Below are 57,671 nucleotides of genomic sequence, written 5' to 3'. Positions count from 1 at the left end.
GGCGCCGCCGCGGCACTGTCCGCCTCTTCCCGGATCACGCTCGACGTCCTGCCGGTCAATGACGAGCCGGTCTGGGCGGGCGGCTCGCTCGAGGCGACGGTCGACGCTTCGCACCGGATCACGCTCGACACCGGCATGCTCAACGTGAGCGATCCGGATTCGCTGGACGACAGCCTGTCCTTCGTCGTCACCGGGCGGGAGATGGACAAGGGCCGGCTCTATCTGACGCCGGTGGGCGGCGGAGCTCCCATCCCGCTGCCTGTCGGCGGCACCTTTACGCTCGCCGACATCAAGGCCGGCCGTGTCCAGTACGTCCAGCATCTCGGCGCCGGCCCGAACGAGACCGACAGCTTCCAGTTCCAGGTCGTCGACAACGGCGTCTCGCTGCATTGGCGCGAGGACGGCACGCTCTATGAGCGCCCGAGCGGCATCTATGACGACCCGGCCAGCGAGACGAGCAGGCTGAAGAACTTCACCTTCACGATCCGCCTGCACGAGACGCAGGACGGCGAGGGCGGTGCGCTGCCGGCCGACCCGGATCGCACCCCCTCGCATCAGACGAGCGAGCACGCCGGCACCGACGCCAGCGGTCATGCCGTCGGCAACCTGACCGAGGGCGGCACTGTCGTCCTCTATGACGGCCGGCCTTCGGGCGGCGTGGAACGCCCGGGCCTGCACTATTCCGTGCCCGGCGCAGCGCCCGAGCAGATCGTCTATACCGTGATGTCCTTCGACGGCGTCGCCTCCGGCTGGAACGGCTTGCTGCAGAAGCAGGTCGGGAGCGACTGGGTCTCGCTGTCGCAATATGACAGCTTCACCCAGGCCGATCTCGATGCCGGCCGGGTGCGGTTCGTCCATGACGGCGGCGAGGATTTCGAGTCCAGCGTGAAGCTGCGTGCATCCGCCGGCGTGCTGATCGACGACGGCGCCGGCGGGCTGGCGATGGACGAGTGGATCACCGATTTCCACTTCTACGCCACGCCGGTCAACGACGCGCCCGAGGCGACGGGCTCCAGCGACAACATCATCAAGGAAGGCCAGACTGTCGCCATCACCAGCGACATGCTGAGCTTCTCCGATCCCGACGATGCGACGAGCGAGGCGCGCTACGAGGCTGGCTCGACGCTGAACGGGCAGAACAACCACGCGGTGAACCATGATCCGGCCAACCCGCTGGCGTTCTTCGTCGACGCCCTGCCAGCGAAGGGGCGTCTCGAATGGTTCGACGGCGCGAGCTGGCAGGTCGTCACGCCCGCGACGGAACTCCAGGCGAGCTGGCTGACCTCCGATCCGGCGACGACGCGGCTGCGCTATGTCCATGCCGGCGGCGAGGATCTGTCGGACGGCTTCACGGTCCACGCCCGGGACCGCTGGGGCGCCGTTTCCGGTAGCGCCAATGTCGGCTTCATCATCACCCCGGTCAACGACGCGCCGGACATCGCGGCCAATCCGACCTTGCCCGACCCGACCGGCCCGTGGCCGGGCGGCAGCGGCAGCGGCGCGGTCAACGAGCCCATGACGGTGATCTACGAGGGCTCCTGGCAGAAGATCACGCCCGATCTGCTGCAGGCGGTCGACCCCGACAGCTCGGCGACGCAGGTCCAGTACTCGGTCACGCAGGCGCCGGCGCATGGCCGCCTCGCCTATTCGACCGACGGCATCAACTTCACCACCTTGGGGAAGGGGTCCTCCTTCACCCAGGACGATATCGCCAAGGGCTATATCTACTACCAGCACGGCGGCAAGGAGCCGGGCGGCACGACCTACCCCGGCACGCCGGACGACAAGTTCGTCTTCACCCTCTCCGACGGCGCCGCCGAGGTGACGGGCCGCGAGTTCTGGATCTACGTCCAGCCGACCAACGACGCACCGGTCGTCACCGCCCCCTCCGGGCCGATCAATTCGACCGATACTGTCACCACTATCCCGGGCTTCAGCGTCAGCGATCCCGACCTCGCGGACGGGACGATCGCGACCGAAGCCGATTTCCTTCAGGTCACCGTCCGGCTGCTCGACAACGATGGCCAGGCGCTCGCCCAGGCGGGCTATGCCGGCGCCACGCTCGGCGTGAGCGCGGGTGGCGCGACGGTGGATGCGACGCATAACGGCGTCGGCGGCATTCTGGTGCTTCGCGGCACGCAAGCGCAGATCAACGCCGCGCTGGCGACGCTCGCCGTCAGCTTCGGCGACGACCGCGACGCCGTCTACCGCGTTCAGGTGATCGCCGACGACCGCGTGCGCGACGTGACGAGTGGCGCGCTGCTCGACCGCGACCCCGGAGCGGCGGCCACCAATCCCGGCGGCAATGGCGGTGGCACGCACAACCAGCCAAGCCAGCCTTACACTGGCTCGCCGCAGCCGGTCTCGGGCTATGACGGCTTCAACTGGTATCAGGATGCCGTTCCAAATGCCTCGAACGGCAACCCGGCGATCGCCGCACTGATCGGCAACATCGCCGCCGCCGAAGTGACGATCCGCGCCTCGCGGGTGAACGATCCGGGCGTACTGACTGGCGCCGGGTCGGCGACGGTCTACGAGGACCAGGCGACGCCGATCGGCAGCCAGATCGGTTTCCAGATCGCCGATGCGGAGTCCGCAGCGTTCGGGACGCCGGTGACGGTGACGCTGAGCGTCGGCTCCGGCACGCTCTCGCTCGGCACGATGCCGCCGGGCCTGAACGTCACGGTGAGCGGCGCCAACGGCAGCACGATGACGCTGACCGGCACGGCTGCGGACATCCAGGCCTACCTGAATGCCGCATTGCGCTACCAGTCGGCGAGCGACCACAACCACGACAGCAACGGCGTCGCCGCCGGTGACGTGACCCTGACCGTCACCTTCGACGACACCGGCTCGAACATCGGCAGCGGCGGCGCTGCCGCCAATCCCGCTCCGCTCGAGATCGGGCTGACCATCGTCCCGGTGAACGACCGCCCGACGGTCTCTGTCGGCTCGGGCGCGGTCGTCGTCTCCGGGACGACGCTAGTGGACGGCGTCTCGGTCGCCGACAAGGATATCGGTGGGGACGGAGCCACCGGCACGGCCACGGGCGAGACCGATTTCGTCCAGGTCACGGTCCGGTTGACCGATACGGGCGGCGTACCCCTGTCGCTTGCCGCGCATGGCGATGTCGTCTTTTCCTCGACCGCCTCGCCAACCGAAGGCGTCAATTTCGAGATCGACGATACCGAGAACGGCAACGGCCATGCCCTGATCATCCGTGGCACGCGCGCAGAGGTGAACGCCTATCTCGCCGGGCTGACGGTCACGCTCCAGGGCGCCCTGGCCAATCGTGACGGCAGTCTGCGCATCGAGGTCGTCGTCGACGATCGCGTTCGCGACGTGAAGACGGGGGCCCTGACCGGCACCGAGGCGAATGGCGGGGGCAACAACAATCCGGCCGGCGGTGTCTCCGCCGTACCGACCACGGCCGTCAATCCCTACGCCGCCGTTCCAGGCGGCCTGACCGCGAACGTCAACCAGGCCAGCCGCGAGATCTTCCCCAGCTCGGTCAACGACCCCGCCGAAATCCGCGTCACGCCGCCGACGCCCAATGAAGGCTCGGCGACGGTACAGTTGAGCGGCGTCGTGATCAGCGACCCGGACGCCCTGCCCGGCGATATCCTGACGGCCACCGTCACTGTGCCGCCCGGCTTCGTCATCTCCTCGATCACGGCCGGCGGCAGCACGGTGAGCGGCGTCAACACCGCGACCGTCACCATTTCGGGCACGCTGGACCAGATCAACAGCGCCGTTAACAGCATTCGCATCCAGCTGCCGGACGAGTCGGGAACGCCAGACCGGGCAGACTGGAACGGCACGTTCAACGTCACGATCACCGTCAACGATTTGGGCAATAATGGTGGCCGCCCGACGACGCTGCCGGGCGACACCAACAATCCCAATGCCAATCCAGGCGATTTCGCCTATGCCGACCCGGACGGCAATGACGGCGATCCGAGCAACGACAACCATCTCGTCACGACGCGCAGCTTCAGCATCACGGTCGCCCCGGTCAACGACGCCCCCGTGGTCGTGCCCGTGGGCGGCAGCACCACCGTCACGCTGACGGGCACCGAGGACAGCACCGGCGCGGCCATCCGGACGCATACGGTTTCGAGTCTGTTCCAGGGCTATTTCGACGATTCACGCGATGCGATCACCGGTGGCTCGGCTTCCGACGGCTTCGCCGGCGTCGTGGTCGTCGGCCTGACGAGCAATCCCGCTCAGGGAAGCTGGCAGTATTTCAACGGCACGAGCTGGGTCGATATCGGCCCGCGAACCCTCGCGAGCGGGCTCTACCTTGCAGCGGATACGCAGATCCGCTTCGCGCCGGCGGCCGACTTCCACGGCACGCCGGAGAACCTGACCGTGCGCCTGGCCGAGCACCCGGCCGGGGCACCGGCGACCGGCACGGTCGTCGACCTCTCCGCCGCGAACGCGACCGGCGGCACCACGCGCTACAGCGCCGGTTCGGTGGTCGTGACGACCTCGGTCGCCAACGTCAACGATGCGCCGACCCTCTCGGGGACGACGCTCGCTGCGGTCAACGAGGACACGGTCTCGCCGCCGGGCGAGACGGTCTCGAACCTGTTCGGCTCGCTCTATTCCGACGCGACCGACAACCGCAGCGCGATCTCCGGCGGCGGCAATGCCGCGACCCCGTTCGGCGGCATCGCCATCACCGGCAACACCGCCGATGCTGCCCAGGGCGAATGGCAGTACTCGCTGAACGGCACGGACTGGACGACCATCCGCTCCGATCTCAGCGATGGCGACGCGCTGCTCCTGGCGCCGACGGCCCGGCTGCGCTTCGTGCCGGCTGCCGACTTCAACGGCACGCCGGGCGGCCTCACCGTGCGCGCCTCCGACGCGCCGGTGAGCTTCGCGGCGAGCGCCGATCTCTCCGCCACTCTCGGGACGACGGGACCGTGGTCGAACGCTGTGGCGCTCGGTACCACCGTCAACCCGCTCAACGACGCCCCGCTCCTCGGCGGTACGGCGGCAAATCCGGTGGTGACCGAGAACGGGCAGACCGGCACCGGCACCAGCCTGCCGTCGACCCTGCTCTTCGTCCCCGGCACGATCACGCTCTCCGATATCGACCTGACGACCACGCCTGGCCTCGGCGCCGGTGTCTTCGGCGCCGGCGAGATCGATTTGTCGCTGGGATCGAGCTATCTCGCCGGAGACAGGCTCGCTCTCGCGGCCGGCTACACCCTGCCGGCCGGCGTGACGATCGACGCCGTGCATGATGGTTCGGCCGGACGGCTCGTGATCAGGCTCGCGCCGGGAACCAGCGTCGCCGATGTCCTGGCCCTCATCGAGAACGTCACCTACAGCAGCAGCTCCGACAATCCGACGGATTTCGGCACGAAGACCACGCGCAGCTACACGCTGGTCGTGCGCGACGGCAACAACAGCGATCCGCAGAACGACACGGCCGGCGGGCCTGCCTCGCTGACTTCGGCACCGCTCTCCGGCACGATCACGATCGCGGCGACGAACGACCCGCCGATCGCGGAAGACAACGTCAACACCATCGCCGAGGACACCGCCTCGGTCTCGGGCAACGTCATCCTCGACCCGTCGCCCGGCAGCGCGGTCGACCGCGACCCGGATACGCCGGTGGGCGATCTGCGGATCAGCGGCATCGCTTTCGGCGCGGCGGCTGGAACGGTGGGCAGCGGGCTTTCCGGAGCCTATGGGACGCTGACGCTGAACGCCGACGGCAGCTACAGCTACGCCCTCGACAACAACGATCCCCGGGTCAACGCGCTGCGCGACGGCGAGACCCTGACCGAGGTGTTCACCTATACGCTGAGCGATGGCAGCGCGACCGATACAGCGACGCTGACGATCACGATCACGGGCCGGACCGACGGCGCGCCGACGATCGTCCCGGCTGACATGAACGGCGCGGCGAGCGGCGAGAACAGCGTCAGCGAACGCGGCCTCGGCGATGCCGGGGATGCCAGCGAGACGACGACCGGAACGGTGACGGTGACGGCGTCGGACGGTCTGTCGACGGTGACGGTCGGTGGACGGGTGATCACCCTCGCTGAGCTCCAGGCTCTCGGCACGACGCCGGTCACGGTGACGACGCCGAAGGGTGTGCTGACGATCACCGGTTTCACGCCGGGCGCAACCGTCGGCGGCGTGCCGATCTCGGGCGAGCTGAGCTACAGCTATACGCTCACCGCAGCGCAGGACCATAGCGGCGGCGCCGTCAGCGACGTCTTCGCGCTGGCGGTCGGCGATGCCGGCGGCGGCTCCGCGACAGGCACCCTGACGATCGCGATCGCCGACGACGCTCCGCAGGCGCACAACGATGCGGCAACGATCGAGGAGGATACCCCTTCCGTCGCCGGCAACGTCATAACGACCGGAGCTGGTGCGGATCGCGTCGGCGCAGATGGCGCGACGGTGACCGAAGTCGGCTTCGGCGCGACGAACGGCACCGTCGGCAGCGCGCTCTCCGGAGCCTACGGGGCCCTGACGCTGAACGCCGATGGCAGCTACAGCTACGCGCTCGACAACGAAGATCCTGTGGTCAACGCGCTGCGCGACGGCGAGACCCTGACCGAGGTGTTCAGCTACCGGATCACCGACGCTGATGGCGACGAGTCGACGGCGACGCTGACCATCACGATCACCGGCCGGACGGATGGCACGACGCAGATCGTGCCGGGCGACATGAATGGCGCGGCGCATGGCGAGAACAGCGTCAGCGAGCGCGGCCTCGGCGATGCCGGCGACAGCAGCGAGACGACGACTGGAACGGTGACGGTGACGGCGCCGGACGGTCTTTCGACCGTGACGGTCGGCGGGCGGGAGATCACCCTCGCCGAGCTTCAGGCGCTGGGGACGACGCCGATCACGGTGACGACGCCGAAGGGCGTGCTGACCATCACCGGCTTCACGCCCGGCGCGACGGTCGGCGGCGTGCCGGTCTCCGGTGAGCTGAGCTACAGCTACGAGCTGACCGCGATTCAGGATCACGGCGGCGGCGCTGTCAGCGACGTGTTTGCGCTGGAGGTCGGCGATGCCGGCGGCGGCAGCGCGACAGGAACCCTGACGATCGCAATCGCCGATGCCGTGCCGCAGGCGCGGAACGACACGGCGACGATCGCCGAGGACGATGCCACCGACACGGTCGACGGCAATGTCTTCGCCGGCACGGGCTCGGGCGATGTCGCCGACAGCGCCGGCAATGACGGTCCGGCGGCCGGCGGGCCGGTCACCGGCGTCGGCTTCGGTCCGACGACCGGCACGATCGGCGGCCCGCTTTCGGGAGCTTATGGAACGCTGACGCTGAACGCCGATGGCAGCTACAGCTATGCGCTCGACAACGGCAATGCTGCCGTCAACGGGTTGAGCGACGGCCAGACCCTGACGGAGGTGTTCAGCTACCGGATCAGCGACGCCGATGGCAGCACCTCCGATGCGACGCTGACGATCACGATCACCGGTCGGACCGACGGCGCCCCCACGATCGTCCCGGCCGACATGAACGGCGCGGCGAGCGGCGAGAACAGCGTCAGCGAGCGCGGCCTAGGCGATGCCGGTGACAGCAGCGAGACGACGACCGGAACCGTGACGGTGACGGCGCCGGATGGTCTTTCGACCGTGACGATCGGCGGACGAGAGATAACTCTGGCCGAGCTCGAGGCCCTGGGCACGACGCCGATCACGGTGACCACGCCGAAGGGCGTGCTGACGATCACCGGTTTCACGCCCGGCGCGACCGTCGGCGGCGTGCCGGTCTCCGGCGAGCTGACCTACAGCTACACGCTCACCAATGCGCAGGACCATAGCGGCGGCGCAGTCAGCGACGCGATCGTGCTGGTGGTCGGCGATGCCGGCGGCGGCACCGCGACGGGAACCCTGACGATCGCGATCGCCGACGACGTACCGCTCGCGCGGGACGACACGGCGACGATCGATGAGGACACTCCCTCCGTCGGAGGCAATGTCATCACGACCGGGCCGGGTACCGACCGCGTCGGAGCGGATGGCGCGAAGGTGACCGAGGTCGGCTTCGGCACGACCATCGGCACGGTCGGCAGTGCGCTCTCCGGGGCCTATGGCAGGCTGACGCTGAACCCCGACGGCAGCTACAGCTACGCGCTCGACAGCGGCAATGCCGCCGTCAGCGGGCTGAACGACGGCGAGACCCTGACCGAGGTGTTCACCTATCGGATCAGCGACGCCGACGGCGACGTGTCGACCGCGACCCTGACCATCACGATCACCGGACGCAGCGAGGCTCTCGTGCCCGTCCTGCCGGACCAGGACGCCGGTGCCGGGATGCTGCCGGGCCGGCTTCCGGGCGCGGGCTTTATCGAACTCGGAGCGAACTCCTATCTCGAAGGACGCCCCTACGATCGCTACCTGACTTTCGGGCAGGTGGTGTCACAGCAGGTCCTGTTCCGGATGGGGGGCACCTCGACCCCAGGCACCTTGCATTATGACGCGGCGCTGGGCATCGACCAGCCGCTGCCCTCCTGGATCAGCTTCGATCCGTCGCTGCAGCTGGTGACGGCGCGGCCGACCCGCGATGTCCCGCCGGGGCTCTATCTCGTGCGCGTCACCGCACGGGACGGCAACGGCAACTACGCCGAATCCTCGGTCTCGTTCCGGATCCTGCGCGATATCGACGAGGCCGTGCGCCAGCTGCGTGCGGCGGTTCCCGCCATCGCCTTGCCCGATCTAGTTCCGGCGGGAGGCGAGCTGCCTGATCCCCTCTCCGACGGCGAAACGCGACGCGACCAGCCCGTGCGGCAGGAGCCGGAGCAAGAGGCTCCGCCCGAGCAGGCCCCGGACAAACAAGCGCGCTCACCTGCGCCGACCGCGGCGGAAATCGTCTCCGCCGGCAACACGGCGCTCTCTGGTGAGGCGCAGCGGCCAAGCCGGTCGCTGACGCAGTCTCTGATCAATGCCGGCCTCGCCGGCCAGATGATCGAGGCGGCGCGGCTTCTCGAAGCGCTGACCCCCGAGCCCCCGCCGAGAAGCTGACACCTTCCTCCCGCTTTCGAACACAACGTCTGCCAGAGTCCCGATGCGCCTGATCCTTCCCACCCTTCTCCTGTCCGCCGGGCTCTCGGCCTGTATCGCTCAGCCCGAACCGTTCACTCAGGCCGACAACGAAAAGCGAGCTGCCCTCGACCTCAGCGCCATCGGCGCGAACAGCCCGCTGCCCTCCCGCCCGGTGACGCTGGCGGAGGCTCAGGCGCGTGCGATCAGCTACAATCTCGACACGCGCCTGCAGATGTTCAATTCGGCCCTGCAGCGCGAGCAGCTCGACCTGACGAAACTCGACATGCTGCCGAACCTGACGGCGAATGCCGGCTATGCGGGGCGCGACAAGGCCCTCGTGAGCTCGAGCGCCAGCTATCGCAACGGCATCGTGCAGCCGTCGAATTTCGAGACGACCTCGGTCGACCGCGACCGCGTCTTCGCCGACCTGACCTTGTCCTGGAACGTCATCGACTTTGGCCTGAGCTACCTCCAGGCCAAGCAGCAGGCTGACCGGGTCAACATCGCCGACGAGCAGCGGCGCCGGGTCGTCAACAACGTCTTCCAGCAGGTTCGCAACGCCTATTGGGTCGCGGTGGCGGCCGAGCGCGTCCGGCCGCAGTTGCGCGCGGTCCTCGCCGAGGCCAGGCGGGCCCAGAGCGCCTCGCGCCAGATGGAAGCCGAGCGCGAGCAGAAGCCGGAGCAGGCCCTGCGCTACCAGCGCGATCTGCTTGAGCTGATCCAGGAGCTCGAGGCCGTGGACGACCAGCTCGCCATCGCCAAGACCCAGCTCGCGCAGCTGATGGGCCTGCGCCCCGGCGCGCCTTACAAGCTTGCGGTTCCCGCTGCGCTTCCCGGCCTCGGCCGTTTCGGCCTCTCGGTCGAGCAGATGGAGCGCGTCGCTCTCGTCAATCGCTCGGAGCTCCGCGAAGAGGGCTACAACGCCCGCATCGTCCGCAACGAAGGCCATCGCGCCCTGCTGCGCCTCGTGCCGGGCGTCACGCTGCTCGGCTCCCTGAACTACGACAGCAACAGCTACCTGCTCTTCAACAACTGGCAGGAAGGCGGGGTGCGCGTTGCCGCGAACCTGCTCCGCATCGTGACCAACTATCCCAAGATCAGCCAACTCAACGAGGTCCAGTCGGAGATCTCCGAAACCCGGCGACTGGCCACGACGATGGCCGTCCTGGCGCAGGTCCAGGTCTCGGCCCAGCAATACCAGATCGCGCGGAAGAGCTATGAGCGGCTCAATTCCATCTCGACCATCAACCGGCGCATCGCCCAGCTGTCACGCGACGGGCAGGAGGCCCAGACGACCTCCGAGCTCGATGCGATCCGCGAGAAGGCCGCCTCGGCGCTGACCGAGCTGCGCCGGCACCGCGCCTATGCCGATCTGCAGAATGCCCATGCTGCGATCAATGTCAGCCTCGGCCTCGACCCGGTTCCGGCCGAAGCCTTTGGCCGCGATCTCGGCGAGCTGACAGCGCAGATCAATCGCCGCAACGAGGAGTGGCGGGCCGGCCGCATCGCGGTTCCGCGCCTCGATGAGGTCGAGCAGCCGGCGAAGCCGGGCACGACGACCGTCGCCAACGCGCTCTAGATGGCCTTGCCGCGACCGGAGCGCGATCGGCCAGCGCGGGAGCAGGCCGGCCGGGCGGCACGCTCGCCGGCCTATGTCGTTGCGGCCGTGCTGCTGTCGGGCCTCGCGCCTGTACGGCCGGCTGCGGCCGAGTCTGCCGTCGAGGTCCGGGTGCAGATCACCCCGCGCCACGCGACCATTCTGTCGAGCGAGATCGCCGGCAAGATCAGCGAGCTGCCCTTTCGGGAAGGGGAGGCCTTCGAGAAGGGGCAGGAGATCGCTTCGCTCGACTGCGATTCCTATCGGGCGCGGCTCCAGCTCGCCGACGCGAAAGTGAGCGGCGCCGAACGCAAGCTGGAGGCGATCCGCCTGCTCGATCAGCGCAAGGCGGTGGGGCGCATCGACGTCGATCTGGCGGCGAGCGAGTTCGACGCCGCCAAGGCAGAGCAGCAAATGGCGGCCAAGGACGTCAGCCGCTGCATCGTGCACGCCCCATTCAGCGGCCGCATCGCCGAATTGCGGGTGAAGCGCCATCAATACGTCGCCGCCGGCGAACCGCTGGCCGACATCCTCAACGAGCGCGAGCTCGAGATCGAGCTGCTCGTGCCGTCGCGCTGGATTGCCTGGCTGAAGGCCGGAACCCAGTTCACCACGCGGATCGAGGAGCTGCAGCGCGACTATCCGGCCGAGGTGACGCGCATCGTGCCGCGCATCGACCCGGTGAGCCAGACCGTGAAGCTCTACGGCACGATCATGGGCGCCCATGCCGAGCTGGTCGCCGGAATGAGCGGCATTGCCCAATTGACGGCGCCCCCCCGCGCGCCATGAACAGCCAGTCCTCGACGCCGCTGCTCCGGCTTTCGTTGCTGCTGCAGCTCGAACGGAGGGCGCGGGCGGCGAAAGGCGACGAGCTCGCTTTCCTGATCGCGAACGAGACCTTTGGGCTGGTCCCCTACCGGCAGGCCTTCCTCTGGAGCGGCGCGCCGCAAGGGCGGATCCTGTCCATGTCCGGGATCGCGACGGTCGAGCGCAATGCACCGATGGTCGCCTGGCTCGAAAAGCTCTTCGGCGCGATCGCGCGCTCCGACGCGTCCGGGCCGCGCACGCTGACCGCCGGGGATGTGCCGCAAGCCAACCGGCAGGACTGGTCGGAATGGCTGCCGCCCTATCTGGTCTGGCTGCCGCTCGGGCACGGCGCCGATGTCCTCGTCCTTGCACGGGAGACGGAGCTCGACGAGGGCGACCGGCAATTGCTCGGCTTCCTGCTCGATGCCTATGGGCATGCCCTTGCCGCGCAACGCCCCCGCGGTCTGGCGGGGCGCTCGCTCGGCCTCGCCACCCGCCGGAAACGGCTGATCGGCGCGGGAGCGGCCGCACTTGTTCTGCTCGCGGCCTTCCTGCCGGTGCGGCAGACGGCGCTGGCACCAGCCGAGATCGTTCCGCGCGAGCCGGCGGTCATCCGTGCGCCTCTGGAAGGGGTGATCGACCGGATCCTGGTCAAGCCGAACCAGCCCGTTTCGGCGGGCGACGTGCTGTTCAATCTCGACGATCGCCGCCTGACCAACCAGCTCGACGTCGCCAATGGCGCCCTGCAGGCGATCGAGCTCGAGCTGCGGCAGGCCAGGCAGCTCGCCGTCGTCGACCAGAAGGTGCGTTCGACGCTGCCCATGCTGCAGGGCAAGTTCGATCAGCAGCGCGCCGAGATCGCCTATCTGCGCGAGCAGCTGGCGCGCATCGAGGTGCGGGCGCCGCGCAGCGGTGTCGCCGTGCTCGACGATCCCAATGAATGGCTCGGACGGCCGGTCGCTATCGGCGAGAGGGTCCTCGTCGTCGCCGACCCGGCGAAAGTCGAGATCCAGGCGAGGCTGTCCGTCGCCGATGCCATCCAGCTCGATGACGATGCGCCGTTACGCCTCTTCCTCAACATCGCGCCCGAGCGGCCCCTCGATGCGGTCCTCAGCCAGTCCTCCTATCAGGCGATCCAAGGGACGGACGGCGTGCTGGCCTATCGCCTGAAGGCACGGCTGACCGGCGAGGAGCAGCCGCGGATCGGCCTCAAGGGCACGGCGAGGATCTATGGGGAGCCTGTGCCGCTGGCCTATGCCCTGTTCCGCCGCCCCTTCGCGGCGCTGCGGCAATGGGCCGGGCTCTAGCCATGGCGACCGCCGCCGGAGCCCTGTCCGCGGACGCGCCGCTGCCGCCGCTGCGCGACGAGATCATGCTCGAGCCCGGCCCTTCTCTGCGCGGCGGGGCGCCGAGCTGGACGTTGTGCGACCCGGCGCGCAACCGCTTCTTCAGGATCAGCTGGGTCGAGTTCGAGATCCTTTGCCGCTGGCGCCTGCGCCGCCCGCAGGAGATCGTGCGCAGCGTCAATGCCGATACCGCCCTGACGATCGAGCCGGAGGATGTCGAGAGGGTCTCGTCCTTCCTCGACCAGGCCGAGCTTCTGCGCCGATCCACCCCGGACGATACGGGCCGGCTCGTCGCGCGCCGGCTTGCCGGCCGGAAGGACTGGCTGAGCTGGCTCCTGCACAGCTATCTCTTCGTACGGGTGCCGCTGCTGCGGCCGGAGCCGATGCTAAAGGCGCTGCTGGCGGCCGTACCCTGGGTCTATGGCCGGGCCTTCTTCTTCGTGAGCCTGCTCGTGGGGCTGACCGGCCTTTTCCTGGTCACGCGGCAATGGGACAGCTTTGTCTCCGCGCTGCCATGGTTCTTCTCGCTGGAAGGCATGGTGGTGGCCGCGCTGGCCCTGTTTGCCGCCAAGGCGCTGCACGAAATCGGGCACGGGCTGACCGCGGCCCGCTATGGCTGCCGCATCCCGACGATGGGCGTCGCCTTCCTCGTCATGGCGCCGGTGCTCTACACCGACACCAGCGCCGCCTGGCGCCTGCGCGAGCGCCGGCATCGGCTCGCCATCGGCGGCGCCGGCATCGCGGCCGAGCTCTACCTCGCGCTCTACGCGCTGCTGCTGTGGAATTTCCTGCCTGACGGCGTGCTGCGCAGCGCGGTCTATCTGTGGGCGACCTCGACCTGGATCCTGACCGTGCTGGTCAACGCCTCGCCCTTCATGCGCTTCGACGGCTATTATCTGCTCTCCGACATCGTCGAGATCCCCAATCTGCAGGAGCGTGCCTTCGCCCTGACGCGGCATCGCATCCGGCGGCTGCTGTTCGCCTTCGACGAGGAGCCGCCCGAACACTGGCCGGAGCGCACACGGCTCTTCCTGATCTCCTGGGCGGTCGCGACCTGGATCTATCGCTTCTTCCTGTTCCTCGGGATCGCGCTGCTCGTCTACCACATGTTCTTCAAGGCTCTCGGCCTGGCGCTGTTCGCCATCGAGATCTGGTTCTTCATCCTGCGGCCGGTCATGCGCGAATTGGCGGAATGGGGACGGCGGCTGCGGACGACCGGCTTCAACCGGCGCAGCCTGACGAGCCTCGCGCTGCTGGCGGTCCTGCTCGCCGGCCTTTTCGTGCCGTGGCGAACCTCGCTGCATCTGCCGGCCATCATGGCGGCGCGGGAGCGCACCCAGCTCTATCTTCCGGTCGCCGCGCAGGTGAAGGCTGTTCACGCTGGCGTCGGCGACAGCGTTGCGGCGGGGCAGGCGATCGTCAGCTTCGAGTCGCCGGACCTCGCCTTCAAGCTCGCTCAGGCCGGACGGAACGTCGCGAGCCTGGCCGCCCAGATCCAGGCCGTGGCGACCGGAGCAGGCGATCCGGCGCGAGCCTCGGTTCTGGCGGAAAGGCTCGCAGCCGCACGCTCGGAGGTCGCAGCCCTCGAGCAGGAAAGCGAACGCCTTGTGGTCCGGGCCCCCTTTGCCGGCGTCGTCGCCGAGCTCGCCGAGCCGCTCGGGGACGGGGAGTGGTTCAAGGCCGGCGAGGCCGTGGCCTATCTCGTCGACCGCACCGCCGTCAGGATCGACGCCTATGTCGAGGAGGCCGATCTCGGCCGGCTGGCGCCCGGAGCCGGAGGCACTTTCATCCCGGCGGACCTGTCTCAGGTCGGCATCGGTATCCGCGTCGCGGCGGTCGACGAGACGGCGGTGCGTGCGCTGCCGGATCGCGAGCTGGCGTCGCTGCACGGCGGCCATATCGCCGTGCGCCAGGATGAGAACCGGCAGGCGGTTCCGGAAGTCCCGGTCTATCGCGTCGCGATCGAGGCCCTGGCCCATCCGCAAGTGCGCCGCACCATCGTCGGAACCGCGGTCGTCGAGGCGAAGCCGGTTCGCCTCTACAGGCTGATCGTCAATTTCGCTTTGAGGATCTTCTACCGGGAAGGGGCGCTCGGCTAGCTCGCTGGATAGCTCCAGGATCTGGCATGATGACGAGGGCTGGCGTCCGCTTGTGGCAAGCGCCTGAGGCGCTCGGCTCAAAGATCGGAGCCGCCGCAGCCGCAACGGCGCACGTCTTGATGCGTAGAACTGGCGATGGCTGGAGCAAGCGATGCCGAGAACATGGCCCCGATCGAGTGCGCCACGGACAAGGCGCGATGATCGATCGCCGGCAGGCCGAGCGGCGCGGCCTCGCAGGCACCGGGCAGGCCAAGATCGACAACGTCATCGACCCCCACGCCAAGCGCCGAGCCCAGAACCAAGTGCAAATTTGGGATTGTAAGCGGCCCTGCAAACGGGCTGTAAACGGCGCCCTCAAAAGGAGCCAAGTAATGGCGCGCCCGACACGATTCGAACGTGTGACCTTTGCCTTCGGAGGGCAACGCTCTATCCAGCTGAGCTACGGGCGCTAACCGTGAAGGCTGGATAGCTGATTGCCGCCGCTTCGGCAATGCGGGATTTTGCGATTGAGCTCAGCCCGGGCACGGCAAAGGTCACACGTTCGAATCGTGTCGGGCGTGGCGTGATCGTGGCTGCTCATCGGCGAGCGGTGGATCGTCGAACGGATCGATACGCGGGGATCGCCTTCATCGTGATCCGCATTGCGATAGACGCGTCCGCGGTGACGAGGCTTGCAAACTTCGTCCGCGGGAAGCCGGCGGCTCAGTACGGACCCTGCGCCGGCTGATCGACCGCCGGGCCTGGGTTGGCGCCAGCCGTTACGCGGTCACTTCGCGGCGGCACGCAGACGCGCCGATTTCGTCGCGCCTCGGATTGCCCGCGCCAGCCAGGGCGCGCATACGCTCAACGCCGTCACCACGAACAGGGCGACCACGATCGGGCGGCTAAAGAACAGCAGCCAGTTGTGGTCGAAGATCAGCAAGGACTGCTTCAGCGTCTCCTCGACCATCGTGCCGAGCACCAAGCCCATCACGAGCGGCGCAGGTGAGAAACCATAGCGGCGCATCACATAGCCGATCACGCCGAAGCCGAGCATCACCCAGACATCGACCAGCGACTGGTTGGGGCCGTAGGCGCCGACGATCGCGAAGACCAGCACGCCGGGCCACAGGATCGCATCGGGAATCAGCGTGATCCGTGCGAAGAGCTTGGCGGCGAACAGGCCGAGGACGACATAGATCAGGTTCGAGGCCAGCATCGAGGCGAAGACGGCGTAGAGCAAAGTGGGCTGCTCGTTGAACAGATGCGGGCCCGGCCTGACGCCCTGAACGATCAGGCCGGCGAGGATGATCGCCGTGGTCGCGCTGCCCGGTATGCCGAGCGCCAGTGTGGGCACCATGCTGCCGCCGACCGCGGCGTTGTTGGCGGCCTCGGGGCCGGCGATGCCCTCGATCGAGCCCTTGCCGAACTCGTCCTTGTATTTCGACCAGCGCCTGGTCTCGTTATAGGAGATCAGGGCAGCAGTGGTCGCTCCCAGCGCCGGCAGGATGCCGATGAAGGTGCCCAGCACGCTCGACAGGCCGATCGCCTTGGCGCATTTGCGATAGTCGGCCATCGTCGGCAGCTTCATGGCCTTGAGGCCGAGCCGCTCGGGAATGATCTGCAGCCGGCCGGCCTGCACCAGCAATTCGCTGATCGCGAACAGGCCGGTGAGCACCGGCACCAGCCCGAGACCCTCGCTCAGTTCCGGCACGCCGAAGGTGAAGCGGTCGACGCCGGTCATCAGGTCCAGCCCGATCGTCGCCAGCAGCACGCCGAAGGCTCCGACCATCAGGTTCTTGATTCCCGTCGAGCTGCCGACGGCGGCCAGCATCGACAGGCCGAAGATTGCGAGCGCGAAATACTCGGGCGGACCGAAGTTGTAAGCCGCCTTCGCCAGCAACGGGGCTGCGACGATCAGCACGAAGACGCTGAAGATACCGCCGATCGCGCTTGCGATCGTCGACATGCCGAGGGCGCGCCCGGCCTCGCCGCGCCGCGCCATCGGATAGCCGTCATAGGCCGTCGCCGAGGCGGACGGATCGCCGGGCGTGTTGATCAGGATGGCGGTGATCGAGCCGCCAAAATTGGCCGCGCAATAGATGGCGCCGAGGAAGGCGATGCCGGCAACCGGAGTCATCGTGATGGTGATCGGCAGCAGAAGTGCCGCCGTCGTGCTGCCGCTGAGGCCGGGCAGTGCGCCGACGATGACGCCGAGCACCGTTCCCGCCAGGATGATGCCGACCATGTAGGGGTCGGCGAGGATCGCCATGCCGGCAAGAAAAGCGTCCATCTGATCCTCGTAGCGGTTTTGCGCAACGCTCCGGCAGACGCGACGGACGCGCTGCTCAGCTCAGCCAGGTCTGGAGAAGTCCGCGGGGCAGCCCGATGCCAAAGCCGCGCACGAAGGCGAAATGGAGGGAGAGCGACATGCCGGCGGCGATCGTCGCCAGAAGCAGCATCCGCCGCTCGCCCCAGAGACGCCCGATACCGATGACGGATGCGACCACGGCACCGTGGATTCCGAACACGGCCATGGCCGCCATCACGCCGCCGATCGCAGCCGCCGTGGCGTAGACCATCGGGTGCACCGCCTCGATCTCCGGCTGGCATCGGTTGCTGGCGGTCAGAGCGAGCCAGCACGCCAGCACGATGATGACGCCGAGCACGAGCCGCGGAAACGTCGCCGGGCTCATACCCGTGGATATCGCTGCCGGCACATCGTCGAAGCCCAGCGTCAGGCCCCAGATACCGAGGCATAGTGCAATGCTGACGAGCGCGGTCGCGACATCCGGGTGGATATGGCGGGGTGTCGGCCCGGTCGCGGCGGCTGGTTCGGCGCCGCCCTCCGCCGCCGACGTCGCCAGCATGGTCGCTGGCGACGGAAGCTTCGGGGGCATCACTGCTTGATACCGAGCGAGACCAGCGCTGCGTCTCCGGTTCTCAGGAACTCGTCGATCTCCGCCTGCCATTCGGCGCGGCCGACGACGCTGCCCTCGGACTGTCCGGAGCTCTTCAGATAATCCTGGTAGATCTTGCTCTGCATCGATTTGATCAGGCCCTCTTCCAGCACCTTGATCCGGTCTTCGGGCGTGCCCTTCAGGACCGCGAAGCCGCGCGTCGTCGAATAGACTGCCGGGAAGCCGATCTCGGCGGCTGTCGGGGTCTGCGGCAGCGAGGACATTTTGTTCTTGGCGAAGACGATCAGCGCCCGGACCTCATTCGCCTTGATCTGCGATTCAGCCTCGGCATAGTTCAGCAGCGCACCATCGAGATTGCCGCCAACCAGGTTGACGACGATGTCGCCACCGCCGCGGAACGGCACGGCGATCGGCTTCATCAGGCCGGCCTTCTCGGCGAAGCCGACGACGGCGATGTGATCGACGCTGCCGATCTGCGTGGTGCCGAATTTCAGCGACTTGGCCTTGGCCGCCGCGATGAAATCCTGCGCCGTCTTGTAGGGGCTGTTGGCCCCGACCATCAGAACTTGCGGGTCCTCGGTGGCGCGAGCGATGCCGACGAGATCGCCGACCTTCACTCCAGCGCCCTTGCCTTGCAACAAGGTCAGCAGATGGGTCTGCGTGATCAGCATGATGGTGTGGCCGTCCTTGGCACGGGAGGCGGCATATCCGAGCGAGGCCGAGCCGCTGCCGCCGGTCTTGTTGGCGACCACGAGCTCGGTCTTCAATGCCGCGGGCGCCTGAACCATCATCATGCGGGCGGTGATGTCCGTGCCGCCGCCGACGCCCGCATGGGTGACGACCTCGATCGGCTTGGACGGAAACGCTTCCTGGGCCCGTGCTGCTCCCGCGACCAGGACAGCGAGGCCGAAGCCCAGCGCAAGGCACGTCTTCTGATGTGCTGGCATAGTCGTTTCCTCCTCCGTTGCTGGGCCGGCCCATTCGGGCTCGTTCCCGTCCCCTGTTCAGGCTTCTTTGCGTTCCTCCGCTTCCTGCCGCGCGAGCAGCCAGCGGCGCTTGCCGCCATGGGCGTGAGCTTCGGCAAGCCGGCGGGCACGGTCAGCGTCGCCGACGGCCATGGCCTCGACGATCGCCCTGTGCTCGGCATTGGATTCGCGCATGCGCGGGGCCGTGCTGAGCGCGCTCTGGCGCAGGAGATGGGTCTCCTTGATCAGCGCTTCATAGGTCTGCCTGGCGCGGCCATGGGCGGCGAAGTCCAGGATCACATCGTGAAATTCGAGGTTGAGGCGATAGTAATTCGCCCCGTCGTCGCGCTCGATGGCGTCGTCCATCTGCGCGACCAGCCCCGACAGTGCCGCGAGCTGATCCGGCGTGATCAGCTCTGCCAATCTCTGGCAGACGAAACCGAAGACGACGGCGCGCAGATCGTAGATCTCGTTGGCCTCTTCGTCCGTAATCTGGCGCACGAACACGCCGAGATTGACGACCGAGTTGAGCAACCCCGAGCGGACCAGGCCGCGTGTCGCCTCGCGGATCGGCCCGCGGCTGACGCCGAGGCGGACGGCCAATGCCTGCTCGTTGATGCGCTCGCCGGCCGCAAGCTCGCCGGCCAGGATCATGCGTTCGATCTCGCCCTGGACGATATCGGTCAGGGTCTGCGTTCGGCGCTGGGCGATGGCTGACATGACGTCGTTCATGGCCTGATCCTTGACATACAAAATACAAGTGTCAACAGTTTACGCACATTGTTGACAGTCTGCATTTTGATCGACAGGCTGCTTGGAAGGAGAAGGCCATGCCTTTCAAACCCGCCTCGCTAGCCCTGTCCCGCTTCACTGTGCTCGATCTCACTCGCGTCAGGTCCGGGCCGACCGCCGTCCGCCAGCTCGCCGATTGGGGGGCGAACGTCATCAAGATCGAGACGCCGCCGGAGCTGGAGCCGGGCGAGGGGCCGGGCGGCCCGCGCCACGGTCCCGATTTCCAGAACCTGCATCGCAACAAGCGCAGCCTGACGCTCAATCTCAAATCGGAGGAGGGCAAGGCGATCCTGCGCAGGCTCGTCGAAAAGGCCGACGTGATCGTCGAGAACTATCGCCCCGACGTGAAGCACCGGCTCGGCATCGCCTATGAGCAGTTGGCCGCGCTCAACCCGCGCCTCGTCTATGCCAGCATCTCGGGCTTCGGGCAGGACGGGCCCTATGCGACGCGGCCGGGCTTCGACCAGATCGCGCAGGGCCTTGGCGGGCTGATGTCGATCACCGGCCTGCCCGGGCAGGGGCCGGTACGCGTCGGTATTCCGATCGCTGACCTGACGGCCGGACTCTACTGCTCGCTCGGCATCATGGTGGCGCTGCTGGCGCGCGAGGAAACCGGCAAGGGCCAATGGGTCCAGACCTCATTGCTCCAGGCCCAGATCGCGATGCTCGATTTCCAGGCGGCGCGCTGGCTGATGGATGGCGAAGTCCCCAAACAGGCCGGCAACAATCACCCGACCAGCATCCCCACCGGCGTTTTCCAGACCGCCGACGGCCATATCAACATCGCCGCAACCGGGCAGGCGATCTGGGAGCGCTTCTGCCGCTCGGTCGATCGCGCCGACCTGATCACGCATCCGGACTATGCCACTGCGGCGCTGCGCTCCCGCAACCGCGACGCGCTGGGGCAGGAGATCAACGCGATCCTCACGACGCAGAATTGCAGCTACTGGATCGCGCGTTTCAGCGAGTTCGGCGTGCCCTGCGGCTCGATCAACAGCATCGACGAGGTCTTCGCAGACCCGCAGGTCCAGCATCTGGGCATTGCGCAGAGCATCCATTCGCCGGCGCTCGCCCGCGAGATCACGCTCGTCGGCCAGCCGGTCCAGCTCAGCGACACGCCGAGCTCCATCCGGGTGCCGCCACCGGAACAGGGCGAGCAGTCCGACGAGATCCTGCGTGAGATCGGCTTTTCGCCCGCCGACATCGCCGCCTTCCACGCCAATGGCACGATCTAACCGAAGCGACCGCAGTCAGGATTTTTCCCAATGACCGACAAGATGATCGCCCGCAAGGCCAATGGTATCGGCTGGCTGATCTTCAACAATCCCGAGCGCCACAACGCCGTCTCGCTGGAGATGTGGGAGGCCGCGATCAGGATCATCGCCGATTTCCGTGCCGATCCGGAGGTCCGCGTCGTGGTGGTGCGCGGCGCAGGCGAGAAATCCTTCGTCTCCGGCGCAGACATTTCGAAGTTCGACGACGAGCGCGCGCAGGAGGCGGCGGTGAAGCGCTATGAGGAGGCGACCGAGGGCACCTACAGCGCGCTGCGGGCCATCGAGAAGCCGACCATCGCGATGATCCAGGGCTATTGCATCGGCGGTGGGGCGAACCTCGCCGTCTGCTGCGACCTGCGCCTTTGCAGCGAGACGGCGAAATTCGCCATTCCCGCCGCCAAGCTCGGCCTCGGCTACGGCTATGCCCGTATCCGGCGGTTGCTGGAGGTGGTGCACCCCTCTTTCGCCAAGGAGATCTTCTTCACGGCCCGCCAGTTCGATGCCGAGGAAGCGCGGACCATGGGGCTCGCCAACCGCATCGTCCCGCAGGCCGAGCTCGAGACTTACGTCACCGACTATGCCCGCACCATCGCCGGCAATGCGCCGCTGACGGTGACGGCGATCAAGCAGATTGTGAACGAGGCCTTGAAGGACGAGGCGGACCGCGATCTCGCCTTCTGCGACAGACTGGTGAAGGCCTGCTTCGACAGCGAGGACTATGCCGAAGGCCGACGCGCCTTCGCCGAGAAGCGCAAGCCGAACTTCAGAGGCCGCTGAGACGGGGAACGCCGATGTCCGACAGCGCCCAGACCGAAGCCCAGCCGACGATCCTCTACGACGTCGCGGACGGCATCGCGACGGTCACCTTCAATCGCCCCGAGGCACGCAACGCCTTCACCTTCGAGATGTACGAGCGGCTCGTCGAGATTTGCGAGACGGTGAATGCCGACAGCTCGATCCGGGCGATGATCCTCACTGGCGCGGGAGGGCGGGCCTTCGCCGCGGGCACCGACATCGCGCAGTTCCGCGCATTCAGCACCCCGGAAGACGCGCTGGGATACGAGGCGCGCATCGACCGCGTGCTCGGTGCGCTGGAGACCTGCCGCGCGCCGACGATCGCGGCGATCGCTGGTGCCTGCACGGGTGGCGGAGCGGCGATTGCTGGCTGCTGCGATCTGCGCATCGCGGCGAGCAACTCCAAATTCGGTTTCCCGATTGCGCGCACACTCGGCAACTGCCTGTCGATGTCCAACTACGCTCGCTTCGCCGAACTGCTCGGAACCGCGCGGCTGAAGGAACTGATCTTCACGGCGCGCCTGTTCGAGGCCAAGGAGGCGCTCGCGATCGGACTCGTGAGCGAAGTGGTGGCGGAGCCTGCCGACCTCATGCCGCGCGCGCAGGAACTGGCGCGCCTCGTCGCCGGGCATGCGCCGCTGACGCTGCAGGCGACGAAGCAGGCCCTGCGCCGTCTCAGGCCCGCGATCCCGCGCGACGAGGGCGATCGCCTGATCCTGATGTGCTACCTGAGCGACGACTTCAAGGAAGGGATGAATGCGTTCCTTGAAAAGCGCGCGCCGCTGTTTTCTGGATTGCAGCCTTAGCGCGCCCCAGGCCGTTGGAGCGGCCTCGTTTGTGTGCGAGGCAGACATGGAGTTTCCACGCCATGTCCGTTGGGGGTGACGGCTGACGAAAGCAGGGACATTAGTCGGCGCATCCGCATCTTTGGCCGGCGATTCCCGGCTTCGGTCGACAATGCTCTGTCGAACTGGGGACGGCCTCGTTTCTCAAGGCATTGGCGAATCCGTCGCCGTCACGTCAGCGATCGAGTTCGATGCTCGCTGCGATCGACGAGATCGTTCGAGGATTGACTCAGGATCTCGACGAAGGCGCTCGCCGCGGGCGAGAGCGAGCGACCGGCCCTCGTGATGATCGACACAGAGCGCAGGATCTCCGGATTCGCGATCCGCTTGAGACTGACCGCCGTCTCCGTCAGTGTGGCGACGCATTGGGGAAGAACTGCGATGCCCAGGCCTGCCCTGACCATCGCCAACGCGGTCCCTGCATAGGCCACTTCATAAGCCGGCTTGAGCGCGACACCGGCCCTGGAGAATCCCTCTTCGGCGAGGTGTCGGAAGATGCTGCGGTGGTTCAGCACGATCACCGGCAGGCTGCCGAGATCGCCCCAGGAAATCGTCTCGCGTTCTGCGATCGCATGCCCGCTGGGATAGACTGCGACCAGCGGCTCCTGGAACAGCGGCGTCCACTGCAACTCGGGCTCCGTATCGCGAAAGCTCCCGACAGCAAGATCAGCGCTGCCGCTACGCACCTGTGCCAGGACCTCCTCGGGCAGCGAGTCCCTCAGTTGCACCGTGATCGTCGGGTAGCGTTGCTTGAACTCGGCGATGACGTCGACGAGGAAGGTCGTGGCAAGGATGTAGGGCGCAGCGATGACGATTCTGCCTCGCTGCTTCGCGCCCAATTCAGCGACGTTGGAGACGGTGGAGTCGAAATCTTCGAGCAGGCGTTCGGCGCTTCGCAGCAGCTCGAGCCCGATCGCCGTTGGCTCCACCCGGCGCGTCGACCGTTCAACGAGCTGAACCTGCAGATTATCCTCGAGCTGACGGATCAGCAGGCTCAGGGCCGATTGCGTCAGGCGCAGGCGTTCGCTTGCCTTGGTAAAGCTCTTCAGCTCGACGACGAGGACGAAAGCGCGCAGCTGGCGAATGGTAACGTTCATCGTTCAGTCGCCTTCGCCGACACCTGCCGGGCCGGCCCCGCCCGGCCTCCGCATTGCGATCGTCCGCCGTCGTCTCCGGTACCCGTGGCTGCGATCACAGCTTCTCCGCGCATGACAGCATGGCGCGGCTTTGGCGCGCCATGCGCCAGCGATCTCGAGATCCTCTCGCGGACGGACATGCAGCACTTCGGCACTTATAAAAATACCTTGTTAGTCGATACAAATTACTCGTTGGATTCATAAATCCCGGCGCTGCTAAGGGAAGAAAAAAATGGCAAGCGACGGGAGAGACACCATGGATCGGCGACAGTGCCTGGCTGGAATTCTGTTGGCGGCAACCGCGATCACGCCGTTCGCGGTCTCCGCACAGGACTATCCCAGCAGGTTGATCAAGATCGTGGTCGGGTTTCCTCCGGGAACGGCGACCGATGTCGCGACGCGGGTCGTCGCGGAGGCGATTTCGAAGCGGCTCGGCCAACCGGTCATCACCGAGAACCGCCCGGGCGCTTCCAGCAACATCGCTGCCAAGGCGGTCGGCACCTCGACGCCCGACGGCTACACGATCTTCGTCGGCACCGTCGCCAACACGATCAATGCGGCATTCCCGAATTCGACGGCGCCGGATCTCGGCAAGGATTTCGCCGCGGTCTCGATGATCGGAACGGTTCCCAACGTGCTGGTGGTGCACCCCTCGCTCGGTGTGTCCTCGGTCGCCGAGTTGGTCGCCGCTGCCAAGGCGAAGCCCGAAGGCCTGACCTTCGCCTCCTCGGGGCACGGCACCTCCCCGCATCTGTCCGGAGAGCTCTTCGCGACCAAGGCGGGCATCAAGTTGGTGCATGTCCCCTATCGCGGCAGCGCCACCGCGGTGACCGACCTGCTCGGCGGGCAGGTCCAGCTGATGTTCTCGCCTGCTTCCTCGGTGTTGCCGCACATCCGCAGCGGTGCTCTCAAGGGGCTTGCTACAACCGGCGCGAAGCGCGGCGAACTCACGCCCGATCTGCCGACGATCCAGGAACTCGGCTTCCAGGATTTCGAGAGTTCGGTCTGGTTTGGCTTCCTGGTGCCCGTCGGCACGCCGCCGGATGTCGTCGAGAAGCTGCGCAGCGCGACCGATGCGGTGCTCGATCAGGCCGAGGTGAGCAAGCAACTCCAGACGCAGGGCATCGAGATCCTGCGCTACGGCCCGGATGCCTTCGCGAAATACATCCGAAGCGAAACCGACAAATGGGCAGAGGTGATCCGGGCTGCCGGCATCACCGCTCAGTGATCCAGGGAACTCCAAGATGCCAAAGCTGCATGTGACGGAATGTCGTGAGTTCATTCAGGCGGTCTCCGAAAAAGCGACCGAGATGGGCGTGCCGATCTCGGTCGCGATCGTCGGGCCGGAGGGGCATCTGATCGCGCTCGAGCGGATGGACGATGCCGGCTTCATCACGCCGGATATCGCGCGCGCCAAGGCCTTCACGGCCGCCGCCTTCCGCTCGATGAGCCCGCGCTTTCCTGACGGCCAAGTGATCCAGCAATGGTTCAAGGAGCGCAATCCGCAGATGCTGGTCAATGCAGCGATCTTCACCAACGGCCAGATTGTGGCCTCAGGTGGCTGCGCGCCGGTCTTCAAGGGCTCCGAAATGGTCGGTGCTTACGGGATCAGCGGCGCGACCGGCGATCAGGACGAAGAGATCGGCCGCCATGCCCGAGCGAAAGTGGGTTGGGCGCATCAGTCTGAAAGCGACACCACGCCCGACAGCGTGAAGCAGCACATCAACGAGATCTACGCCAAGATCGGCCTCGGCGGCCGGATCGAATGAGCATGCTTCGGGCGGGCGGCATGGCCTGCCCGAGCCCTTTATCGCGGCCATGGCTGGCGCGGCGCCGCGCGCCGCGCGCCGAGCGACGCATTTCGAACGGGGACGACCTGTCGTGCTGAGTGAAGACGATCACAGGAAAGCGGCCGAGGCCATTCTCAAGGCCGAGCGGGAGCGGGTACCCTGCATCCAGCTTTCAAAGACGTTTCCGGGGATGGAGCTCGCTGACGCCTATCGCGTCCAGGATCTCTGGGCCGGAGCGCGGATCGCCAACGGCGCTCGGGTGGTCGGCCACAAGATCGGCCTGACCTCCCGTGCCATGCAGATGGCCTCGAAGATCTCGGAGCCGGACTACGGCCGCATCCTCGACGATGCGCTCTACAATGACGGCGCACAGATCAAGGCCGAGACCTTCATCAAGCCCAGGCTCGAGGTCGAGCTCGCCTTCATCATGGGAGAGGATCTCGCCGGTCCCGGCTGCCGTGTCCACGACGTCATGCGCGCGACCGAGTTCGTCGTGCCGGCGCTGGAGATCATCGACTATCGAACTGAGGTTCCGCGCGCGATCGTCGACACCATCGCCGACAATGCCGCCTTCGGGGCGATCGTCCTCGGCGGCCGCACCATCCGTCCGTTCGATGTCGATGTCCGCTGGATCGGGGCGACCCTTTCGCAGAACGGCATTATCGAAGAATCCGGCGTCTCTGCCGCGATCATGGGACATCCGGCTGCAGGCATTGCCTGGCTGGTCAACAAGCTGCACGCGGTCGGCGCTGGGCTGAAGAAGGGCCAGATCGTGCTCGGAGGGTCGTTCACGCGTCCGGTCGACATCAGGAAAGGCGATGTCATCCATGCCGATTACGGCCCGCTCGGCGCCATCGGCGTCTCCTTCATCTGACGGGTGCGGTGAAGCTGCCAGAAAATCGCTTCAAGCGCGCTTTGCTCAGAGGCCCCTTGCAGATCGGACACTGGTTCAGCCTGCCGGGCAGCTATGCCGCCGAGGCGGTGGCCGGATCGGGCTGTGACTGGTGCCGAATCCCTGCCCCGGAGGGCACTGCTCCTCCAACTGAGCTGCGGGATCAACCGTGAAGCACGGCTGATCCCAGTTGCTTCGGCAATGCGGGATTTCCGGTTTCGCCATTTCTCCTCCCGAGCCAGCGCGTCAGCGTCGGGTCGGCGGCGGTGCGACGCGATGCTCGCCGCAGGCTCCTTCATCCGCCTTTCGTGAGCCCGCAAACGGGAGCGAGCTGTCCCAGTCCCTGGACGCTCGGCAGGGATGCAGGATTGCTGCTGCCTTTTCCGTCACGGCCAATATGCTGCGGGAAAGGCGCGGGGGGCGCCGGGTTTCTGCGAGGACCAGCTGGAATGACCAAGCCCGCAATGCCGTCCGGACGGACGAGGATCGAGCTCGCAACGCTGCCGACGCCGTTCGAGAAGTGCGCACGCCTGTCACAAGAACTCGGGCGGCATGGTCCCGCCCCCGCGATCTGGATGAAGCGCGACGATTGCACGGGTTTCGCCGGCGGCGGCAACAAGGCCCGCAAGCTGGAATTCCTCGTCGCCGAAGCTCTGCAGCAGGGCGCCGATGTCCTGGTGACCATCGGCGCGCTGCAGTCGAACCATGCCCGTCAGACGGCGGCGGCCGCGGCACGGCACGGTCTCGGCTGTGTCCTCTTGCTGACCGACTCGGTGGCCAACCGCGGCGAAACCTACCGGACGAACGGGAACCAGCTGCTCGACCGGATCTTCGGCGCGCAGATCCGTTTCCTCGCCGCGGGCGCGGACAGCACGGCGATTGCAGCGGAGACGATGGCGGAATTGGCCGCGCAGGGGCGGAAGCCCTACCTCATCCCGGTCGGAGGCTCGAACGCGCTCGGCAGCCTCGCCTATCGCGAGGCGCTTCTGGAGCTTGCGGCGCAGGCCCGCGAGAAGGGCTGTTCCCTAGACCATATCGTCGTGCCGACCGGGAGCGGCGGCACCCATGCCGGCATCCTCGCCGGCGTCGAGGATGCCGGACTGTCCTGCCGTGTGCACGGTGTCAGCGTCTCGCGCGCCGCCGGGGAGGCGCGGGCCATCGTCTCCGGGCTGGTCCAGGAGATATTCGCCCTCGAAGGCCGCCAGAGGGGGGCGGTGGCCGGGCTGGAGGTCGACGATACCCAGATCGGACCGGGCTATGGTCAGCCGACCGCCGCCATGGTCGAGGCCGTAGAGCTGGTCGCCCGCACCGAAGGGATTTTGCTCGACCCCGTCTATACGGGAAAGGCGATGGCCGGCCTGCTCGCGCTCGTCAGGAGTGGTGCCATCCCTCCCACCGAGACCGTGGTCTTCTGGCACACGGGCGGCGCTCCCGGCCTGTTCGCCTATCCGGAGGTGTTCGAGGGATAGTGTCCGCCGCGTCGGGCCACGGGCAAGTTGCCGTCGCGCGGCAGGGGCCCTGAACCGCTATGGCCGCCATATTTTTCTTCTATAGTAGAATTTCTGCGATCGAGTGCTAGCATTCCCCTGCTTCTGGCCCGCCCGCGCGGGCTGGAAGCCAAGGCTACGGCCAAAAGGCCGGCCGATCGGCGACCGAAACGGTCCAGGGGAGGACTTCACCATGACCATGCCTGCGCTGCGATCTTCGCTTCTGGCTGCGGCGATGATCGCCTGCACCTTGCCGGCGAGCGCCAATGACAAGCCGTTCCGCATCGGCGTCATCGACGACATGTCCGGCACGTTCTCGGACAATGGCGGTCCCGGCACCGCGCTGTCGGTCCGCATGGCCGTGGAGGATTTCGGTGGTTCGGTACTGGGCCGGCCGATCGAGGTCGTGGTCGCCGACCATCAGAGCAAGCCCGATATCGGCTCGGCGCAGGCACGTCAGTTCATCGACGAACGCGGCGTCAGCGTCATCCTGCCCGGCGGCTCGAGCTCGGTGGGCCTCGCCGTGCAGGCGGTGGCGCGCGAGCGGGAGATCACAACGCTGGTCAGCGGTGGCTATGCCCCGAACTTCACCGGCAACCAGTGTTCGCCCTACGGCACGCAATGGGCTCCTTCGACGGCGGAGCTCGCCAATGCGGTCGCCAAGGGCGTCGTCGATGAGGGCGGCAACAAATGGTTCTTCCTCACTGCTGACTATGTCTTCGGCCACAGCCTCGCAGCCGATGCCGGCAAGGCGGTGAAGGCCGCTGGCGGCCAGGTGGTGGGCGAGGCCCGCCACCCGCTAGGGACGGCCGATCTGTCATCGCCGCTGCTGACCGCCCAGTCCTCGGGCGCGAACGTCATCGGTCTCGCCAACGCCGGTCCCGATCTCGTGAACTCGCTGAAGCAGATGCGCGAATTCGGCGTCAAGGCGAAGCCCGCGACGATGCTGGTCTACGAGAACAATGTCGTCGCGCTCGGGCTGCCGGCGGCGCAGGGGCTCAAGCTCTCGGCCCCGTTCTACTGGGACATCAACGAGGCGACCCGCGCCTGGGCCAAGCGCTACATGGCGCGCTTCGACAACAAGGTTCCGACCATGGGCCATGCGCTCGCCTATATCGCGACGACGCACTACCTCAAGGCGGTCAAGGCGCTCGGCAGTGACGATGCCAAGGGCATCGCCAGGAAGATGCGCGAGCTTCCGATCACCGGCGACATGATCCAGAAGGCGCGCATCCAGGACAATGGCCGCGTCGTCATGGACATGCATCTGTTCGAGGTGAAATCCCCGGCGGAATCGAAGAGCCCGGCCGATCTCTACAAGGTGCTGGCGACTCTGCCGAGCGAGGGCCTGTTCACCCCGGCCGAGCAGAGCGGCTGCCAGCATCTCCACAAGCCCTGATCCCCGCTCCCCCGGTGCCGGTGTTTGCCGGCGTTCCGGGGCCTGCCGGCCTCGCGACCAGATGGACAGCCAGCACGATGACCAGCACGACCGCGCCGGCGCTCCCGCGCTTTCCCATGCATATCGACGGCAAGGATCATGAGGCCGTCGAAGGCGGCTGGCTGGAGACCAAGAACCCCTATACCGGCAAGCCCTGGGCCCTGATCCCGCGCGCGACAGCCGCCGATGTCGACCTCGCCGTCAGGGCTGCGCATGAAGCCTTCACCACCGGACCCTGGTCGCGCATCAGCGTCAGCGATCGCGGCGTGCTGATGTTCCGCCTCGCCGATCTGATCGCCGCCAATGCCGAGCGCCTCGCCGATCTCGAGGTTTGCGACAATGGCAAGCTCCGCGTCGAGATGCTCGGCCAGATGAAATATCTGCCGCGCTGGTTCCAGTATTATGGCGGGCTCGCCGACAAGATCGAGGGCCATGTCACGCCGATCGACAAGGCCAACATGTTCCACTACGTCGCCTATGAGCCGCTTGGTGTCGTCGGCGCGATCACGCCCTGGAATTCGCCGCTGCTGCTCACGGTCTGGAAGCTCGCTCCGGCGCTGGCGGCCGGCAATACCGTCGTGGTCAAGCCCTCTGAATTCGCCTCGGTCTCGATGCTGGAGCTGGCGAAGCTGTTTGCGCAAGCCGGCTTCCCGCCCGGGGTCGTGAACGTCGTCACGGGCCTGGGGCAGGAGGCCGGCGAGCCGCTGGTCGAGCATCCGCTGGTGGCGCGTATCGCCTTCACCGGGGGCAATGCTGGCGGCCGCCGGGTCTACGAGGCCGCCGCGCGCCAGTTCAAGCGGGTCTCGCTCGAGCTCGGCGGCAAATCGCCCAATATCGTCTTCGCCGACGCCGATATCGACGCGGCGGTGAAGGGCGTGATCTCCGGCATCTTCGCTGCCGGCGGCCAGACCTGCATGGCTGGCTCGCGGCTCCTCCTGCAGGCCTCGATCCATGATCGCTTCCTGGACAGGCTGGTTGAAAGGATGCGCCAGGCGCGCCTCGGCGATCCCAACGACCCCGAAACCGATATCGGCCCGGTCGCGACCGAGCAGCAGCTCGCCAAGGTGCTCGACTATATCGAGATCGCGCGCCGCGACGGCGCGCGCTGCGTCCTCGGCGGAGAGCGCAGCACGCGGCCTGGCTGCACGCAGGGCTGGTTCGTCGAGCCGACCATCTTCGCCGGCGTCACCAACACGATGCGCATCGCCCGCGAAGAGGTGTTCGGGCCGCTGCTCAGCGTCCTCAGCTTCGAGACGGAGGAGGAGGCGATCGCCCTCGCCAACGACACGCCCTTTGGGCTCGCAGCCGGCGTCTGGACCACGGATCTCGGCCGCGCCATGACCCTGCCGAAGAAACTCAAGGCGGGCACGGTCTGGGTCAACGCCTATCGCGTCGTCAGTTATCTCGCGCCGTTCGGGGGCTTCAAGGAATCCGGGATCGGGCGCGAGAACGGGCAGGCCGCGATCATGGAATATCTCGAGCCGAAGAGCGTCTTCATCAACGCGAAGCCTGCGATCTCAAACCCGTTCACACTGCAATAGCCGCAGCGCTTCCCGCCTGTTCGGGACGGAGTTGGAGGCTGCTCAGGGACGGCGCACGATCACGCAGTAATAGCTGCAGCGTTCGTTTGTCTCGTTGACGAAGCGATAGGGCTCGCGGATCTGGAAATAGAAGCTGTCGCCGGCGGCGAGCCGGTGGATCGTCTCGCCGATCTCCACAGAGAGCTCGCCCTCCTGGATGATCAGGTGCTTCTCGACGCTGCCCTCATAGGTCGGCAGCCACCCCGAGGACATGCCCGGCGGGATCACGTGGAGCAAGAGCTCGACCCCGCTTTCGGGATGGGCCGGGGAAAGCACATGCCGCTCGAAGCCGGTCTCCGCGTCGCGGAAGCTCAGGCGCTGATCGGCGCGCCTGACCGAAACGGGGGCGGCATCGCTTTCTGCGCCCATCAGCCCGGAGAGCGAAGTGCCGAGGCCGCGCGCGATCCGGGTGACAATGGCGAGCGTCGGGTTCTTCTCACCGCGCTCGACCTTGGACAGCATCGCCCGGCTGACTCCGGACCGTTCGGCGAGGCCGTCCAGCGTCAGCGCCGCCGCCTTGCGCAGCCGCCTCACGCGGGAGCCGAGCTCGAGGCCTGGTTCATGATCGGCGCGCTCGCCATCTCCGGGCCGGGCTCCGGCCGGCGGATTGGACGCCCTCTCGGAGGTCGGGCCAGGTCGGTCGAGCCTGTGGGGCTCAGGCCTGTTCAGCCGCATCGCTCATTCTCGTCGCCGGTTCTCTCGTCGGTGTCAGCCCGCTTATCGCATGCGCCGCACCGGCGATAAACGTTCATCCGCTCGTCGGCCCGCCGTCAGGAGCCGCTCTCCTTGAGCTCGAGCAGGAAATAGGTGGTCGGCCCGCTCGGCAGGTCGTTGCTGAGCCGGAAGGCGACGGGACCGGTGCCGCTGACCGCCGATGGCTTCACGCTGCCGTCGAGGCCGATGGGCGAAAGCTGCCATTGCCGGGCGGTCCGGGCGAGCCTGATATCGACATGCCCCTTGCGGATCAGGACCGGCAGCCTGCCGAAATCCTCGATTACCTTCTCCTCCCGGTCCCGGAAGATCATCCCGGTATTGCGGGCATCGGTCGCGAAGATCAGCAGGAAACGGCTGCCCTTTGCTAGGGAGGCCGGCTTGTCGAGCGAGGAGATCGCGATCAGTCCATCGCCCTGCGCGCTGTCGACGCTGAGCGTCTTGAGGCTGGCCGGCAGGCTCGCCGCGGCGAAGGCGACCGCCTCGCTCGCCGGCGTCGTCAGGCGCAACTGTCGGTCGCGGCGGTTCAGCAGGATCTCGCCGGTGTCGCTCTGGAAGAGGCCGGCCGCCAGCTTCGTCTCGTTCTCTGCCGGGAGCATCCTGCTTGCTCTCAGCTTCTCGACGATTGCTTCGGGCCGGTTGGCATCGCGCGGCTGCGTGACCGCGATCTGGTCGCCGATGCGGTCGGCCACCTGCAGCCCGATCCGGCCGACCAAGGCGAGCTCCGTCAGCTGCTCGGGCTCGCGGGCCTGCATGTTCGGGCCGAGATCGGCCTCGCCGCGAACGGCGAAGGGGATGGTGAGGCGCGAAGTCGAGACATCGCCGCGCCTGTACAGCAGTGCCGTGAGCGTCTCGCCGGCCCGCGCCACCGGATCGAGCGCTATCGCATAGGGCAGCATGGCGCGCTTGTGCGGGTAGGGCTCGCCATAGGAGAGGGCGATCGGGCCATGGGCATGCCGGCAAAGCGCGTCCCAACCCTGCAACGCGGCATAGGCGGGGAACACCAGCCCGCCTTCGTAGCGGTAGCGGTTCCAGAACAGGTGGTCGTATTCGCTGATGACGAAGGGCTTGCCGAGCCAGCGCGCCGCAGCGGCCATGCGCATCGAGTTTGCGGCGTCGCCGAGGGAGCTTTGCTGGAGGAGCTTGCTGCCGGGGGCATAGCCGCTGGCCCAGTCGTGATAGGTGTTCATCGTCACGACATCGAGCCCGCGCCGGCTGAGCGCGGCCTGTACCGTCGGCCAGTTGTTGTAGGTGCTGATCAGCCCCTTGTAGCCGAAGCCGCGCAGCGCCTCGCTCATCTTCGCTGCCGAGGCGGTCTCGACTTCGGTGAAGAAGGCCTGCAGGTCGCGCAGGCGAGGGCTGGGGACATAGCGGTCGGTCGGAAGCCGGATCGTGCCGTTCTCCAGCTTCTCGCCCCAGCCGAGCCTGCCCCAGGCCTTGGCGAGCGCCTGGCTCGACGGGTAGCGCCGCGCCAGCCATGCGTTGAACGGGGGCGCGAACATCGCGTCATAGGGCGCCTTGCCCGGCCGGTCGTGGACGACGCTCTCGAATTCGAGGCTGTTCTCGTTGACGAGGATCACCAGCGCCAGCGCCTCGTCATGGATCGGCGCGATGCCGGTATAGGGATTGACGCGGGTGAGGATCTTCTCGGTGATCTGCTTCCAGTGCGCGAAGGCGGCCTCGTCGAGATGCAGCGCGAGCTTGAGATTGCCGCTTGGGTCCCAGCGCTCGTCGCGGCCGCCATAGGCGCCGTGCCACGAGGTCATGCCGTCGATCATCCAGTAGATGCCGTTCCGCTTCAGCGCGGCGAGCAGGTAGTGGATTCGGTCGAGCGTCTCCGGGTCGAAATCGAAATCCCGGGCGCGGCCGATCATCAGCGAAGCGTCGAGGAAGGTCAGCCGCGCGATATTGTAGCCGTGGAGCGCGAGCTGGCGGGCGTAGCGGTCGGCCCCGGCGCGATCCGGAAAGCCGCCCGAAGCCGGGCTCCATGCGAGGGAGGCGCAGAACAGGCGCGCCGGTTCGCCGGGGCTGTCGGCAAAGGCGAGGCGGCCATCCTGGCGCGCGATCACCCTTTGGCTCGCGCCGTCTCCACTGCCCGCTTTGCCGCCGATCGGGCGGTTAGGGAGCATCCGCGAGAAGTCGAGCGGGCTGCCGGCGCCGATCGCGAGCGACACCTCCCGCACCGGCAGCCATGTCTCGGCGGCCCGCGCGGAAGGGGGCGCGAGCATCAGCGTCGCCGGCGCCAGCGCCGCGACCGCGGCGGAAAGCAGTCTCTTCATGCGCGCCCGCTCTCCCGTCTCAGGGCCGCGAAGGACCGTGCAGGATGTAGGATTTGGTGAGGCCCGCGATCTTCTCCCGGACCAGATTCGCCTCCGGCGCGTAGGAGCGGAACTCCTTCAGCGTCAGGATCTGGATCTCCTCGAAATACTCCCGGATATGCTCCTCGGACGGCTTCGACAGGAAGCGCCAGGGCGACAGCCGGACCGCATGGCGGGCGACCGAGCGCGGCAGCCAGTGCAGGCCGGGGCAGAAGAAGTGCGGCTCGATCGGGAAGACATAGGCCGGCGTCTGGACGAAATAGTAGTTCGAGACCCGGTTGATCTCGCGCATCAGATTGGCTCGCTTGGCCGGCGGCACATGCTCGATCACCGAGTTGCAGACTGCTACGTCGAACGCCTTGTCCTCGAAGGGGAGGCGGTCGCCGTCATAGACGATGACCTTGACGTGGCCGTATGAGCCGGTGAACGAGCGCGCCTGCCCGTCGTCGCGGATGTTGACCAATGTCAGGTCCCTGGGAACGTCGGCCGGGTCGAGCTTCTCCCAGAAATGCCGCGAGCCGCCGACATCGCAGACCTTGAGCGATGTGAAGTCGGGGAGTGCCTCGCGGAACAGGCCGCCGCGCTTCCTGCGGAAGTACTCCGAGGACGAGTGCACGATCCGGTCCCAGAGCGAAACGGTCTTCTTCACGCTGTCATCGGTCATGAAGGGGCTTTCCTGAGATGCTTGTGGCGCGGCGCGCGTCAGGCCGCCGTTTGCGAAGGCTTGTGGAGGATGCGGCTTTCGATCGGCGCAGCCGGCGGGAGCCGCTGCCGCAGGAAGCCGACGGGCAGCGCCGCGGCATGAAAGAACCAGGCGGTGACGGTGTAGAGCCCCATGCTCAGTCCGCCCTTGCGCAGGCTCATCAGCCCGATCATGCCGGCGAGAACCGCGAGCACCAGTCCGAGGGCCAGCCACTTGTGCGGTAGGAACAGCAGGATGGCGATGCAGAGCGCCCACCAGAGATAGACCGCGCTCCATAGCTTGAGCTCGGGGAGCTCGCGCAGCATCTGGAAAAAATAGGGCTTGCCGAGCGAGGCTCGCAGCAATTCGCCGACGCCGTGCAGGTACTTGTTCTTCCAGCGCCGCAGGAGCAGCTGGTAGGAGTTCACCGTATGGCCGAAATGCTGGACGAAGCGCCGGTCGAGCCGGTGCAGCTGCCAGCCGGCGCTGCGCAGGCGCACGCCGAGGTCGAACTCCTCATGGCCATGCAGGTTGCGATCCGAGAGATAGCCGGCCTGCTCGATGGCGCTGCGCCGGTAGAGCCCGCCGCCATTCATCCGGTCGACCGTGCCGGTGCCGTACTGGGAACTGCTGCGCTGGACCCTGCGCGCATATTCGAGCGAGGCGACCAGCTTCTCCTCGACATGGCCGGTGACGCCCGCGACCGAGGGGTTTTCTTCCAGGAAGCGGACCGCCTCAGGCAGGAAGCCGGGATCGAGCAGCATGTCGCCGTCGAGCAGGCAGATATGCTCGCCGCGGGAATGCTGAAATCCGAGCTGCGGCCCGATCCCGCAGCTCGGCCGGGCCGGCGCAACGATCTGGACGACCAGGACCGGATAGCGCGAGGCGATCTCGATGGTGCGGTCGGACGAACCGCTATCGGCGATGATCACCTCGCCCTGCACCTCGCCGAGCCCCGCCAGGGCGCTCTCGATCGTCGCGGCGATGCGCTTCTCTTCGTTCAGGGTCTTGATGATGATCGAAACGGCCAATCGGGTCTCCGGTATCGATACGATCTGCGCGAGGGCGTCAGAAGTCGGTGAGCAGCCTGCTCCAGCTCTCCGAGGCCAGGCCGCCGATATAGATATCGTTGTGCAGCGCGGCCTCCTTGATCTCGGCATGGCGCGTGACCATGCAGAAATAGCCGCGATGCTTGAATGAGAGGCGGCGCTGCCGTGAGATCGCGTTCATCATGAAAGGCTGCGCTATGCCGCTGGCCCGCACATAGCCCTCGGCATCCAGATGCGAGAACATCTGGCCGACCACCTCGAATTCCCGGCCGGCTTCGCAGAGCACGTTCAGCACCGTCGCCTCGAGCTTGCTCTTCCCGAAGAAGAGGAAGGCGCCGATCGTGCGGCCGCTCTCGTCGACGACGCTGCGAACCTGCAGCGTCCCGAGGCCGTTGTTCAGCGCGGCCACCCCGTGCAGCCAATCGAATTCGAGCCTCGACCAGGTCGGACGGATCGAGAAGCGCTCCGTCATCGGGCCGGCGCAGGCGAAGAACGCATCCACGCTCGTTTCGATGGTTCGGCAACCTGATGGCGCGGGCGGGACCAGCGACGGCCTCCGTCGACGCAGAACATCATCGATCCGCCCCAACAGGTGGAGGATGGGACGGGAGCGCAGGGCCGGGAGATGCCGGCTGCAGTTGATGGCCCCGGCCGAGAGCGGCCGGAAGGAGCGATGCCATTCGAGGCTCTGGATCGGCAGGACGACGCCGCCTCCCGCCACCCAATGGTCGGCACTGACCGGCGAGGAATTGTCCGAGAAGCACATGTCCTGCTTGGCGGCCCGCATCTGGCGGGCGAGGCGCGCCGCGCCGGCGGCGCCTTCTTTCCCCTCCGCCATGAAGGCGCAGAGCAGCTTGGCGATCACCTTGCGGCCATGGACCGTGAATTCCATGGGAATGGCGAGGATGGCGCTGGTCACGCCGCCGGCGCCGCTGTCATGGACGATGCTGCCATGCTCCGGCCGGTAATGCGGGCTGCCGAAGAAGACGGTTTCCAGATAGGCTTCGAGATCGGGCGCGACCGCGCCCTTGCCGTCGCGAAAGCTCCGCGCGAACAGCTTCGCTACCGCCGGAACATCGCTGCGCGCCATAGGCCGAACGCCGCCGACGCGGGATGCCGCTTCGTCGCGGGCCGGGGAGGAGGGGCGCAGATCGTCTCGCAACTCAGCGTCCATGCGCCATCCCGGCTCCGGGTTCCTGCTCGGTCGCCCGCTCCCGGTCCCGGCGCACGATCCTCATCAAGGCGGTCCAGGATGCGGCGACCATGGCGATCTCGATGACGTAGAACGAGACGAAGGTGCCGGCCGGCGGCGCATACCAGGTCGCGACTGCGGCGAGCGCGGCGCCCAGCACGCTGCCGAGGCCCATCACCGCGGCGCGGGTCGGCTGGTGGCCCGATGCGCCGAGCGCTTCCATCGCCACAGCCCAGATCGCCAGCGGGATGACCGCCCAGCAGAGGATCCTGACGAAGGAGACGAGCGAGACATAACCCTGGCCGAAGAGGAAGGGCAGGACCGGCGCCAGCACGAAGACGGCGACCGCCGCAGCGATGCTGATCAGCGTGGCCGCGACCAGAACCTTGCGGACCCGCGGCATGGCATGCTGCAACCCTTCCACCGTCGCCCGGGCCGAGCCGGGATAGACGAGACGGTTGAGAGCCTCGACCGAGAGATAGCTGCTCTCCAGCATGCGCCGGGCGACGCTGTAGCTCGCGACGATCTCGGCGGTTGCGACGAGGCTGAGCACGAGCAGGTCGGCGTTCTGGCGCACCGCACGCAGGATGAAGGGCACGCTGAAATAGAGGCCGAGCGGCAATTCCTCGCGCACCAGCCGGTATTCCGGACGGCCGAGCCCGCGCAGGGCACGCCAGCAGACGAGGGCGACGAGGACATGGCAGGCGAACTGCCAGATCGCCCAGGATGCGATGCTGGCGACGCCGAAGACGAGGCAGGCGAGGCCCGCGGCAGCGGTCCGCGCCAAAGCGAAGCCGACCACGACTGTGTTCGCCGAAGCGAAGTCGGAATGGGCGATGAAGATCTGCTCGGCCAGCACGATGACGCGGACCAGCACGATGTTGGTCGCGAGCATCAGCGTGATCACGGCGACGTTCGTCGCCGGATCAGGGGACAGCGTGAAGAAGAAGGGCAGCAGGACCGCGCCGATCAGCACGAGGGCCACGCCGCTGGCCGCCGTCAGGATCAGGTTGTGGCCGAGCATGACCGGGTACATCGACCGATCGCGGGCGACCCGCCGGACGAGGCACTCCATCGCGCCGAGGCCGCACATATGGACCGCGATGTTCGAGATCGCCGTGATCGCGACGAACAGGCTGAATTCGTGGACGCCGAGAAAGCGGGCGAGGATCGCGAAGGTCAGGAGCTGCGCGGCCGAGCTGATGACAAGGCTGCCGCCGGAGGCGGCATAGGACATCAGCATCGGGAGCAGGGCTCCGCGACTGCCCGATCCTCTTGCGTTGCCCGGAGCCATCCTCTCCCGCCTTAGACATCGACCGAACGAGGCCGCCACGATGGACCTACCATCGCAGCGGCGTCTGTAGCAGGCAAAAATAAGGGCGCAGTTAACACCGCAGCTGCGTTTCAGCAGGTGTTTACCCGCGCTGGAGTAGCGTGCCGCGCGTCACAGCCGTCCAGCGACGGAAGGAGTCCCGATGTCGGGCCAAGCAGTCGATCCTATGGGCCAGAACGGGCCTCGCATGCAGCGCTTCATGAATATCGAGCTGGAACTCGCTCCGGACGTCCTCGTGCCGCGGCAGGAGACCGAGCTGCTCGGGGCAAGCGCCGTCGCGATCCTGCGCGAGCAGCCGCCGGGACAGATGGTGGTCGACATGTGCTGCGGCTCCGGCAATCTCGCTTTGTCGATCGCCAGCGAAATTCCTTCCGCCCGCATCTGGGGAGCGGACCTGACCGACAGCACGGTCGCGCTCGCCCGCCGCAATGCCGAGCGCCTTGGCGTCCAGGATCAGGTGACCATCCGGCAGGGCGACCTCTTCGATGCATTGGCGGACGATAGCCTCGTCGGCACGGTCGACCTGATCGTCTGCAATCCGCCCTATATCTCGACCGCCCGTCTCGAGGGCGAGAGCGCGCATCTGCTCGCGGCAGAGCCGCGCGAGGCCTTCGACGGCGGGCCCTACGGCATCTCGATCCATCAGCGCGTGATCCGCGATGCCGTTGAGTTCCTGAAGCCGGGTGGCTGGCTGCTGTTCGAGTTCGGTGAAGGCCAGGATCGTCAGGCGGCGGCACTGATCGCCCGCGCCAAGGCCTACGAGCCCGTGCGCTTCGCCCAGAACGAGGCTGGAACGCCGCGGGTCGCGCTGGTCCGGAAGCGCGTTGCTGCGCCGGTCGCCGGCGAGGCGGCGGGGCGGTCGGCATGAGCCTGGTCCGCCCGCTGGAGGCCGCCGATATTCCGGCGGTCGCAGGGCTCTTCCAGCGCGTGTTCCGCAACAGCGATGCGCCGCCGCCCGCGGCGCTCGCCACCCATCTGGCACTCCATTATCTCGAAGCGCCGGGCTACGATTCCGAGATCAGGCCGCTCGTCCATGTCTCCGGCGACGGCGACATTTCCGGCTTCATCGGCGTCAATGCCCTGCCGATGAGCCATGATGGCCGCAAGCTGCGCGCGGCGATCTGTGGATCGCTCATGGTCGAGCGCCGGGGTAGCGATCCGATGGCCGGCGCCAGACTCCTCAAGACCTTCCTGGCCGGGCCGCAGGATCTCTCCTTCAGCGAGACGGCGAGCGAGGTCTCGGCGCAGATGTGGACGAGGCTGCGCGGCGTGGCGCTGCCGGAATACAGTCTCGACTGGGTACGCATCATCCGGCCTTCGGCCTTCATGATGGAGCTCGCATCCAGCCGTGTGGGCGCGGTGCGGCTGCTTTCCCCGCTCGCCGGGGTCATCGATCGCCGTCTGCGCGGGAGGATGCAGGAGAACGACCTGCGCTGGTCCGGCGTGCCGGAGAGCTGGGCGGTCAAGGGCGGCCTCAAGGTCGCCGAGATCGATCAGGCCGGCTTTGCGGCGCTCGTCGAGCCGCTAACCCGGCAGTTCGCGCTTCGGCCGGACTGGAGCGCCGAGCAGCTCGCACACATCGTCGCCGAAGCCACCGGCAAGCCGGAACATGGCGAGGCGGTGCTCGCCTCGGTCTCGACGCCAGGTGGGATGCCGATCGGCGCCTTCCTCTACCATCTGCGTCCCGGCGGGATCGCGCGCGTCCTGCAGATACTGACCGCGCCGGGTCAGGCCGGCCCCGTCATCGACTGTCTGATCGGGCATGCGGCGCAGCGCGGCGCCGCCGGATTACGCGGACGCACGCAGCCTGCCTTGCTGGGGGCGATGCTCGGGCGCCGCATCGCCTTCACCCATCTCGCCTCGACCGTCGTGCATGCGCGCGAGCAGGCGCTGGTCGACGCCTTCCTCGCGGGCCAGGGCTTCTTCAACGGGATGGCGGGCGAGAGCTGGAGCCGGCTGGTCGGCGGGCGCTTCGAATAGCGCGCCGGACCGACGCGGCGATCGCCCGCGCCGGCGCGTCCGGTCTCAGCCGGCGATCTCCGTCACCGCTTCGACAAGTTGCGGCTCGAGATGCAGATAGCGCGTCGCCCGGCGCTTGGCTGCGATGTCTGCCCAGGCGCGCTCGACCTCGACCGTGCTCAGCTTCGCGGCAGCGCCGACCTGTTCGGCCGAGAGACCGCTGTTGAGGCCGTAAAGGCACAGATCCATGCGGTCATAGGGCAGGGAGAAGTAGAACTCCTCCTGCGTCTGCTCGAGCGAATAGGTGTCGGTGGTCGGTGGCCGGCGCCGGATCTCCTCGGGGATGCCGAGATCGGCGGCGAGCGCATAGACCTGGCTCTTGTAGAGATGCGCGATCGGCTTGACGTCCGCCGCGCCGTCGCCGTTCTTGACGAAGAAGCCCTGATCGTACTCCAGCCGGTTCGGCGTGCCGAGTACGGCGAAGTTCAGCCGGTCGGCGTGGTAGTACTCGATCTGCTTGCGGGTGCGCTGCTTCATGTTGGTCGCGGCGACGATTCCAAGATAGACCGCGGGCGGCATGCGCAGCTTGGTGCGCTTGCCTTCCGGGTCCTGCACCACCAGCGAGGAGATGTTGTAGCCTTCGCCCGCGAGCGAGTTGGCGATCACGATCTTCGAGGCCCAGCCGGGCCCGTATTCCGGCACCAGCTCCCTGATGAAGCCGTCGCGCCGCTCATAGCAACCCATCGCTTGCAGCGTCGGCCCGATGTCCTCGACCACGGCCGCGACGCCGAAGGTCTCGGCGACCAGCCGGCCGAGCCTGAGGCTCTCGGGATCGGAATCGTTCTCCGGCATGAACAGGCAGAAGACGTTCTTCGCGCCGACCGCGCGCACCGCCAGCGCCACCGAGACGCTGGAATCGATGCCGCCGGACAGGCCGAGCACCAGCCCGCGCTTGCGCATGACGCGCAATTGCGCGCGCAGGCCGGCGACGATGCGCTCGATCTCGGCCGCACCGTCGATCTTCAGCGTCTCAGCCGAGAAGGCGAGGCTTTCCGGGGCAGGAGCGATGTTCATTCGGCGGCTCCCAGCGTTTCGGCGGCCAGCCTGCGGCTGACTTTCCCGGTGTCGGTCTTTGGCAGTTCGCTGCGGAATTCCACGATCTTCGGCACCATGAAGTCCTCGAGATGGGCGGCGCAGTGCCGGATGATGTCGCGTTCGCTCAGGCTCTCGTCCGAACGGACCACGAGGGCCGCGATGGCGTGGCCGAGCACCGGATCGGCAATGCCCATCACTACGGCCTCGGCGATACCGGGATGGGCATGCAGGACGGTCTCGACCTCCTTGGGAGCGACCTTCTCGCCACGCGTCTTGATGATGTCGTCCTTGCGGCCGACGAAATAGAGGAAACCGTCCGCGTCGGTCTGGAAGAGATCGCCCGTATGCAGCCGCTTCTCCCACGGGTTCGGGCCCGCGCGCAGCATCTGCGTGGTCGCCGCGTCATTGCGCCAGTAGCCCTGCATGACATGCGGGCCGCGGATGACGAGCTCGCCGGCAACGCCCGGCGGCACGCGATTGCCGTCGTCGTCGACGACGAGCGCTTCGGTGTTGGGGATCGCGATGCCGACTGAGCCGGGTCGGCGGTCGAGCTCTTCCGGCGGCAGATAGGTGCAGCGCTTGCACTCGGTGAGCCCGTACATCGAATAGATCCGCACGCCGGGGAGAAGCTCGCGCAGCCGGGCGATATGCACCGGCGGCAGGGCCGCGGCGGTGTTCGAGATGTAGCGCAGGCTCGGCAGGAAGCCGGATTCGAGGTCACGCATCTGCAGGACCAGCGCTGCCATGGTCGGAACCAGCGGGAAGCCGGTGACCCTTTCGGTGCGGATGCGCTCGAAGATCGCCTGCGGGAAGGCGAACGACTTCTCGAGGACGAGGGTCGCGCCGAGCCGCATCGCCATCAGCAGCTGGTAGAGCCCATAGTCGAAGGCCAGCGGCAGCACGTTGAGGATGATGTCGTCCGGGTTGTTCTGCAGATAGGTGGTGATCGATTCCGCCGCCGCATCGATGTTGCGGTGGGTCATCATCACGCCCTTGGGCCGGCCGGTCGAGCCCGACGTGTAGATCAGCATCGCCAGATCGATGTCGATTCCGCCATGCGCGACCGGGGTCGGCTCGGCCTTGAGGCAATCCTCGAAGGCGACCGCTCCCTCCGGCGTCTGATCGGCTACGGCCTGTGTCGAGGCGACGAAGAGCGGCCGCCCGGCGCTGGCCGCGCGCGCCTGTGTCACGACCGGCATCAGCCTGGCCTGGGTCAGGATCGCGGCGGCCTCGCAATCGTCGATGATGTAGGCGAGCTTGTCGGCCTTGGTCGAGGCGTTGATCGGGCTGAAGGTCGCGCCGGCCTTGAGGATCGCGAAGATCGAGACGGCTGCTTCCCAGCAATTGTCCATGAAGACGAGCACGCGGTCGCCGCGCTTCACCCCGTTTGCGGCGAGCGCCGCTGCGAGCCGGCTGGAAAGCGCGTCCAGCTCGGCATAGGCCAGCCGCTTCCCGCCGGAGACCAGCGCGATCTTGGCGCCATGCGCCCTGGCGCTGTTGATGACGAAGTGCTCGACCCGCATCTGCCCGATATCCCGCCTGCCTGTTACGCCGATGCGGGCGCCGCGGTCTTCGAGGCGATGAAGGCCGTGATGCGCGCGAGGGAGTCGAGATTGGCCGGCATGATGTCGGCATCGGCGACGGTGATGCCGTAGCGATCCTCGATGAAGGCGACGAGCTCGAGCACGCCGGTAGAATCGATGATGCCGTTCTCGATCAGCGAGTCCGTGTCGGCGAGCGGGTTGCTGGTATCGCCGAACAGAAAATTCTCGATGACGAAGGCCTTCACCGCATCCCTGATCGTATCGGTCATGTCAGTTCCTTTTCTGAAGAGATGTCAGGCGGCTTTCGAGCTCTGGCTGCCCGCGCCGGTGAAGGTCTTGAGCCAGAGCTGTGTGGACAGGATGCCGACGAAAGCCGCGTTGTCACGGAAGCCGGAAGCGGGTCGCGTGCGACATTTCTCGTGCAGCTTCGCCACCGCCTTCGGGTTGAAGAGGCCGTTCTCGCCGATCGCGGTCTCGCTGAGCGCGGCCTCGACATAGTCGGCGGCGCCGGCTCCGACGAAGGAGGCGCTGTCGGGCGCGCGATAGGGCTGCTTGCTGCGCTTGCCGATCGATGGCGGCAGCAGGTCCTTGGTCGCCTCCCGCAGGATGTGCTTCTCGACGAGGCCTTTCAGCTTCATCTCGGGTGGCAGCCCGGCGGCGAACTCGACCAGCTTGTGGTCGAGGAAAGGGAAGCGGCCTTCGATGCCATGGGCCATCGCCATGCGGTCGCCCTGGCTGGAGAGAATGTAGCCGGGCAGCAGGAAACGGGCTTCCAGGTACTGCGCCTGGTGCAGCGGGTGCCAGCGCGCGAACGCTTCCGGCAGGCGCGACACCATCTCGTCGGCGGCGTCGTAGTTCGCGAGGCTCGCCCGCAGATCACCCGAGAAGAACAGCTTGGTCGCCGCCGTGCCGTCGAGGCGCGGCCGGTGCGAATACAAGGGGTCGCTGAGGGCGTGGCCGTTCGCGCCGAAGAAGGAGGCAAGATACTCCGCCGACTGCTGCCGCAGGCCGGGTAGATAGGGATAGAGCTTGCGGAAGAGATGCGGCCTGATGCGGGAGCCCGGCTGCCGCGCGCAGAAGCGGCGCACCCGGTTCTCCTTGAAGATATCGTAGCCGGCAAAGACCTCGTCGGCACCTTCGCCGGTCAGCACCACTTTCAGCCCGGCCTCGCGCACCAGCCCGGAGAGCTTGAACAGCGGGGCAGGGGCCGTCCGGATGATCGGCCGCTCGGTGAAGCGGATGACATCGGGGAAGACCGTGGCGATATCGCCCTCGCGGCAGGCGACCGCGCTGTGCTGCGTGCCGAGCGCGCGCGCCATCTCCAGCTGGAATTCGCTCTCGTCATGCTCGGCGCTGTCGAAGGTGACGGAGAAGGTCCGTAGCCCGCCCGGAACCATGCCGGCGGCGAGCGCCGAGGTGATCGAGGAATCGAGTCCGCCCGAGAGATAGGAGCCGACCGGCACGTCGGCCCGCATGCGGATGCGTGTCGCTTCGGTCAGCAGGGCGCGCAGCTCCTCGGCGGCTTCGCGCTCGTCCTTGTGTCGGGAGGGAGCGTCGCCGTCGGGATAGTCCAGGCTCCAATAGGGCCGGGTCGAGACGCGGCCATCCTGCACGATCATCAGGTGTGCCGGCTCGAGCTCGCTGATGTCGCGGAAGGCCGTGCGCGGCGCGATCGGCGCCCAAAGCGTGAAGATCTGGTCGAGGGCGACAGGGTCGATCTCCGCGCTCACCCCGGGCACCTGGAGCAGCGCCTTGACCTCGGAGGCGAAATAGAAGCGCTCGCCCTGGCGCGTGTAGAACAGCGGCCTGACGCCCATGCGGTCGCGGGCGAGGAACATACGCCGCCGGCGGGCATCCCAGATCGCGAAGGCGAAATCGCCGTTGAGGAGCGAGAGGCAGTCCTCACCCATCTCGTCATAGAGATGCAGGATCACTTCGGTGTCGCTGGTCGTCCGGAAGCGGCGGCCTTTGGCCTGCAGCTCTTCGCGCAGCTCAACATAGTTGAAGATCTCGCCGTTGAAGGCGATCGTCAGTTCGCCTGATGCATCCGACATCGGTTGCTGGCCGTCGCCGAGGCCGACGATGGAGAGCCGGGCGTGGCCGAGGCCGGCATCATCAGCCGCAAAGAAGCCCTGCGCGTCGGGGCCGCGATGGGCGATCGCGGCCGTCATCCTCCCAAGAAGATCTCTTCCATCCCGGCCGGGGCCGAAATAGCCAACGAAACCACACATACCGAGATGTTTCCGAAAGTCCGGCGAACTCTTCTTGGAATTATAGCCAGCCGAACGGGGGCAGGCGTTAACGTCGCCGGATATTCACGCGGATGGTAAATTTTGGAAGGCCGGAAAGCGCAAGGGAAGGCTGCAACAGACGCGTCTGACAATTTGCAAGCCGGCATCGCGGCGCCCGCCGATGCCGTCCGAGAGGCCGGCGATACGCTCGGCCGCCCCTGCTGTCCTCGCCGTGTCTCCTACTGGATTAACGCAATGTTCAGGGGGGTATGCCTAGCTCTGGGGCAGAGTTGCGGGAGGCAGGTGCGTCTCTTCCGTCTTGAGTTGCGTACCGAGGGCGAAGCGTAATGTACGGGCCGAAGGAGTCGGAGCAGCGTCAGACGCCTCGACCCGTCGGCCAGAGCCGCGGCGCCAGGACGGCCGCCGATTTCGTGGTCGGTTCCGACGGCACGGCGGCGGTTGCGAGCAGAAGCCCGCTCGCGCGCATCGGCCAGCTCGCGCGTATCGGGGTCGATGACGTCCTCGCCTGGCTTCGCGACGGCCTCGGCTGGATCATCGGAGCCATCGTCGTCTGCCTCGTCGGCGCGCTCCTCTACGCCGCCACGACGCCGCCGCGCTACACCGTCTTCACCGACATCCTGATCGACCCGTCCAACCTCAATGTCGTGCGGGACGACGTCTTCACCTCCAACCCGCAGCGCGACGCGCAGCTTCTGGAAGTCGAGAGCAAGCTCCGGATCCTGACGTCGCGCAATGTCCTCTCGCGCGTGATCGACAAGCTCGACCTGACCAATGATCCCGAATTCGTCAAACCGGGCCTGCTGACGCCTCTCTGGAACCTGATCTCGCCGGCAGAGGTCGCCCGCGACAACCGGCTGGCGGTGATGCGCGCCCTGTCGGAGAGGGTCGACGCGCGTCGCGAGGAGCGCTCCTTCGTCGTCGTGATGCGCTTCTGGGCCGAGGATCCCGAAAAGGCGGTGGTGATCTCCAACGCCATCGTCGACGCCTTCGAGGCGGAGCTTTTCCAGTCCTCCGCTGAAAGCGCCGGCCGGGTGGTGAAGAACCTCAACAACCGCCTGGACGAGCTGCGCCGCAACGTCACCGAGGCCGAGCAGCGGGTCGAGGATTTCCGCCGCTCGAAAGGGCTGCAGCTGAACAATGGCGAGCCGGTCAGTGCCCGGCTTTCGAGCGAGCTCAACACCCAGGTGCTCGATGCCCAGCAGCGCTTCATCCAGGCTGAGACGCGCTACCGGCAGATGAGCGCTGCGATCGCCGAACGGCGGACCACCAGCGCGGCGATCTTCGATTCCGCGACCATGGTCAGCCTGCGGGCGCAGCTCAACCAGCTCCAGCAGCAGATCGGATCGATCAGGGCGATCTTCGGCACGCGGCACCCCCAGATGGTCACGGCGCTCTCCGAGCAGCAGGCGATCGAGGCGGCGCTGGTGCGCGAGGCACGTCGCATTCTCGACGGGGCGAGGGCGGAATTCGAGCGGGAGCGCTCGAACCTTGCGACGTTGCGCAGCAAGGCGAGTGACGAAAAGTCGAACGTCTTCAGCGACAATGAGGAGCAGGTCCAGCTGCGCGACCTGCAGCGCGACGCACGGGCCAAGGCCGCGCTCTACGAAACCCATCTCGCGCGGACGCAGCAGATCAGCGAACGCCAGCAGATCGACACCAGCAATGTCCGGGTCATCTCGCGGCCAGTCCCGCCGAAGGCGCGTAGCTGGCCGCCGCGGACGCTTATCCTGCTCGGTGCGGCGGTCTTCCTCGGTCTTCTCCTCGGCGTCTCGATCGCCCTGGGGCGCGGCGCGTGGCGCTATCTGCGCGATCCGCGGCTCGCGACCGCCTGAGGGCGTCGCCGGGATGCGCGACGCAATCGACAATGAGGAGGGCGGGGCGGACGGGTTCAGGGCGCGCGTCGGCACCTTCCTCTTCCTGTCGGTCTTCCTCTTCTCCTGGATAACCCTCAACCCCTTCGTTGATCTCTCCGGCGCCGTGGTTCTCGACCAGTCGGCGCGCGCCTCGAGCGCGTTGAACCAGCTCGTCTCGCTCGCGCTCTTCGCGTGCATGCTCGGTTACGGCCTGCTCCACCCGATGCGCCGCATCATCCTTCAGCCGCGCGTCTTGCTGTCGCTGATCTTTGCCTGGCTGGGCTTCGTTTCGATCATCGTCTCCGCCTATCCGTTCCAGGGCATCAAGGGGATGGTCCTGGCCGTCATCGCGGTGGTGAACGCCAGCATCTTCCTGTTGCTGCCGCGCTCCGAGCGGCATTTCGCGAAGCTGCTCGGGATCGGCTGCCTGATCGTCCTGTCGGTCTCGTATTATGGCATCCTGTTCAAGCCGGCACTGTCGATCCATCAGGCTTCCGAGGCGCTGGAGCAGACCAATGCCGGCCTGTGGCGCGGCCATTTCCGGCACAAGAATGACGCTGCCGTCGCCATGGTGGTCATGGCGCTCTTCGGCCTCTTCGTCATGAACGTCTGGTCGCGCCTGCTCGGCATCGTCATTGTCTGCCTGGCCTTCGTCTTTCTGGTCAACACCGGCGGGAAGACCTCGACCGCGATGTTGCCGGCCGTGCTGGTCGTCGCCTGGATTTTCGAGAAGGTGCGCATCCTGCGCCTCCCCATCGTCATCGGCGGCGTCGCGCTGTTCAATCTCTTCGCCATCGGCTCGGCTGTGATCCGGCCGCTGGGCGACTTCGTCACCGAGCTCGGCATCGACGCGACCTTCACCAACCGGGCCGATGTCTGGCGCCTGGCCTTCACCGCGATCGCCGAGCAGCCGCTGACCGGTTATGGCATCAAGGGCTTCTGGCAGACCTCGCAGCTCGTGAACGGCGGCGGCTCGGTCGAGACCTGGGCCGTGGCGGCGGCCCACGCGCACAACTCGTATCTCGAAGTGATCCTGATGATGGGAGTGCCGGGGCTCCTGTTGACCCTGGCCTGGCTCTTCGTCATGCCGCTCTATCACATCTCCCGGATCGAGCCTGCGAGCGAGCACAGCCATCTTACCCGGCTCTTCATCAGGATCTGGCTTTACGTGATCTTCCATGCCTGCCTGGAAAGCCTGTTCTTCGAAGGCGCCAATCCGCTCTGGTTCACCTTCCTGATCGTGATCTACGGGCTCTTGCTGCAGACCTCGGCGGCTCTGACCCCCGCCACCGAACCGAAGCCGCAGGGAAATGTCGTGCATGCCTAGCCTGTTCGAACGGATCGGAGGGAAGGGAGGTCAGGTCGACCGGCTGGCGAACCGGCTGATCTGGAAGTTCGCCGGTCCCCGTCGCATGCTCGAGACCGAGGTCCCGCTGGTCTCCTTCACCTTCGACGACGTGCCCGACAGCGCCTTGCACCAAGGCGCCGCGATCCTCGAACGACATGGCGCGCGTGGCACCTTCTACATCGCCGGTGGCCTTTCGGGGCAGGTCGAGCCCGAGCGCGTGCTGATCGGGCCGGAGGGCTGCCGGGATCTCGCCGAGCGCGGCCACGAGGTCGGCTGTCATACCTTCTCGCATCGCAGGGTCCGCGACGTCCCGCGGGCTGAGCTGCCGCGCGATCTCGACGGCAATGCGGCCTTTCTCGCCGCGGCCGGGATTGCCCGGCCTCCGACCAATTTCGCCTTTCCCTATAACTCGGCATGGCCGCTGGCGCGCGCGGAGTTCCGGCGTCGTTTCCGCAGTTGTCGTGCTGCCGGCGAGACGATCAATCGCGGACGTGTCGACCCGCTCATGCTGAAGGCGGTCGAAATCCGCCAGCCGGAGCAGGAGGCGCGAGCCCTGACAGGGTGGATCGACGAGGTGGCGAGGGCGCCCGGCTGGCTCGTCTTCTTCACGCACGACATCGCGGCAAGCCCGACGCCCTATGGCTGCACGCCCGAGACCTTCGAGCATCTGGTCGCGCATGCGGTCGCGCGCGGATGCACCGTCCTGCCGGTCGACCAGGTGCTTGACCGGTTAGGCTGGTGAAAGGGGAAGCCGTGTCGAACGCGCAACCGGCCGAGAACCGCCTGCTGGCGATCAACAACTACTTCTATCGCCGCGGCGGCGCGGAGACCGTCTTCTTCGACCATATGGCGATGTTTTCGCAGCTCGGCTGGGACGTCGTCCCTTTCGCCATGCAGCACGAGAACAATGCGCCCTCGCCATGGTCGGGCTATTTCGTCTCGGAGATCGAATATGGCCGGCGCACGAGCCCGCTGCGCAAGGTCGCACAGGCCGCCAGCATCATCTACTCGCGCGAGGCGCAGCGTAATCTCGCGCGGCTGATCGAGCAGGCGCGTCCCACCGTCGCCCATGCCCACAATGTCTACCACCATCTCTCGCCGGCGATCTTCTCGACCCTGAAGGATGCCGGGATTCCGGTGGTGATGACGGCGCATGATCTGAAGCTCGCCTGCCCGGCCTACAAGATGCTGCGCGACGGCAAGGTCTGCGAGGACTGCAAGGGCGGGCGGATCCACAACGTCCTGCGCCATCGCTGCGTCAAGGATTCGGTGCCGCTCAGCGGGCTCGTCCTGGTCGAGACGATGGTGCACCGGGCGCTCGGCCTCTACCGCGACAAGCTCGACCGCATCGTGGTTCCCAGCCGCTTCTATCTGGAGAAGCTGGTGGAGTGGGGCTGGCCGCGCGAGAAGCTCGTCTACATTCCGAATTTCGTCGAGGTGGACGGATTTCGCGAGGCTTGGGATGAGGGCGACTATGTCGTCTTCGCCGGGCGGCTCGCGCCGGAAAAGGGGCTCGCGACGCTGATCCAGGCGGCCGCGCGCGCAGGGCAGCGGCTCATTCTGGCCGGGACCGGGCCGGAGGAAGCGGCGCTTCGCGACCTCGTCGTCAGGACGGGCGCCGATGCGCGTTTCGTCGGGCACCTCTCGGGACAGGAGCTGCACCGTCTGATCGGCCAGTCCCGCGCGCTCGTTCTCCCGTCCGAATGGTATGAGAACGCGCCGATCAGCATCCTCGAAGCCTATGCGCTCGGGCGCCCGGTGATCGGCGCTGCGATCGGTGGCATTCCGGAAATGATCCGGGACGGGGAGACCGGGCTGCTCAGCGCTTCGGGCGATGTCGACGATCTCGCGCAGAGGCTGACGGATCTGGCGGCGCTGTCGGATGCGGATCGCGCGCGGATGGGCCGGGCCGGGCGTGACTGGATCGCGAGTGAGTTTTCCGCCGCCGCCTATCGCGACCGGACGCTCGACCTTTACGGCAGGCTCGGCCGCTGAAATTGAAGGGAAGGGCGCGACGTAAAGGTTAACAAATGGAAAATGGCGCCGGTCTTGCCGCTTCACTTGCGGCTGGATGGCTGTTTTCCTTATGTCTGCTGGTAGCTTGAGACATGAGGGTCTCGAGCCCTAGATTTCTCCGGCCCTCAGGGAGAACTTTCGGGATTGAAGAGGGACATTTGCAACGCCGTTCGGCTTGCAGCGTTACGCCGGGCTCGACTGGGCGTGACGGGTGGAGGCGACCATGACCAGTCTTCCCATCGCGATGCCGCCCGGTAAATCGGCTTCCGCTGCGGCAACGCCCGAGCCTCGTCGCCGGATCATTTTCCTGGGTCTGCGCGGCATCCCCAACGTCCAGGGCGGCGTCGAGAAGCATGTCGAGATGCTCGCCGGCGAGCTGGCGGCCTGCGGCTGGGATGTCGAGGTCATCGGCCGCAGCCGCTATCTGCCGCATGTCGGTTCCGGCTCGTGGAACGGCATTCGCGTCTCTCCACTATGGGCGCCGCGCAGGATGGCGCTCGAAGCCCTCGTCCACACCTTCCTCGGGGTTTGGCTCGCGGCGCTGCGCCGGCCCGACATCCTGCACATCCATGCGGTTGGTCCGGCCCTGCTCGTGCCGCTCGCCCGGCTTCTCGGCCTCAGGGTCGTCGTCACCCATCACGGCTATGACTATGAGCGCCAGAAATGGGGGGGGCTTGCCCGGCGCGCGCTTAAGCTCGGCGAGTATTTCGGCATGCGCCTTTCGCACGGCCGGATCGCGGTCTCCAGCGAGGTCGCTCGGGCCATGGCGGAGCGCTATGCGGCGCCCGTCACCTATGTGCCGAATGGCGTGAGTGTCGCGCCGCCCGGCGCAGAGACCGGGATTCTCGAAGAGTTCGGCCTGCAGCCGAAACGCTATGTGCTGATGGCGGCGCGTTTCGTCCCGGAGAAGCGACAGCCGGACCTGATCAAGGCCTTCGCCAAATGCCGCGCCTCCGGATTTCAGCTGGTGCTGGCCGGCGATGCGGAGTTCGAGACGCCCTATTCGCGCGAGGTGAGGGCTCTGGCGAAGAACATGCCCGGGGTCGTGCTGACCGGCTTCCAGACCGGCGGCAGGCTTGCGGAGCTCTTCGCCAATGCGGCTCTGTTCGTCCTTCCATCCAGCCATGAAGGCATGCCGATCGCGCTGCTCGAAGCGATGGCGTCGGGCCTGCCGGTGCTTGCCAGCGACATCGCCGCGAACAAGGCGCTAGCCCTGCCGGCCGACGACTACTTTCCGCTCGGCGACATCGACGCCCTCGCGAAAGCGATGGCGATAAAGATGGCGAATCCGCTCAGCGAGGAGCAGGCGCGAATCCAGAGGCTGCAGGTCGAGCAGGCCTATAGCTGGCCGAGCGTCGCCCAGAAGACGCTTCAGGTCTACCGTTCCACCCTGATGAACTAGTTTGCTTGCCTCAGGCTCGCGGGCGCGCGACAAGGCCGGCTCGCCGTAACCGGAGACGAGCAGATCATGAATTCAAGAGCGCTTTTGCGCGTCCTGCCCTGGCTGCTGCTCGCCTTCATCGTCTTCGCCACCCTGTCCTCGCTCGAAATGCGCCCGCGAATCGGCCATGCGGTCCATCTCGAACGCTTCGGGGCCTTCGGGCTCCTGGGCTTCCTGTTCGCGGCGGTCTATCCGAGGCGGATCGCGGCCGTGCTGCTGTTCGTCGTGGTCGTCGCGATCGGGCTCGAGTTCTTCCAGCTGCTCTCGCCGGACCGGCATGCCCGCTTGGGTGATCTCCTGGTCAAGCTGGCCGGGGGCGTCTGCGGTGTGGCGTCCTGCTGGCTGATCATGCGCTTCCTGCCGGGGGTTCGCGGCCTGCTCGCGCGCGTCTCCTGATCGCCGGAGCCGGCATTCGCCGGCGCGTCGCTTCTGTTCGCGGCGCGGCCGGATGTCACGGCAATCCGTTGGATCGACAAAGAGATGGATCGCCGATCCGCACCCGATAGGATGGTCGAGCGTCAAGCGATCTATCGAGAGCGCGTCCTGCGTGCTCAGGCCTGGAGGCAGATCATGGATGAAGACCGTTTCAACATGGCAGTCCGCAAGTTCCTGAAGGAGGTCGGCGTGACCTCGCAGCGGGAGATCGAGCGCATCGTGCGCGACGGCACGGCTCAAGGAGGACGCGTGCGCCTGCGCATGACGCTGACCTCGGAGGATGCTCCCGCGCTCCAGCACGTGGTCGAGACGACGATCGAACTCCGGTGACGCGGAGCTGGAGCATTTCCGCAATTCTCTGAATCGCGGAAATGCTCTAATTCTTTGTTTTATCGCATTTTCTTCACGCGAACCGGTGCCCGCTTCGCGCGAAAATGCTCTAGAAGTCCATGCCGCCCGGCATTGCCGGCGCCGTCTCCTTCCTCGGGAGGTCGGCGATCAGGGCCTCGGTGGTGATCAGCAGCGAGGCGATCGAGGCGGCATCCTCGAGCGCCGTGCGCACGACCTTGGCGGGGTCGATCACGCCGTTCGCGACCAGGTCCTGAAATTCGCCTGTCGCGGCGTTATAGCCCCAGCCATAGTCGTTCTTCTCGATCAGCTTGCCGACGATGACCGAGCCGTCGGCGCCGGCGTTCTCGATGATCTGGCGAGCCGGGGCCTGCAGGGCGCGGCGCACGATGTCGACGCCGGTGCGCTGGTCGCCATTCGCCGGCTTGAGCGCCGCGAGCGCCTTCAGCGCGCGCAGCAGCGGCACGCCGCCGCCCGGCAGGATGCCTTCCTCGACCGCCGCCCGTGTGGCGTGCATGGCGTCGTCGACACGGTCCTTCTTCTCCTTGACCTCGGTCTCGGTCGCGCCGCCGACGCGGATCACCGCGACGCCGCCGGCGAGCTTGGCCAGCCGCTCCTGCAACTTCTCGCGGTCGTAGTCCGATGAGGTCTCCTCGATCTGCGCCCTGATCTGAGCGATGCGGGCCTCGATGTCCTTCTTCCTGCCGGCGCCGCCGACGATCGTGGTGTTTTCCTTTTCGATCATGACCTTCTTGGCGCGGCCGAGCATGTCGAGCGTCACCGTTTCGAGCTTGATGCCGAGATCCTCGGAGACGGCGGTGCCACCGGTCAGGATCGCGATGTCTTCGAGCATCGCCTTGCGGCGGTCGCCGAAGCCCGGCGCCTTGACCGCGGCGATCTTCAGCCCCGCCCGCAGCCGGTTGACGACGAGTGTCGCCAAGGCTTCGCCCTCGACATCCTCGGCGATGATCAGCAGCGGCTTTCCGGTCTGCATCACCGCCTCGAGCAAGGGCAGCATGGCCTGCAATGCCGAGAGCTTCTTCTCGTGGATCAGCACATAGGCGTCTTCCAGCTCGGCGCGCAGCTTCTCGGCATCGGTGATGAAATAGGGCGAGATGTAGCCGCGGTCGAACTGCATGCCCTCGACGATGTCGAGCTCGGTCAGCGCGGTCTTCGCCTCTTCGACCGTGATCACGCCTTCATTGCCGACCTTCTTCATAGCCGAGGCGATCATCTTGCCGATCTCCTCGTCGCCATTGGCCGAGATGGTGCCGATCTGGGCGATCTCGCTATTGGCCGTGACCTTTCTGGCGTTCGCCTTGAAATCCGCGACGGCGGCTCCGACGGCCATGTCGATGCCGCGCTTCAGATCCATCGGGTTCATCCCGGCGGCGACCGCCTTGGCACCTTCCCTGACAATCGCATGGGCGAGGACGGTAGCCGTCGTGGTGCCGTCCCCGGCGGCATCGTGCTGCTTGGCGGCGACCTCGCGCACCATTTGCGCGCCCATGTTCTCGAACCTGTCGGCGAGCTCGATCTCGCGCGCCACGGCGACGCCGTCCTTGGTGATCCGGGGCGCGCCAAAACCCTTCTCTATCACGACGTTGCGACCCTTCGGGCCGAGCGTCACCTTGACGGCGTCGGCGAGGATTTCGACGCCGCGCAGCATCTTCTCCCGTGCCTCGGACGAGAACTTCAGTTCCTTCGCAGCCATGGCTGGGCCCTCCTCTGGCGGTGGCAGTACCGGCGCGCGCAGGAGCCTCGAGCGAGTCTCCTTCTGGCCGGTCCCTGCCGATCACGTCGCTCCCGAGCGCATGCGACAGGCGCTCGCTTGGCGAGCCGGCATCCCGCGCCGGCCCCGAAACTCACCGCCTCACGATCCCGCCGAGAAGAAGGTCATCCGGGAGAGAAGCGTGTAGTCCGCCTCGAGGATCATGATGCCGACGAAGACCAGCAGCACGAGCGGCGGCAGCAGGATCGCATAGCTCAGCGCCAGCCGCTCCCAGGCCATGTGCATGAAGACCGCGATGATCAGCCCGGCCTTGAGCGCCATGAAGAGCAGGATCAACGACCAGCGCAGCAGGCCGACGAGCTGGAAATAGTCGACCAGATAGGAGCAGGCGCTGAGGATGAACAGCCAGACCCAGACCACGAGATAGAGCCTGATCGGATGGTGCTGCGCCTCGCTTGGGGGAGGCGCCTGCGCCGTGGTGGGGCTCGTGGGTTGCGACATGGAGGCCTCCCTCACCAGAGATAGAACAGCGCGAAGATGAAGACCCAGACGAGATCGACGAAGTGCCAGTAGAGCCCGGTGATCTCGACGATCTCGTAGCGGCCGCGCCGGCTGGTGAAGAAGCCGCGCCGCCCGTCGTCGAAATCGCCGCGCCAGACCTTGCGGGCGATGATGATCAGGAAGATCACGCCGATCGTGACATGCGTGCCGTGGAAGCCGGTGATCATGAAGAAGCTCGAGCCGAACTGCGCGGCGCCCCAGGGGTTCTCCCAGGGACGCACCCCTTCCGAGATCAGCTTCGACCATTCGAAGGCCTGCATGCCGACGAAGGCGGCGCCCAGTAGTGCAGTCAGAAGGAGCAGGGCGGCCGTCTTGCGGCGGTCGCGCCGGTAGCCGAAGTTGACGGCCATCGCCATCGTCCCGCTGCTGCTGATCAGCACGAAGGTCATGATCGCGATCAGGATCAGCGGCAGATGGTGGCCGGCGATCTCGAGCGCGAAGACCTCGCTCGGATTGGGCCAGGGCACGGTGGTCGATATCCGGACCGTCATGTAGGCGATCAGGAAGCTGCCAAAGACAAAGGTGTCGCTGAGCAGGAAGACCCACATCATGGCCTTCCCCCAGGAAACCTCCTTGAAGGCCTGACGATCGGACGACCAGTCCGAGACGATGCCCGGCCAGCCCGCAGCAGGCCTGGCTTCGGTATGCGCAGTGGACGGCAAGACCTCGTTCATCGCTCGCCTCGCTCGCAGCCGGGAGCCGGATGATCACCAACCTGCACCCGGATCTCGTCGAAATGGCGGATCGTCCCGCCCGTAATTCACTCCGTGGTCGCACTCACGCCTAAGTCAGCAGCGCCCGGCAGATCTCGATCAGATCGTCCGTCCAGCGCATCAGCAGGGCGAACAGCACGAGCCAGACCAGAAGCAGGAAATGCCAGTAGGTGGCGCAGAGCTCGACGCTGAGCTGCAAGCGGCCCCAGGTCGCCGGTGCGCTGCCCATCGGCACGGCGAAGGCCCGCACCGTCGTCCGGCAGAGCGCAACCAGCCCGCCGAGCAGATGCAGCCCGTGGATGGCGGTGACCAGATAGAAGAAGGCGCCGGCCGGATTGGCCGCAGTGAAATAGCCGGCGGCGCCGAGCTCCCGCCAGGCCAGTAATTGACCGGCGAGAAAGGCCAGCGCCGAGACGCCGGCGGCGAGCAGGCCGGACCGGATGCCGTCGAGTTCACCGCGGCGCGCAGCGACGACGCTCGTCTGCAGCGCGATGCTGCTCAGCGCCAGCAGGCCGGTGCTGAACCACAATACAGGCGGCATCGGCAGCGGGCGCCAATCGGACATGCCCCGGCGCATTAAATAGGCGCTGATCAGCAGCGCGAACAGCGAGCCCGCCACCACGAGAAACGCCGCGAGACCGATCTTGGCGATCGGCCGGGGCGCGGGGCCCGTCCATTCCACCTCGCCGACGACGCCGACCTCCAGCCAGGGCTTGGCGGTGAGCCCCTGGCGCAGCAGCCACCAGCCGGCGAAGCCTGCCAGGAGAATCATGAAGAGGAGGATCGCGACCATGGCCGGCTCCCTAGGCGGCTCTCGGCTCGGGCGGCTGGTTCTGCGGCAGGAAGTCCTGGGCGGCGCCCGGCACGCTGTAATCATAGGCCCAGCGATAGACCACCGGCAGCTCCTTGCCCCAGTTGCCATGGGCGGGCGGCGTCTGTGGCGTCTGCCATTCGAGCGTGGTCGCGCGCCAGGGATTGCCGCCGGACGGTCGGCCTCGCTTCAGGCTCCAGATCAGGTTGAACAGGAAGATCAGCTGGACCGCGCCGACGATCAGCGCGACCACGGTGATGAAGATGTTCAGCGTCACGGTCGAGGGCGGCACGAACGCCATCGCGCCCATCTCGGGGTAGCGCCGCGGCACCCCCATCAGCCCGATATAATGCATCGGGAAGAAGATCGCGTAGGCGCCGAGGAAGGTGACCCAGAAATGCAGCTTGCCGAGCGTGTCGTCGAGCATGCGCCCGGTGATCTTCGGGTACCAGTGGTAGATCGCGCCGAAGACGACCAGGATCGGCGCTACGCCCATCACCATGTGGAAGTGCGCGACGACGAACATGGTGTCGGAGAGCGGCACGTCGACCACGACATTGCCGAGGAACAGGCCGGTGAGCCCGCCATTCACGAAGGTGACGATGAAGCCGAGCGCGAACAGCATCGGCACGGTCAGGTGGATGTCGCCTTGCCAGAGCGTCAGGATCCAGTTGTAGACCTTGATCGCGGTCGGGATGGCGATGATCAGCGTCGTCGTGGCGAAGAAGAAGCCGAAAGCCGGATGCATGCCGCTGACATACATGTGGTGGGCCCAGACCACGAAGCTCAGCGCCCCGATGGCAACCAGCGCCCAGACCATCATCCGGTAGCCGAAGATGTTCTTGCGGGCATGGGTGCTGATCAGGTCGGAGACGATGCCGAAGGCCGGCAGCGCGACGATGTAGACCTCGGGATGGCCGAAGAACCAGAACAGGTGCTGGAACAGGATCGGGCTGCCGCCCTTGTAGGCCAGCCGCTCGCCCATCGCGATGATCGAGGGCATGAAGAAGCTGGTGCCGATCAGCCGGTCGAGCAGCATCATCACGGCGCCGACGAAGAGGGCGGGGAAGGCGAGGAGCGCCATCACCGTCGCGGTGAAGATGCCCCAGATCGTCAGCGGCATGCGCATCAGCGTCATGCCACGGGTCCGCCCCTGCAGCACGGTCACGACATAGTTCAGCCCGCCCATGGTGAAGCCGATGATGAACAGCATCAGCGAGACCAGCATGATGACGATGCCCCATTCCTGGCCGGCGGTGTTGGCGAGGATCGCCTGGGGCGGATAGAGGGTCCAGCCGGCGCCGGTCGGCCCGCCCGGCGCGAAGAAGCCGGCGACGAGGACCAGCACGGCGAGAAAATAGATCCAGAAGCTCAGCATGTTGACATAGGGGAACACCATGTCGCGCGCGCCGAGCATCAGCGGGATCAGGTAGTTGCCGAAGCCGCCGAGGAAGAGCGCGGTCAGCAGATAGATCACCATGATCATGCCGTGCATG

At 66.8% G+C, this 57,671-nt stretch carries 44 protein-coding genes and 1 tRNA gene (2 of these 45 running past the window's edge); 23 read left to right on the top strand and 22 right to left on the bottom strand.

Annotation, left to right across the window (positions count from 1 at the left end; all coding sequences use genetic code 11):
• The 5 genes in view from AC1REK_RS24860 to AC1REK_RS24840 are tightly spaced (at most 43 nt apart) and all read left to right on the top strand, a layout consistent with a single transcriptional unit that may run on beyond the window.
• Nucleotides 1-9,018 carry the 3' portion of a cadherin-like domain-containing protein gene (locus tag AC1REK_RS24860; RefSeq protein ID WP_492269546.1) on the top strand. Its footprint begins 1,878 nt before the window's first position, so only the last 9,018 of its 10,896 coding nucleotides appear in the window; its start codon lies off the left edge, out of view; its stop codon occupies nucleotides 9,016-9,018.
• A gap of 43 nt (nucleotides 9,019-9,061) precedes the next feature.
• Nucleotides 9,062-10,618 (top strand): TolC family protein, encoded by a 1,557-nt coding sequence (locus tag AC1REK_RS24855; RefSeq protein ID WP_492269547.1) that lies wholly within the window; start codon nucleotides 9,062-9,064, stop codon nucleotides 10,616-10,618.
• Nucleotides 10,619-11,425, top strand: a complete 807-nt coding sequence (locus tag AC1REK_RS24850; RefSeq protein WP_492269548.1) for an efflux RND transporter periplasmic adaptor subunit — start codon at nucleotides 10,619-10,621, stop codon at nucleotides 11,423-11,425. It abuts the gene before it with no gap.
• The gene (locus AC1REK_RS24845; RefSeq protein WP_492269549.1) at nucleotides 11,422-12,750 is read left to right on the top strand and encodes an efflux RND transporter periplasmic adaptor subunit; all 1,329 of its coding nucleotides are present in this window, start codon (nucleotides 11,422-11,424) and stop codon (nucleotides 12,748-12,750) included. Before AC1REK_RS24850 ends, AC1REK_RS24845 begins: the two co-directional genes overlap by 4 nt.
• Nucleotides 12,751-12,752: 2 nt before the next feature.
• Nucleotides 12,753-14,888 carry an efflux RND transporter periplasmic adaptor subunit gene (locus tag AC1REK_RS24840; RefSeq protein ID WP_492269550.1) on the top strand — a complete coding sequence of 712 codons (2,136 nt, stop codon included), beginning with the start codon at nucleotides 12,753-12,755 and terminating at the stop codon, nucleotides 14,886-14,888.
• Between the two features lie 77 nt (nucleotides 14,889-14,965).
• Here AC1REK_RS24840 and AC1REK_RS24835 read toward each other — a convergent pair whose 3' ends face one another.
• The 6 genes from AC1REK_RS24835 to AC1REK_RS24810 form a co-directional block, all read right to left on the bottom strand.
• Nucleotides 14,966-15,190 (bottom strand): hypothetical protein, encoded by a 225-nt coding sequence (locus tag AC1REK_RS24835; protein ID WP_492269551.1) that lies wholly within the window; start codon nucleotides 15,188-15,190, stop codon nucleotides 14,966-14,968.
• A gap of 70 nt (nucleotides 15,191-15,260) precedes the next feature.
• A tRNA-Arg gene (locus tag AC1REK_RS24830) sits at nucleotides 15,261-15,337 on the bottom strand.
• 317 nt (nucleotides 15,338-15,654) lie between these two features.
• Nucleotides 15,655-17,160, bottom strand: coding sequence for a tripartite tricarboxylate transporter permease (locus AC1REK_RS24825; protein WP_492269552.1), 1,506 nt, complete (start codon nucleotides 17,158-17,160; stop codon nucleotides 15,655-15,657).
• Nucleotides 17,161-17,215: 55 nt separating this feature from the next.
• Nucleotides 17,216-17,737 (bottom strand): tripartite tricarboxylate transporter TctB family protein, encoded by a 522-nt coding sequence (locus AC1REK_RS24820; RefSeq protein ID WP_492273827.1) that lies wholly within the window; start codon nucleotides 17,735-17,737, stop codon nucleotides 17,216-17,218.
• Between the two features lie 29 nt (nucleotides 17,738-17,766).
• Nucleotides 17,767-18,735, bottom strand: a complete 969-nt coding sequence (locus AC1REK_RS24815) for a Bug family tripartite tricarboxylate transporter substrate binding protein (protein ID WP_492269554.1) — start codon at nucleotides 18,733-18,735, stop codon at nucleotides 17,767-17,769.
• A gap of 57 nt (nucleotides 18,736-18,792) precedes the next feature.
• Nucleotides 18,793-19,485, bottom strand: coding sequence for an FCD domain-containing protein (locus AC1REK_RS24810; RefSeq protein ID WP_492269555.1), 693 nt, complete (start codon nucleotides 19,483-19,485; stop codon nucleotides 18,793-18,795).
• 98 nt (nucleotides 19,486-19,583) lie between these two features.
• On the opposite strand from AC1REK_RS24810, the gene AC1REK_RS24805 reads away from it, so the two are divergent.
• The 3 genes from AC1REK_RS24805 to AC1REK_RS24795 are packed head-to-tail and all read left to right on the top strand — an operon-like array spanning nucleotide 19,584 to nucleotide 22,420.
• The gene (locus AC1REK_RS24805) at nucleotides 19,584-20,780 is read left to right on the top strand and encodes a CaiB/BaiF CoA transferase family protein (protein ID WP_492269556.1); all 1,197 of its coding nucleotides are present in this window, start codon (nucleotides 19,584-19,586) and stop codon (nucleotides 20,778-20,780) included.
• A 30-nt stretch (nucleotides 20,781-20,810) separates the two neighbouring features.
• Complete coding sequence (locus AC1REK_RS24800) at nucleotides 20,811-21,596, top strand: enoyl-CoA hydratase (protein WP_492269557.1); 786 nt, start codon at nucleotides 20,811-20,813, stop codon at nucleotides 21,594-21,596.
• A gap of 14 nt (nucleotides 21,597-21,610) precedes the next feature.
• Nucleotides 21,611-22,420 carry an enoyl-CoA hydratase gene (locus tag AC1REK_RS24795; protein ID WP_492269558.1) on the top strand — a complete coding sequence of 270 codons (810 nt, stop codon included), beginning with the start codon at nucleotides 21,611-21,613 and terminating at the stop codon, nucleotides 22,418-22,420.
• 209 nt (nucleotides 22,421-22,629) lie between these two features.
• Here the strand turns inward: AC1REK_RS24795 and AC1REK_RS24790 are convergent, their stop codons facing one another.
• Nucleotides 22,630-23,556, bottom strand: a complete 927-nt coding sequence (locus AC1REK_RS24790) for a LysR family transcriptional regulator (protein WP_492269559.1) — start codon at nucleotides 23,554-23,556, stop codon at nucleotides 22,630-22,632.
• Nucleotides 23,557-23,884: 328 nt separating this feature from the next.
• Here AC1REK_RS24790 and AC1REK_RS24785 point away from each other — a divergent pair, with 328 nt between their 5' ends.
• The 6 genes from AC1REK_RS24785 (at nucleotide 23,885) to AC1REK_RS24760 (ending at nucleotide 30,743) form a co-directional block, all read left to right on the top strand.
• Nucleotides 23,885-24,823: a Bug family tripartite tricarboxylate transporter substrate binding protein gene (locus AC1REK_RS24785; RefSeq protein ID WP_492269560.1), complete on the top strand. Its 939-nt coding sequence runs from the start codon at nucleotides 23,885-23,887 to the stop codon at nucleotides 24,821-24,823.
• Nucleotides 24,824-24,839: 16 nt separating this feature from the next.
• Nucleotides 24,840-25,364, top strand: a complete 525-nt coding sequence (locus AC1REK_RS24780; protein ID WP_492269561.1) for a GlcG/HbpS family heme-binding protein — start codon at nucleotides 24,840-24,842, stop codon at nucleotides 25,362-25,364.
• 115 nt (nucleotides 25,365-25,479) lie between these two features.
• Complete coding sequence (gene hpaH / locus AC1REK_RS24775) at nucleotides 25,480-26,259, top strand: 2-oxo-hept-4-ene-1,7-dioate hydratase (protein ID WP_492269825.1); 780 nt, start codon at nucleotides 25,480-25,482, stop codon at nucleotides 26,257-26,259.
• Between the two features lie 467 nt (nucleotides 26,260-26,726).
• Nucleotides 26,727-27,746 (top strand): D-cysteine desulfhydrase family protein, encoded by a 1,020-nt coding sequence (locus AC1REK_RS24770; protein ID WP_492269562.1) that lies wholly within the window; start codon nucleotides 26,727-26,729, stop codon nucleotides 27,744-27,746.
• 211 nt (nucleotides 27,747-27,957) lie between these two features.
• Entirely contained in the window at nucleotides 27,958-29,163 is a 1,206-nt protein-coding gene (locus AC1REK_RS24765) for an ABC transporter substrate-binding protein (RefSeq protein WP_492269563.1), read from the top strand.
• A gap of 77 nt (nucleotides 29,164-29,240) precedes the next feature.
• Nucleotides 29,241-30,743, top strand: coding sequence for an aldehyde dehydrogenase (locus AC1REK_RS24760; protein ID WP_492269564.1), 1,503 nt, complete (start codon nucleotides 29,241-29,243; stop codon nucleotides 30,741-30,743).
• 42 nt (nucleotides 30,744-30,785) lie between these two features.
• On the opposite strand, the gene AC1REK_RS24755 is transcribed toward AC1REK_RS24760, so the two are convergent.
• The 6 genes from AC1REK_RS24755 to AC1REK_RS24730 all read right to left on the bottom strand — a co-directional run bounded on the left by AC1REK_RS24755 (nucleotide 30,786) and on the right by AC1REK_RS24730 (nucleotide 38,028).
• Entirely contained in the window at nucleotides 30,786-31,457 is a 672-nt protein-coding gene (locus AC1REK_RS24755; RefSeq protein WP_492269565.1) for a helix-turn-helix domain-containing protein, read from the bottom strand.
• A gap of 95 nt (nucleotides 31,458-31,552) precedes the next feature.
• Nucleotides 31,553-33,772: a glycoside hydrolase gene (locus tag AC1REK_RS24750; RefSeq protein WP_492269566.1), complete on the bottom strand. Its 2,220-nt coding sequence runs from the start codon at nucleotides 33,770-33,772 to the stop codon at nucleotides 31,553-31,555.
• 19 nt (nucleotides 33,773-33,791) lie between these two features.
• Nucleotides 33,792-34,475 (bottom strand): class I SAM-dependent methyltransferase, encoded by a 684-nt coding sequence (locus AC1REK_RS24745; protein ID WP_492269567.1) that lies wholly within the window; start codon nucleotides 34,473-34,475, stop codon nucleotides 33,792-33,794.
• Nucleotides 34,476-34,513: 38 nt separating this feature from the next.
• Nucleotides 34,514-35,524: a glycosyltransferase family 2 protein gene (locus tag AC1REK_RS24740; RefSeq protein WP_492269568.1), complete on the bottom strand. Its 1,011-nt coding sequence runs from the start codon at nucleotides 35,522-35,524 to the stop codon at nucleotides 34,514-34,516.
• A 37-nt stretch (nucleotides 35,525-35,561) separates the two neighbouring features.
• The gene (locus tag AC1REK_RS24735) at nucleotides 35,562-36,716 is read right to left on the bottom strand and encodes a GNAT family N-acetyltransferase (RefSeq protein ID WP_492269569.1); all 1,155 of its coding nucleotides are present in this window, start codon (nucleotides 36,714-36,716) and stop codon (nucleotides 35,562-35,564) included.
• On the bottom strand, nucleotides 36,706-38,028 hold the full coding sequence (locus tag AC1REK_RS24730) for a lipopolysaccharide biosynthesis protein (RefSeq protein WP_492269570.1): 1,323 nt from the start codon (nucleotides 38,026-38,028) through the stop codon (nucleotides 36,706-36,708). The genes AC1REK_RS24735 and AC1REK_RS24730 overlap by 11 nt, the downstream gene beginning before the upstream one ends.
• 181 nt (nucleotides 38,029-38,209) lie before the next feature.
• Between AC1REK_RS24730 and AC1REK_RS24725 the strand changes: the two genes are divergently transcribed.
• Both AC1REK_RS24725 and AC1REK_RS24720 read left to right on the top strand, forming a co-directional pair.
• Nucleotides 38,210-38,935 carry a N5-glutamine methyltransferase family protein gene (locus AC1REK_RS24725; RefSeq protein WP_492269571.1) on the top strand — a complete coding sequence of 242 codons (726 nt, stop codon included), beginning with the start codon at nucleotides 38,210-38,212 and terminating at the stop codon, nucleotides 38,933-38,935.
• Nucleotides 38,932-40,047 carry a hypothetical protein gene (locus tag AC1REK_RS24720; RefSeq protein WP_492269572.1) on the top strand — a complete coding sequence of 372 codons (1,116 nt, stop codon included), beginning with the start codon at nucleotides 38,932-38,934 and terminating at the stop codon, nucleotides 40,045-40,047. The genes AC1REK_RS24725 and AC1REK_RS24720 overlap by 4 nt, the downstream gene beginning before the upstream one ends.
• Nucleotides 40,048-40,092: 45 nt before the next feature.
• On the opposite strand, the gene nadE is transcribed toward AC1REK_RS24720, so the two are convergent.
• From nadE to asnB, 4 genes are read right to left on the bottom strand one after another with little or no spacing between them, the layout of a single operon-like run.
• Nucleotides 40,093-41,100, bottom strand: coding sequence for an NAD(+) synthase (gene nadE / locus AC1REK_RS24715; RefSeq protein WP_492269573.1), 1,008 nt, complete (start codon nucleotides 41,098-41,100; stop codon nucleotides 40,093-40,095).
• Entirely contained in the window at nucleotides 41,097-42,644 is a 1,548-nt protein-coding gene (locus AC1REK_RS24710; RefSeq protein ID WP_492269574.1) for a class I adenylate-forming enzyme family protein, read from the bottom strand. Before AC1REK_RS24710 ends, nadE begins: the two co-directional genes overlap by 4 nt.
• Nucleotides 42,645-42,667: 23 nt before the next feature.
• Nucleotides 42,668-42,934 carry an acyl carrier protein gene (locus tag AC1REK_RS24705; protein WP_316016415.1) on the bottom strand — a complete coding sequence of 89 codons (267 nt, stop codon included), beginning with the start codon at nucleotides 42,932-42,934 and terminating at the stop codon, nucleotides 42,668-42,670.
• Nucleotides 42,935-42,958: 24 nt separating this feature from the next.
• Nucleotides 42,959-44,896, bottom strand: a complete 1,938-nt coding sequence (gene asnB, locus AC1REK_RS24700) for an asparagine synthase (glutamine-hydrolyzing) (protein ID WP_492269575.1) — start codon at nucleotides 44,894-44,896, stop codon at nucleotides 42,959-42,961.
• 347 nt (nucleotides 44,897-45,243) lie between these two features.
• On the opposite strand from asnB, the gene AC1REK_RS24695 reads away from it, so the two are divergent.
• From AC1REK_RS24695 to AC1REK_RS24665, 7 genes are all read left to right on the top strand, one after another.
• On the top strand, nucleotides 45,244-46,749 hold the full coding sequence (locus AC1REK_RS24695; protein WP_492269576.1) for a GumC family protein: 1,506 nt from the start codon (nucleotides 45,244-45,246) through the stop codon (nucleotides 46,747-46,749).
• Between the two features lie 13 nt (nucleotides 46,750-46,762).
• Nucleotides 46,763-48,097: an O-antigen ligase family protein gene (locus AC1REK_RS24690; protein WP_327522234.1), complete on the top strand. Its 1,335-nt coding sequence runs from the start codon at nucleotides 46,763-46,765 to the stop codon at nucleotides 48,095-48,097.
• On the top strand, nucleotides 48,090-48,860 hold the full coding sequence (locus AC1REK_RS24685) for a polysaccharide deacetylase family protein (RefSeq protein ID WP_492269577.1): 771 nt from the start codon (nucleotides 48,090-48,092) through the stop codon (nucleotides 48,858-48,860). Before AC1REK_RS24690 ends, AC1REK_RS24685 begins: the two co-directional genes overlap by 8 nt.
• A gap of 11 nt (nucleotides 48,861-48,871) precedes the next feature.
• Nucleotides 48,872-50,113: a glycosyltransferase family 4 protein gene (locus tag AC1REK_RS24680; RefSeq protein ID WP_492269578.1), complete on the top strand. Its 1,242-nt coding sequence runs from the start codon at nucleotides 48,872-48,874 to the stop codon at nucleotides 50,111-50,113.
• Between the two features lie 265 nt (nucleotides 50,114-50,378).
• On the top strand, nucleotides 50,379-51,536 hold the full coding sequence (locus tag AC1REK_RS24675) for a glycosyltransferase family 4 protein (RefSeq protein WP_492269826.1): 1,158 nt from the start codon (nucleotides 50,379-50,381) through the stop codon (nucleotides 51,534-51,536).
• A 66-nt stretch (nucleotides 51,537-51,602) separates the two neighbouring features.
• A complete protein-coding gene (locus tag AC1REK_RS24670; RefSeq protein ID WP_327522231.1) occupies nucleotides 51,603-51,971 on the top strand; it encodes a VanZ family protein in 369 nt (122 codons plus the stop codon).
• A 174-nt stretch (nucleotides 51,972-52,145) separates the two neighbouring features.
• Nucleotides 52,146-52,340 (top strand): DUF6494 family protein, encoded by a 195-nt coding sequence (locus AC1REK_RS24665; protein ID WP_316016409.1) that lies wholly within the window; start codon nucleotides 52,146-52,148, stop codon nucleotides 52,338-52,340.
• Nucleotides 52,341-52,449: 109 nt separating this feature from the next.
• On the opposite strand, the gene groL is transcribed toward AC1REK_RS24665, so the two are convergent.
• The 5 genes from groL to AC1REK_RS24640 form a co-directional block, all read right to left on the bottom strand.
• Nucleotides 52,450-54,072: a chaperonin GroEL gene (gene groL / locus AC1REK_RS24660; protein WP_492269579.1), complete on the bottom strand. Its 1,623-nt coding sequence runs from the start codon at nucleotides 54,070-54,072 to the stop codon at nucleotides 52,450-52,452.
• 159 nt (nucleotides 54,073-54,231) lie between these two features.
• Nucleotides 54,232-54,591: a cytochrome C oxidase subunit IV family protein gene (locus AC1REK_RS24655; RefSeq protein WP_492269580.1), complete on the bottom strand. Its 360-nt coding sequence runs from the start codon at nucleotides 54,589-54,591 to the stop codon at nucleotides 54,232-54,234.
• A gap of 11 nt (nucleotides 54,592-54,602) precedes the next feature.
• Nucleotides 54,603-55,325 carry a heme-copper oxidase subunit III family protein gene (locus AC1REK_RS24650; RefSeq protein ID WP_492269581.1) on the bottom strand — a complete coding sequence of 241 codons (723 nt, stop codon included), beginning with the start codon at nucleotides 55,323-55,325 and terminating at the stop codon, nucleotides 54,603-54,605.
• A 109-nt stretch (nucleotides 55,326-55,434) separates the two neighbouring features.
• Nucleotides 55,435-56,157 (bottom strand): cytochrome c oxidase subunit 3, encoded by a 723-nt coding sequence (locus tag AC1REK_RS24645; protein WP_492269582.1) that lies wholly within the window; start codon nucleotides 56,155-56,157, stop codon nucleotides 55,435-55,437.
• A gap of 10 nt (nucleotides 56,158-56,167) precedes the next feature.
• Nucleotides 56,168-57,671, bottom strand: the 3' portion of a protein-coding gene (locus tag AC1REK_RS24640; protein WP_492269583.1) for a cbb3-type cytochrome c oxidase subunit I. Its footprint extends 257 nt past the window's final position; 1,504 of the gene's 1,761 nt are visible here — the last part of the coding sequence; its start codon lies beyond the right edge, outside the window — the gene reads right to left on this strand; it ends in the stop codon at nucleotides 56,168-56,170.

Source organism: Allobosea sp. GW823-FHT02B03 (assembly GCF_058797755.1).
Note: the sequence above shows the minus strand (reverse complement) of the source record. Positions and strands in the feature narration are given on the sequence as shown.

Coding starts and splice junctions, on each gene's coding strand:
- AC1REK_RS24800 (WP_492269557.1), top strand. CDS start 20,811: ATGACCGACAAGATGATCGCCCGCAAGGCCAATGGTATCGGCTGGCTG.
- AC1REK_RS24840 (WP_492269550.1), top strand. CDS start 12,753: ATGGCGACCGCCGCCGGAGCCCTGTCCGCGGACGCGCCGCTGCCGCCG.
- AC1REK_RS24665 (WP_316016409.1), top strand. CDS start 52,146: ATGGATGAAGACCGTTTCAACATGGCAGTCCGCAAGTTCCTGAAGGAG.
- AC1REK_RS24685 (WP_492269577.1), top strand. CDS start 48,090: ATGCCTAGCCTGTTCGAACGGATCGGAGGGAAGGGAGGTCAGGTCGAC.
- AC1REK_RS24820 (WP_492273827.1), bottom strand. CDS start 17,737: ATGCTGGCGACGTCGGCGGCGGAGGGCGGCGCCGAACCAGCCGCCGCG.
- AC1REK_RS24770 (WP_492269562.1), top strand. CDS start 26,727: ATGACCAAGCCCGCAATGCCGTCCGGACGGACGAGGATCGAGCTCGCA.
- AC1REK_RS24645 (WP_492269582.1), bottom strand. CDS start 56,157: ATGGTCGCGATCCTCCTCTTCATGATTCTCCTGGCAGGCTTCGCCGGC.
- AC1REK_RS24810 (WP_492269555.1), bottom strand. CDS start 19,485: ATGAACGACGTCATGTCAGCCATCGCCCAGCGCCGAACGCAGACCCTG.
- AC1REK_RS24825 (WP_492269552.1), bottom strand. CDS start 17,160: ATGGACGCTTTTCTTGCCGGCATGGCGATCCTCGCCGACCCCTACATG.
- asnB (WP_492269575.1), bottom strand. CDS start 44,896: ATGTGTGGTTTCGTTGGCTATTTCGGCCCCGGCCGGGATGGAAGAGAT.
- AC1REK_RS24725 (WP_492269571.1), top strand. CDS start 38,210: ATGTCGGGCCAAGCAGTCGATCCTATGGGCCAGAACGGGCCTCGCATG.
- AC1REK_RS24735 (WP_492269569.1), bottom strand. CDS start 36,716: ATGGACGCTGAGTTGCGAGACGATCTGCGCCCCTCCTCCCCGGCCCGC.
- AC1REK_RS24805 (WP_492269556.1), top strand. CDS start 19,584: ATGCCTTTCAAACCCGCCTCGCTAGCCCTGTCCCGCTTCACTGTGCTC.
- AC1REK_RS24750 (WP_492269566.1), bottom strand. CDS start 33,772: ATGAAGAGACTGCTTTCCGCCGCGGTCGCGGCGCTGGCGCCGGCGACG.
- AC1REK_RS24655 (WP_492269580.1), bottom strand. CDS start 54,591: ATGTCGCAACCCACGAGCCCCACCACGGCGCAGGCGCCTCCCCCAAGC.
- AC1REK_RS24650 (WP_492269581.1), bottom strand. CDS start 55,325: ATGAACGAGGTCTTGCCGTCCACTGCGCATACCGAAGCCAGGCCTGCT.
- AC1REK_RS24675 (WP_492269826.1), top strand. CDS start 50,379: ATGCCGCCCGGTAAATCGGCTTCCGCTGCGGCAACGCCCGAGCCTCGT.
- AC1REK_RS24690 (WP_327522234.1), top strand. CDS start 46,763: ATGCGCGACGCAATCGACAATGAGGAGGGCGGGGCGGACGGGTTCAGG.
- AC1REK_RS24845 (WP_492269549.1), top strand. CDS start 11,422: ATGAACAGCCAGTCCTCGACGCCGCTGCTCCGGCTTTCGTTGCTGCTG.
- AC1REK_RS24795 (WP_492269558.1), top strand. CDS start 21,611: ATGTCCGACAGCGCCCAGACCGAAGCCCAGCCGACGATCCTCTACGAC.
- AC1REK_RS24720 (WP_492269572.1), top strand. CDS start 38,932: ATGAGCCTGGTCCGCCCGCTGGAGGCCGCCGATATTCCGGCGGTCGCA.
- AC1REK_RS24745 (WP_492269567.1), bottom strand. CDS start 34,475: ATGACCGATGACAGCGTGAAGAAGACCGTTTCGCTCTGGGACCGGATC.
- AC1REK_RS24850 (WP_492269548.1), top strand. CDS start 10,619: ATGGCCTTGCCGCGACCGGAGCGCGATCGGCCAGCGCGGGAGCAGGCC.
- AC1REK_RS24705 (WP_316016415.1), bottom strand. CDS start 42,934: ATGACCGATACGATCAGGGATGCGGTGAAGGCCTTCGTCATCGAGAAT.
- AC1REK_RS24730 (WP_492269570.1), bottom strand. CDS start 38,028: ATGGCTCCGGGCAACGCAAGAGGATCGGGCAGTCGCGGAGCCCTGCTC.
- AC1REK_RS24780 (WP_492269561.1), top strand. CDS start 24,840: ATGCCAAAGCTGCATGTGACGGAATGTCGTGAGTTCATTCAGGCGGTC.
- groL (WP_492269579.1), bottom strand. CDS start 54,072: ATGGCTGCGAAGGAACTGAAGTTCTCGTCCGAGGCACGGGAGAAGATG.
- AC1REK_RS24670 (WP_327522231.1), top strand. CDS start 51,603: ATGAATTCAAGAGCGCTTTTGCGCGTCCTGCCCTGGCTGCTGCTCGCC.
- AC1REK_RS24760 (WP_492269564.1), top strand. CDS start 29,241: ATGACCAGCACGACCGCGCCGGCGCTCCCGCGCTTTCCCATGCATATC.
- AC1REK_RS24755 (WP_492269565.1), bottom strand. CDS start 31,457: ATGCGGCTGAACAGGCCTGAGCCCCACAGGCTCGACCGACCTGGCCCG.
- AC1REK_RS24710 (WP_492269574.1), bottom strand. CDS start 42,644: ATGCGGGTCGAGCACTTCGTCATCAACAGCGCCAGGGCGCATGGCGCC.
- AC1REK_RS24815 (WP_492269554.1), bottom strand. CDS start 18,735: ATGCCAGCACATCAGAAGACGTGCCTTGCGCTGGGCTTCGGCCTCGCT.
- nadE (WP_492269573.1), bottom strand. CDS start 41,100: ATGAACATCGCTCCTGCCCCGGAAAGCCTCGCCTTCTCGGCTGAGACG.
- AC1REK_RS24855 (WP_492269547.1), top strand. CDS start 9,062: ATGCGCCTGATCCTTCCCACCCTTCTCCTGTCCGCCGGGCTCTCGGCC.
- AC1REK_RS24790 (WP_492269559.1), bottom strand. CDS start 23,556: ATGAACGTTACCATTCGCCAGCTGCGCGCTTTCGTCCTCGTCGTCGAG.
- AC1REK_RS24765 (WP_492269563.1), top strand. CDS start 27,958: ATGACCATGCCTGCGCTGCGATCTTCGCTTCTGGCTGCGGCGATGATC.
- AC1REK_RS24695 (WP_492269576.1), top strand. CDS start 45,244: ATGTACGGGCCGAAGGAGTCGGAGCAGCGTCAGACGCCTCGACCCGTC.